57 protein-coding genes (1 of these 57 only partly in view) are annotated in these 57,671 nt (G+C 36.2%); 28 read left to right on the top strand and 29 right to left on the bottom strand.

Annotated features, from left to right (window positions below):
* Positions 1-5: 5 nt before the first annotated feature.
* Positions 6-1,127: a M14 family zinc carboxypeptidase gene (locus BLW28_RS00550; protein WP_073216191.1), complete on the bottom strand. Its 1,122-nt coding sequence runs from the start codon at positions 1,125-1,127 to the stop codon at positions 6-8.
* 289 nt (positions 1,128-1,416) lie between these two features.
* On the opposite strand from BLW28_RS00550, the gene BLW28_RS00545 reads away from it, so the two are divergent.
* Together BLW28_RS00545 and BLW28_RS00540 are read left to right on the top strand one after the other, a co-directional pair.
* Positions 1,417-1,833 carry a helix-turn-helix transcriptional regulator gene (locus BLW28_RS00545; RefSeq protein WP_073216474.1) on the top strand — a complete coding sequence of 139 codons (417 nt, stop codon included), beginning with the start codon at positions 1,417-1,419 and terminating at the stop codon, positions 1,831-1,833.
* 48 nt (positions 1,834-1,881) lie between these two features.
* Positions 1,882-2,259, top strand: coding sequence for a DNA topoisomerase IV (locus tag BLW28_RS00540; RefSeq protein ID WP_073216189.1), 378 nt, complete (start codon positions 1,882-1,884; stop codon positions 2,257-2,259).
* A 285-nt stretch (positions 2,260-2,544) separates the two neighbouring features.
* On the opposite strand, the gene BLW28_RS00535 is transcribed toward BLW28_RS00540, so the two are convergent.
* The 14 genes from BLW28_RS00535 to BLW28_RS00470 all read right to left on the bottom strand — a co-directional run bounded on the left by BLW28_RS00535 (position 2,545) and on the right by BLW28_RS00470 (position 17,098).
* The gene (locus BLW28_RS00535; protein WP_073216186.1) at positions 2,545-3,108 is read right to left on the bottom strand and encodes a hypothetical protein; all 564 of its coding nucleotides are present in this window, start codon (positions 3,106-3,108) and stop codon (positions 2,545-2,547) included.
* Between the two features lie 119 nt (positions 3,109-3,227).
* A complete protein-coding gene (gene mscL / locus BLW28_RS00530) occupies positions 3,228-3,653 on the bottom strand; it encodes a large-conductance mechanosensitive channel protein MscL (protein WP_073216183.1) in 426 nt (141 codons plus the stop codon).
* A 197-nt stretch (positions 3,654-3,850) separates the two neighbouring features.
* Positions 3,851-4,546, bottom strand: a complete 696-nt coding sequence (gene cmk, locus BLW28_RS00525) for a (d)CMP kinase (protein WP_073216180.1) — start codon at positions 4,544-4,546, stop codon at positions 3,851-3,853.
* Positions 4,547-4,594: 48 nt separating this feature from the next.
* Positions 4,595-5,611, bottom strand: coding sequence for a type IX secretion system protein PorQ (gene porQ / locus BLW28_RS00520; protein ID WP_073216178.1), 1,017 nt, complete (start codon positions 5,609-5,611; stop codon positions 4,595-4,597).
* Positions 5,612-5,775: 164 nt separating this feature from the next.
* Positions 5,776-8,226: an endopeptidase La gene (gene lon, locus BLW28_RS00515; protein ID WP_073216175.1), complete on the bottom strand. Its 2,451-nt coding sequence runs from the start codon at positions 8,224-8,226 to the stop codon at positions 5,776-5,778.
* A 315-nt stretch (positions 8,227-8,541) separates the two neighbouring features.
* Positions 8,542-9,324, bottom strand: coding sequence for an ABC transporter permease (locus BLW28_RS00510; RefSeq protein WP_073216172.1), 783 nt, complete (start codon positions 9,322-9,324; stop codon positions 8,542-8,544).
* Entirely contained in the window at positions 9,317-10,027 is a 711-nt protein-coding gene (locus BLW28_RS00505) for an ABC transporter ATP-binding protein (RefSeq protein ID WP_073216471.1), read from the bottom strand. The genes BLW28_RS00510 and BLW28_RS00505 overlap by 8 nt, the downstream gene beginning before the upstream one ends.
* A complete protein-coding gene (locus BLW28_RS00500; protein ID WP_073216169.1) occupies positions 10,014-11,267 on the bottom strand; it encodes a nitrous oxide reductase family maturation protein NosD in 1,254 nt (417 codons plus the stop codon). The genes BLW28_RS00505 and BLW28_RS00500 overlap by 14 nt, the downstream gene beginning before the upstream one ends.
* A 142-nt stretch (positions 11,268-11,409) precedes the next feature.
* Positions 11,410-11,844, bottom strand: coding sequence for a nitrous oxide reductase accessory protein NosL (locus BLW28_RS00495; protein WP_073216166.1), 435 nt, complete (start codon positions 11,842-11,844; stop codon positions 11,410-11,412).
* Between the two features lie 107 nt (positions 11,845-11,951).
* Positions 11,952-12,563: a hypothetical protein gene (locus tag BLW28_RS00490; protein ID WP_073216162.1), complete on the bottom strand. Its 612-nt coding sequence runs from the start codon at positions 12,561-12,563 to the stop codon at positions 11,952-11,954.
* A gap of 224 nt (positions 12,564-12,787) precedes the next feature.
* Positions 12,788-14,758 (bottom strand): Sec-dependent nitrous-oxide reductase, encoded by a 1,971-nt coding sequence (gene nosZ / locus BLW28_RS00485; protein ID WP_073216159.1) that lies wholly within the window; start codon positions 14,756-14,758, stop codon positions 12,788-12,790.
* A gap of 36 nt (positions 14,759-14,794) precedes the next feature.
* Positions 14,795-15,373 (bottom strand): fasciclin domain-containing protein, encoded by a 579-nt coding sequence (locus tag BLW28_RS00480; protein ID WP_073216156.1) that lies wholly within the window; start codon positions 15,371-15,373, stop codon positions 14,795-14,797.
* 68 nt (positions 15,374-15,441) lie between these two features.
* A complete protein-coding gene (locus BLW28_RS00475; RefSeq protein WP_073216153.1) occupies positions 15,442-15,948 on the bottom strand; it encodes a cytochrome c in 507 nt (168 codons plus the stop codon).
* A 523-nt stretch (positions 15,949-16,471) separates the two neighbouring features.
* Positions 16,472-17,098, bottom strand: a complete 627-nt coding sequence (locus BLW28_RS00470; RefSeq protein ID WP_073216150.1) for a hypothetical protein — start codon at positions 17,096-17,098, stop codon at positions 16,472-16,474.
* A 315-nt stretch (positions 17,099-17,413) separates the two neighbouring features.
* Between BLW28_RS00470 and BLW28_RS00465 the strand changes: the two genes are divergently transcribed.
* The 11 genes from BLW28_RS00465 (at position 17,414) to BLW28_RS00415 (ending at position 26,882) form a co-directional block, all read left to right on the top strand.
* Complete coding sequence (locus tag BLW28_RS00465) at positions 17,414-18,028, top strand: TetR/AcrR family transcriptional regulator (protein ID WP_073216147.1); 615 nt, start codon at positions 17,414-17,416, stop codon at positions 18,026-18,028.
* Positions 18,025-19,281, top strand: coding sequence for a TolC family protein (locus BLW28_RS00460; protein ID WP_073216144.1), 1,257 nt, complete (start codon positions 18,025-18,027; stop codon positions 19,279-19,281). Before BLW28_RS00465 ends, BLW28_RS00460 begins: the two co-directional genes overlap by 4 nt.
* A gap of 4 nt (positions 19,282-19,285) precedes the next feature.
* A complete protein-coding gene (locus BLW28_RS00455) occupies positions 19,286-20,167 on the top strand; it encodes an HlyD family secretion protein (protein WP_073216140.1) in 882 nt (293 codons plus the stop codon).
* Positions 20,168-20,393: 226 nt separating this feature from the next.
* Positions 20,394-20,678, top strand: coding sequence for a VOC family protein (locus tag BLW28_RS00450; protein WP_200791517.1), 285 nt, complete (start codon positions 20,394-20,396; stop codon positions 20,676-20,678).
* A 127-nt stretch (positions 20,679-20,805) separates the two neighbouring features.
* Positions 20,806-21,318, top strand: coding sequence for a hypothetical protein (locus BLW28_RS00445; RefSeq protein WP_073216137.1), 513 nt, complete (start codon positions 20,806-20,808; stop codon positions 21,316-21,318).
* Between the two features lie 16 nt (positions 21,319-21,334).
* On the top strand, positions 21,335-21,793 hold the full coding sequence (locus BLW28_RS00440) for an OsmC family protein (protein WP_073216134.1): 459 nt from the start codon (positions 21,335-21,337) through the stop codon (positions 21,791-21,793).
* Between the two features lie 517 nt (positions 21,794-22,310).
* Positions 22,311-23,213, top strand: a complete 903-nt coding sequence (locus BLW28_RS00435) for an ABC transporter ATP-binding protein (protein WP_073216131.1) — start codon at positions 22,311-22,313, stop codon at positions 23,211-23,213.
* Positions 23,213-23,947, top strand: coding sequence for an ABC transporter ATP-binding protein (locus BLW28_RS00430; RefSeq protein ID WP_073216128.1), 735 nt, complete (start codon positions 23,213-23,215; stop codon positions 23,945-23,947). The genes BLW28_RS00435 and BLW28_RS00430 overlap by 1 nt, the downstream gene beginning before the upstream one ends.
* Before the next feature lie 56 nt (positions 23,948-24,003).
* A complete protein-coding gene (locus tag BLW28_RS00425) occupies positions 24,004-25,110 on the top strand; it encodes an ABC transporter permease (RefSeq protein WP_073216125.1) in 1,107 nt (368 codons plus the stop codon).
* The gene (locus BLW28_RS00420) at positions 25,110-26,231 is read left to right on the top strand and encodes an ABC transporter permease (protein ID WP_073216123.1); all 1,122 of its coding nucleotides are present in this window, start codon (positions 25,110-25,112) and stop codon (positions 26,229-26,231) included. The genes BLW28_RS00425 and BLW28_RS00420 overlap by 1 nt, the downstream gene beginning before the upstream one ends.
* A 66-nt stretch (positions 26,232-26,297) precedes the next feature.
* Positions 26,298-26,882 carry a Pycsar system effector family protein gene (locus tag BLW28_RS00415; protein ID WP_073216120.1) on the top strand — a complete coding sequence of 195 codons (585 nt, stop codon included), beginning with the start codon at positions 26,298-26,300 and terminating at the stop codon, positions 26,880-26,882.
* 245 nt (positions 26,883-27,127) lie between these two features.
* Here BLW28_RS00415 and BLW28_RS00410 read toward each other — a convergent pair whose 3' ends face one another.
* A complete protein-coding gene (locus BLW28_RS00410) occupies positions 27,128-27,478 on the bottom strand; it encodes a 4Fe-4S binding protein (RefSeq protein WP_073216117.1) in 351 nt (116 codons plus the stop codon).
* A 64-nt stretch (positions 27,479-27,542) separates the two neighbouring features.
* Here BLW28_RS00410 and BLW28_RS00405 point away from each other — a divergent pair, with 64 nt between their 5' ends.
* Entirely contained in the window at positions 27,543-28,589 is a 1,047-nt protein-coding gene (locus BLW28_RS00405; protein ID WP_073216114.1) for an acyl-CoA reductase, read from the top strand.
* A gap of 123 nt (positions 28,590-28,712) precedes the next feature.
* A complete protein-coding gene (gene serC / locus BLW28_RS00400) occupies positions 28,713-29,780 on the top strand; it encodes a 3-phosphoserine/phosphohydroxythreonine transaminase (RefSeq protein ID WP_073216112.1) in 1,068 nt (355 codons plus the stop codon).
* Positions 29,781-29,887: 107 nt separating this feature from the next.
* Here serC and BLW28_RS00395 read toward each other — a convergent pair whose 3' ends face one another.
* Positions 29,888-30,781, bottom strand: a complete 894-nt coding sequence (locus BLW28_RS00395) for a T9SS type A sorting domain-containing protein (RefSeq protein ID WP_073216109.1) — start codon at positions 30,779-30,781, stop codon at positions 29,888-29,890.
* A gap of 153 nt (positions 30,782-30,934) precedes the next feature.
* Between BLW28_RS00395 and BLW28_RS00390 the strand changes: the two genes are divergently transcribed.
* The 3 genes from BLW28_RS00390 (at position 30,935) to pheT (ending at position 35,789) form a co-directional block, all read left to right on the top strand.
* A complete protein-coding gene (locus tag BLW28_RS00390; protein WP_073216106.1) occupies positions 30,935-31,741 on the top strand; it encodes a TrmH family RNA methyltransferase in 807 nt (268 codons plus the stop codon).
* An 88-nt stretch (positions 31,742-31,829) separates the two neighbouring features.
* On the top strand, positions 31,830-33,062 hold the full coding sequence (locus BLW28_RS00385; protein ID WP_073216103.1) for a M48 family metallopeptidase: 1,233 nt from the start codon (positions 31,830-31,832) through the stop codon (positions 33,060-33,062).
* A 300-nt stretch (positions 33,063-33,362) separates the two neighbouring features.
* Positions 33,363-35,789, top strand: coding sequence for a phenylalanine--tRNA ligase subunit beta (gene pheT, locus BLW28_RS00380; protein ID WP_073216101.1), 2,427 nt, complete (start codon positions 33,363-33,365; stop codon positions 35,787-35,789).
* A 5-nt stretch (positions 35,790-35,794) separates the two neighbouring features.
* On the opposite strand, the gene BLW28_RS00375 is transcribed toward pheT, so the two are convergent.
* From BLW28_RS00375 to BLW28_RS00360, 4 genes are all read right to left on the bottom strand, one after another.
* Entirely contained in the window at positions 35,795-38,797 is a 3,003-nt protein-coding gene (locus tag BLW28_RS00375) for an aminotransferase class III-fold pyridoxal phosphate-dependent enzyme (protein ID WP_073216098.1), read from the bottom strand.
* Between the two features lie 134 nt (positions 38,798-38,931).
* Positions 38,932-41,274 (bottom strand): T9SS type B sorting domain-containing protein, encoded by a 2,343-nt coding sequence (locus BLW28_RS00370; RefSeq protein ID WP_073216095.1) that lies wholly within the window; start codon positions 41,272-41,274, stop codon positions 38,932-38,934.
* 124 nt (positions 41,275-41,398) lie between these two features.
* The gene (locus BLW28_RS00365; RefSeq protein WP_083540678.1) at positions 41,399-41,974 is read right to left on the bottom strand and encodes a fasciclin domain-containing protein; all 576 of its coding nucleotides are present in this window, start codon (positions 41,972-41,974) and stop codon (positions 41,399-41,401) included.
* Between the two features lie 91 nt (positions 41,975-42,065).
* Positions 42,066-43,358, bottom strand: a complete 1,293-nt coding sequence (locus tag BLW28_RS00360) for an erythromycin esterase family protein (protein WP_083540677.1) — start codon at positions 43,356-43,358, stop codon at positions 42,066-42,068.
* A gap of 566 nt (positions 43,359-43,924) precedes the next feature.
* On the opposite strand from BLW28_RS00360, the gene BLW28_RS00355 reads away from it, so the two are divergent.
* Both BLW28_RS00355 and BLW28_RS00350 read left to right on the top strand, forming a co-directional pair.
* The gene (locus BLW28_RS00355; protein ID WP_073220234.1) at positions 43,925-44,167 is read left to right on the top strand and encodes a putative signal transducing protein; all 243 of its coding nucleotides are present in this window, start codon (positions 43,925-43,927) and stop codon (positions 44,165-44,167) included.
* Positions 44,168-44,173: 6 nt separating this feature from the next.
* Positions 44,174-44,422: a putative signal transducing protein gene (locus tag BLW28_RS00350; RefSeq protein WP_073220236.1), complete on the top strand. Its 249-nt coding sequence runs from the start codon at positions 44,174-44,176 to the stop codon at positions 44,420-44,422.
* Between the two features lie 78 nt (positions 44,423-44,500).
* Here the strand turns inward: BLW28_RS00350 and BLW28_RS00345 are convergent, their stop codons facing one another.
* The gene (locus BLW28_RS00345) at positions 44,501-46,129 is read right to left on the bottom strand and encodes an ABC-F family ATP-binding cassette domain-containing protein (RefSeq protein ID WP_073220239.1); all 1,629 of its coding nucleotides are present in this window, start codon (positions 46,127-46,129) and stop codon (positions 44,501-44,503) included.
* Positions 46,130-46,271: 142 nt separating this feature from the next.
* Here BLW28_RS00345 and BLW28_RS00340 point away from each other — a divergent pair, with 142 nt between their 5' ends.
* The gene (locus tag BLW28_RS00340; RefSeq protein ID WP_143036806.1) at positions 46,272-47,657 is read left to right on the top strand and encodes a TlpA family protein disulfide reductase; all 1,386 of its coding nucleotides are present in this window, start codon (positions 46,272-46,274) and stop codon (positions 47,655-47,657) included.
* A gap of 64 nt (positions 47,658-47,721) precedes the next feature.
* Here the strand turns inward: BLW28_RS00340 and fsa are convergent, their stop codons facing one another.
* The 4 genes from fsa to ruvX form a co-directional block, all read right to left on the bottom strand.
* Positions 47,722-48,375, bottom strand: coding sequence for a fructose-6-phosphate aldolase (gene fsa / locus BLW28_RS00335; protein ID WP_073220244.1), 654 nt, complete (start codon positions 48,373-48,375; stop codon positions 47,722-47,724).
* A 196-nt stretch (positions 48,376-48,571) separates the two neighbouring features.
* Positions 48,572-49,123 carry a DUF5606 family protein gene (locus tag BLW28_RS00330; protein WP_073220247.1) on the bottom strand — a complete coding sequence of 184 codons (552 nt, stop codon included), beginning with the start codon at positions 49,121-49,123 and terminating at the stop codon, positions 48,572-48,574.
* A 62-nt stretch (positions 49,124-49,185) separates the two neighbouring features.
* Entirely contained in the window at positions 49,186-49,776 is a 591-nt protein-coding gene (gene def / locus BLW28_RS00325) for a peptide deformylase (RefSeq protein WP_073220250.1), read from the bottom strand.
* 88 nt (positions 49,777-49,864) lie between these two features.
* A complete protein-coding gene (gene ruvX / locus BLW28_RS00320) occupies positions 49,865-50,275 on the bottom strand; it encodes a Holliday junction resolvase RuvX (protein WP_073220252.1) in 411 nt (136 codons plus the stop codon).
* Between the two features lie 164 nt (positions 50,276-50,439).
* Here ruvX and BLW28_RS00315 point away from each other — a divergent pair, with 164 nt between their 5' ends.
* Positions 50,440-51,255 (top strand): 2,3,4,5-tetrahydropyridine-2,6-dicarboxylate N-succinyltransferase, encoded by an 816-nt coding sequence (locus BLW28_RS00315; RefSeq protein WP_073220255.1) that lies wholly within the window; start codon positions 50,440-50,442, stop codon positions 51,253-51,255.
* 87 nt (positions 51,256-51,342) lie between these two features.
* Here BLW28_RS00315 and BLW28_RS00310 read toward each other — a convergent pair whose 3' ends face one another.
* The gene (locus tag BLW28_RS00310; protein ID WP_073220259.1) at positions 51,343-52,098 is read right to left on the bottom strand and encodes a lipopolysaccharide kinase InaA family protein; all 756 of its coding nucleotides are present in this window, start codon (positions 52,096-52,098) and stop codon (positions 51,343-51,345) included.
* A 48-nt stretch (positions 52,099-52,146) separates the two neighbouring features.
* Between BLW28_RS00310 and BLW28_RS00305 the strand changes: the two genes are divergently transcribed.
* Positions 52,147-53,214 (top strand): glycosyltransferase family 9 protein, encoded by a 1,068-nt coding sequence (locus BLW28_RS00305; RefSeq protein WP_073220402.1) that lies wholly within the window; start codon positions 52,147-52,149, stop codon positions 53,212-53,214.
* A gap of 4 nt (positions 53,215-53,218) precedes the next feature.
* Positions 53,219-53,806 (top strand): class I SAM-dependent methyltransferase, encoded by a 588-nt coding sequence (locus tag BLW28_RS00300; RefSeq protein WP_073220263.1) that lies wholly within the window; start codon positions 53,219-53,221, stop codon positions 53,804-53,806.
* 25 nt (positions 53,807-53,831) lie between these two features.
* Here BLW28_RS00300 and BLW28_RS00295 read toward each other — a convergent pair whose 3' ends face one another.
* Positions 53,832-54,710 carry a glycosyltransferase family 2 protein gene (locus tag BLW28_RS00295; RefSeq protein WP_073220266.1) on the bottom strand — a complete coding sequence of 293 codons (879 nt, stop codon included), beginning with the start codon at positions 54,708-54,710 and terminating at the stop codon, positions 53,832-53,834.
* Between the two features lie 359 nt (positions 54,711-55,069).
* On the opposite strand from BLW28_RS00295, the gene BLW28_RS00290 reads away from it, so the two are divergent.
* From BLW28_RS00290 to BLW28_RS00280, 3 genes are all read left to right on the top strand, one after another.
* Positions 55,070-55,324, top strand: a complete 255-nt coding sequence (locus tag BLW28_RS00290; RefSeq protein ID WP_073220269.1) for a type II toxin-antitoxin system Phd/YefM family antitoxin — start codon at positions 55,070-55,072, stop codon at positions 55,322-55,324.
* Position 55,325: 1 nt separating this feature from the next.
* Positions 55,326-55,583: a Txe/YoeB family addiction module toxin gene (locus tag BLW28_RS00285; RefSeq protein WP_073220272.1), complete on the top strand. Its 258-nt coding sequence runs from the start codon at positions 55,326-55,328 to the stop codon at positions 55,581-55,583.
* Between the two features lie 116 nt (positions 55,584-55,699).
* Positions 55,700-56,437 carry a glycosyltransferase family 2 protein gene (locus tag BLW28_RS00280; RefSeq protein WP_073220275.1) on the top strand — a complete coding sequence of 246 codons (738 nt, stop codon included), beginning with the start codon at positions 55,700-55,702 and terminating at the stop codon, positions 56,435-56,437.
* A gap of 20 nt (positions 56,438-56,457) precedes the next feature.
* Here the strand turns inward: BLW28_RS00280 and BLW28_RS00275 are convergent, their stop codons facing one another.
* Positions 56,458-57,162: a polysaccharide deacetylase family protein gene (locus BLW28_RS00275; RefSeq protein ID WP_073220277.1), complete on the bottom strand. Its 705-nt coding sequence runs from the start codon at positions 57,160-57,162 to the stop codon at positions 56,458-56,460.
* Between the two features lie 57 nt (positions 57,163-57,219).
* Here BLW28_RS00275 and BLW28_RS00270 point away from each other — a divergent pair, with 57 nt between their 5' ends.
* Positions 57,220-57,671: the 5' portion of a glycosyltransferase family 2 protein gene (locus BLW28_RS00270; protein WP_073220279.1), read on the top strand. It continues 310 nt past the right edge of the window; only the first 452 of its 762 coding nucleotides appear in the window; it begins with the start codon at positions 57,220-57,222; its stop codon lies beyond the right edge, outside the window.

Here is a 57,671-nt window from a genome sequence, read left to right as displayed (position 1 = left end):
GGCATTTAAGCCCTAAAACCTATGATATCTGAAACTTTAACACCATATGTTAATGTTTTATCAGTATTTGTTAATATTTCTGAGCCTTGAGCATCAATTTCTAAATGCCCAAATAGCTTCTCAAGCCCACCTATTTCGTCCAGATGTGGAACATGAATAATAACGCCATTATTTAAAACTTCGACATATTGAATAGCAGCGTCTTTTAAGCTAGTATGACTAGCCAATTTAGCGTTTCGTATAATAATATCACGATAATTATTACGGTTTTCCGGAATCGCAAAATAATCGTTGTAATCTACTTTTTGACGACCTCCCATTATATCAAATAATGTAAGAAGTGCATAAAATATAAATTCCCGCGTTTTTTCACGTTTATAGTCATCTTTATAATGCCCTGCTTCAAACAATATCGTTGGTACTCCTTCCATTTGGAAAGTATCTCCAACACAGGCGGAATTAAAGCTGTCGTCATACCTCCCTACTTGCCCTGGAATGAATTTCTGCAAACAATTATTCATTCGTACAATATTTTTCATTGCAACCATACGCGCTTTTGTCACAGAACGTGCGGCATTTGCAGCGGGCGATAAAAAAGATACAGTGGCTGGCATACCATTATCAAAACCATAAATTGTTCGCTGGTCGTGCATATTTAAGCACATACTAGGTTTTAATGTGTCAAAAACTGTTCGAAGACATCGACTTTCACTTTGTGATAATTTTTGAGCGTCTCGATTAAGATCAATTCCGTTAACATTTTCACGCGTATATAATGCTGCTCCATCAGGATTTAATATTGGGATTACATACAATGAATATGTGTTTAAAAAATTTTGAATCTCATTTTGGAAGAAATCTTTTTGATTTAAAAATTTCAAAAGGTCAAAAATTGCCTTGGTAGTCGTGGACTCATTTCCATGCATTTGAGACCATGCGAGAATAGTTTTTCCCCCATTACCAATTTTTATTAAATGAATGTTTTTGTCTTTTTCAGAAGCCCCAACAATCGATATTTTAAACTTGTTTTTATACTCGTTTAATAGCGGCAAAATCATTTTTGAAGTAATATACCTTCCACCCAATCGAGCTTCAAAATTATTGCGATACCAATTCTCTATTTCCATATTATTTGTGTGTTACAAAGTTAAACAAAGCTATGTTTACAATTGTAACCTAAAGTTTTCTGCTTTTGTGATTACAATAGTAAACACAGAAGACTTGAAATCTGCTATTAACAGTCATAAATTTTAACTTCATTTATTTCAATATGCTATAAATGTATAATTCAGTTACATAAACAACTTTATACAAACTAAAAGTTTAACTATTTCAAAGTAAGTTAATATGAAGTTTTGATACCATGAAACAATGCGTTACATTTGTAATCGCAAATATGGGTTTAAAAATGCTACAATGTTAAACAGCAAGGATTTCACAAAAAGACTAGAAAAAATTTTGAATTTTTATGGACTAACGGCCTCCGCTTTAGCCGAAGAAATCGATTTTAATCGCTCTACAATTTCACACTTAGTGTCTGGAAGAAACAAACCTAGCTTGGAATTTGTGATGAAACTTCTGCAAAAATTTCCGGAGATAACCATGGATTGGTTGGTGTTTGGGAAGGGGTCATTTCCTTCTGATGGTGCATCTAAATCTGTTGAGAAAATTCAAAAACCAGACCCTATTCCTACTCTTAAAAAACCGCAGAATTTAATTTCAGAAGCTGTTCATGAACCTGAAAAACTCCCTGAATCAAAATCAGGATCTCAACAAATTGATCGCATTGTTATCTTTTATGCCGATGGAACTTTTAAGGCCTATGAAAACTAAAAGAGAAGTTGTCGTTAATTTTTCCGAAATTCGCAGAAAATTTTAATTATGCGTTTTCTTTATGTTTTAGGGCTCTGCCTCCTCTTTTCTGGATGTTATGAAAAAGATAGAAATTGTGCAGATTTCAAGACTGGTAGCTTTGAGTTTGAAGCCGTAGTAGGTATCGAAGTGTTTAAAACAACGCTGGTGCGAAACGATTCTATTGAAATAGATTACTTTCAAGGAAAGACTGATACCTCATCCATCCGATGGGTTAACAACTGTGAGTATATACTTCAGAAGTTAAATCCAAAAAATCAAGCTGAAAAGAAAGCTATACTGATTAAGATTCTCACCACTTCTGAAAACGAGTATACATTTGAATTTAGCGAGGTGGGAAGCACAAACACTAGCAAAGGTGTTGCTCGCAGGGTTCATGAAAAATAAGCTTCTTAAATGATTGATGTAAGCGTTTTAGCTTGGTTTCGGTATAGGAAAAGACCGTTCGGGGCGCCTTTACTTCTCGACAGCTTCTAAAGAGAATAAATTTAGGCAATTGTATTACTTAGCTCATTCTAAATAAAACCTTGGATAAATACAGTATTCGGATCTCTCACCGAAAATGGTTTGGGATTGGATTCTTGCCAACATCACTTAAATTCGCCTACAATCGTATTGTTATAAAAGATTTGAAACGCTTCGTTTCCGTTATTTATCAAGAGCCCATTCTTGCTAGAATCTATAGCCCATTCTGAGGTGGAAATTGACAGCAACATCGCTTTCATTATCTAAATATCCCGCTGCTTTTGCAAAATAATAAACATACCCAATGCCAATACCAGTTTCATAGGTAAAATGGTTCCCAAGGTTTCTTCTTATTCCCCAAGTTGGAATAATAACAACATCACTAACAATACTAATATTTTCGTAGTTTGAAATCACGAACCAGTCGGGATGGTAGCTTGTTTTTAAAGAGATAAAATTTCCACTATTCCCTTCAATTCTCCTATCTTTTTTTACACGTTTATTAAGATTATAATACCAACGCGGTTCCAACGTAATTACTGGAGCAAATACATATCCAGTTTTATCATAATAACTTCCGCCCCAAATTCCTGAATCAAAACCTAATTCGCTTCGCAGCACAATTTGATTTGATAATTTCGCTTCATTATGAGCCCAAATTCCTAAAAAACCTGTTTGGATGCCGAAAGTTGAGTTTTCAACGCTTACCGTTTGTGATTTTGCAATTAATGTGAAGCAGAAAAAGGTTAGGGCAAGTATAAGATTTTTCATAGAGAATCATTTAAACCTTACAATTTTATTATTTAAAATAATATCCAGCATCATACTATGAATGAATATTTTATACATTCTTAAATTGCAAAAACAACACCCTTTAATATAAAAGCCGTTTATCGATTCTTTAAAATATCGTTCTGCTCAGCCATCAATTTCTCAATATTAGACAGGAGCTGAATATTTTTTGGAGTTTCCACCGTTTTATCTTTAGGGTCCTCTGCCCTTTTCTTAAAGCGGTTTAAAAACTTCACTATAATAAAAATCGTGAAAGCTATAATGAAAAAGTCTATCAGGGCCTCCAGAAGTTCTCCATACCCTATCGCTAGTTCCTCCCCAGCTTCTGTGGCCTCTCGCAATACATATTTTTTATCTGAAAGCGATACATCTTGGGTAAGAAGAGATAAAGGAGGCATTATAATTTTTTTAACAATGGTGCTTATTACATTGTTAAAAGCGGTACCAATTACGATTCCGACTGCCATATCGATCATATTTCCTTTTATGGCAAAATTTTTAAACTCTTGGTAAAATGATTTCATACTTTTTATTGACTTTAATTACGGTACAACTAGAGTATACTCTTATAGTTTTAAAAGTGTTATAAATTTAATTTGAAATTTGGCAGAATGCTTACACACCAAAATGCTTTTCTAAGATAAAAATAAGATTATTTAAATTGCCTCACATTTAATCAATTCCCATATTTTTTAGAATTAAGAGCATTTTGAAAATAAATTTAAACGCGACCTGCTATACGGTCTTTTGCTAATTGGAGCACCATATGGAATTGGTCCTCGATATTCATTTCGGAATTATTGATTTCGATAGCGTTTTCAGCTTTTTTAAGCGGGGAATCCTTTCGTGTAGAGTCAATATGATCTCTTTCTTCCAGGTTCTTTAAAACGGCTTCAAATTGAATGTTCTCGCCTTTTTCAACAAGTTCTTTGTAGCGTCTTTGTGCGCGTTGAAAGGCGGATGCATTCATAAAAATTTTTAACTCGGCTTCGGGAAAAACAACCGTTCCTATATCGCGACCGTCCATAACAACTCCTTTTTTGAGTCCGATTTCTTGTTGCTGTGCTACTAATTTGGCTCTCACCTCTGGAATAGCAGCAATTGGGCTTACAAATCCGGAGACTTCAAGATTTCTAATTTCGTTTTCTACGTCTCGGTTATTCAAAAAAATGTGGGCTTTTTCCCAATCATTCTTTTTTTCAAAATACAGCTGTATTTGAGGTAAGGTTTCAATGAGTTTGGCTTTATCAAAATGTGTGTCAGAAATAATTCCATTTTCCATCGCATAGAGTGCTACAGCGCGATACATGGCTCCACTGTCTACGTACACATAGCCCAAATAATCTGCAAGTTGTTTGGCTACGGTACTTTTTCCAGTAGAGGAATAACCGTCAATGGCTATGGTAATTTTCCTCATAAAATCAATTTATGGCTATTGTTAATTTGCGCAAAGATGCGGGTTTTATTACTGAAGGTCAATATTAAGCCCGAAAAAACTAGAACTTGCCGCCGTGCTATACTGCGCATACGAATAGCTCAATCGCAACTTATTCAATTTTATTGAAAAGCCTGCACTTAGTCCGGCAAAGGCTCGTTTTTCTAGAATTCGCAACTCCTCTCCTCTTCTAAAGTTGTACCCTAAACGAATATTGAATCCACTTTCTGGAAACAATTCAATTCCAAAAATTGTATGCCGTAGCGCGTTCGTGAAAACATTTGATTTTTCTTCGGTTACATTACCTTCAAGATCGGTCTGCTCTCGTGCTGGGTTGGAAAAGGAAACATCCCACTGCTGCATATTTTCTAAGGTTAAATGCCAACGAATAGGGATGTTTTCTAACGTTTGCGATATTCCGAATAGCAATTCAAAAGGAAGTGGCTCATATTGCTCGTGATATGGCGTAAATTGAGATCCTATATTCCGCGCAACTCCCGTAATATTCAAGTCCCAATCTTCATATACATACATTAGTCCAATATCTACAGCGCCCCCTAAAGACGAGTATTGCTCTAATTTTGAAGAAATTAACTTAACATTTACCCCAACGTGAAAATTGGTAAAAGCAATATTTCGTGCGTGACCAAAAGATAAGGCTACTTCGTTACCGCTAAAGCTATTGGTGGGAGTTCCAAATTCATCATACCCATCAAATTTACCGTAGTTTACATAGGTTACACCAGCGTGCAGCACTTGTGTTCGTCTATCCCAAAGGTAAGCATAGGCAGCAGTTCCGTAATTTACATCGCCAATATAGTTGGTGTAATTTAATGAAAGTTGGTTGTCCATTGCTGGATTAATACTCGCTGGGTTCCAAATAGCTTGGATAGGGTCGTAATCGTAATTAGTCAACACTTTCCCTCCTAAAGCAGCCATTCTGGGGTTGTTTACCAAGTTGAGAAATTGGTACGTTCCATCCCCGCCCACTTGTGCTGTGACTGTAAAGGAAAGTATAAAAAATACAATAAAAAATTTTTGGGCCATGAACGCAAGTTACCGTAACTGAAATCTAAAACGAAAGTAAGTATAATTTATTTTCATGAACTCTAGATTGTTGGGGAAATTAAAAATAAAAACGGATGAAATGTAAAAAACATCACTTTTTCACCTCATCCGTTTAAAATATCAAACCAATTTTTACCTTGAAATTATAGTGTTTTTGCGTTTTTAACCTTTTCTTTCGTTAACGCAACTTCTAAAACTTCACTCATGTCTTTCACATAATGGAATGTTAGGCCTTTTAAGTATTCTTCTTTTATTTCGTCTATATCCCGTCTATTTTCTTCACAAAGTAAAATTTCTTTGATATGAGCACGTTTGGCTGCCAATATTTTTTCTTTAATTCCGCCCACAGGAAGTACTTTTCCCCTAAGTGTTATTTCTCCTGTCATTGCAAGACTTTTCTTCACTTTTCGTTGGGTAAATAAAGAGACTAAAGACGTTAGCATCGTAATTCCTGCACTTGGTCCATCTTTAGGAGTTGCTCCTTCTGGCACGTGAATATGTACGTTATATTTATCAAAAATATCAGGAGAAATATCTAAAGCTTCGGCATTCGACTTAATGTATTCCATCGCGATGGTCGCTGATTCTTTCATAACCTTCCCGAGGTTTCCGGTAAGGTTAAGCGTTCCTTTTCCTTTCGAAATTGCAGATTCTATAAAGAGAATATCGCCTCCAACACTCGTCCAAGCCAACCCAGTTACTACTCCGGCAACTTCATTATTTTCATATTTACCACGTTCCATTTTTGGCGAACCTAAAGCTTCGACAACTATTTCATTGGTTACTTTCTTTTCATACGGTTCGTCCATTGCTATTTTCATGGCTGCAAAACGAACCATTTTTGCAATTTGTTTATCCAAAGAACGTACGCCACTTTCCCGCGTATAGCCTTCGACTATTTTTTCAAGTTGTTTCTTCGGAATTTGTAAAGCACCTTTATCTAAACCATGCTCTTTCAATTGCTTAGGAAGTAAGTGTCGTTTTGCTATTTCCACTTTTTCTTCAACTGTATAACCTGTTACGTGAATAATTTCCATCCTGTCCCTAAGCGCTGGTTGAATTGTACTTAAACTATTGGAAGTAGCGATAAACATTACCTTTGAAAGATCGTACCCCAGTTCTAAAAAGTTGTCATAAAAAGAATTGTTCTGCTCTGGATCCAAAACTTCGAGCATTGCTGAAGATGGATCTCCTTGATGACTCGCAGAAATTTTATCTATTTCGTCTAAAACAAATACTGGATTACTTGTACCTGCTTTTTTTATGCTCTGAACAATACGACCAGGCATTGCCCCTATGTAGGTTTTTCTATGTCCACGGATTTCAGCTTCATCGCGAAGCCCCCCTAAGGACATTCTAACATATTTTCTACCCAAAGCTTCGGCCACAGACTTACCTAGAGAGGTTTTTCCAACTCCTGGAGGTCCATAAAGACAGAGAATTGGCGATTTCATATCATTTCGCAATTTTAATACTGCCAAATATTCAATGATTCGCTTTTTAACATCGTCTAGTCCGTAATGATCACGGTCTAATACTTTACGGGCGCGTTTCAGGTCGAATTTATCTTTACTGTAATGATCCCAGGGTAAATCTAGAAGAAGATCTAAGTAGTTACGCTGAATGCTATATTCCGCCACTTGCGGATTCATTCGCTGCATTTTGGTAAGTTCTTTTTCAAAATGGTTGTGAACTTCCTTACTCCATTTTTTCTTTTTAGAACGAACACGCATTTCATCAATCTCCTCTTCTATTGAGGAACCTCCAAGCTCCTCTTGAATGGTTCGCATTTGCTGCTGAAGAAAATATTCTCGCTGCTGCTGATTAATATCACTCTGAACTTTGGATTGAATATCGTTGCGAAGAGAAAGCTTCTGTATTTCGATATTCATATATCTAAGCGTTTCTAATGCCCTGTCTTTTAGATTGTTTATTTCCAATAACGCCTGTTTTTCTTCGACTGAAATATTAAGGTTTGAGGAAACAAAGTTGATAAGGAAACTAGAGCTTTCTATATTTTTAATAGCAAACGCAGCTTCTGAAGGAATATTCGGGCTTACTTTTATAATTTGAAGCGCCATTTCTTTAATAGAATCGATAATAGCCAAAAATTCATCGCTTTCATTTTCTGGACGGGCCTCACCTACTTCTCGAATAGAAGCAGTCATATAAGGTTGGGTTTGTAGAACATCCACTACCTCAAATCTCTTTTTACCTTGGATAATAACAGTTGTATTTCCATCAGGCATCTTTAAAACCCGAAGAATCTGAGCTACTGTTCCAATAGTATTGATATCATCGATACCCGGTTCTTCTTCAGATTCGTCCTTTTGAGAAACGACACCAATAATTTTATTTCCTTTATTGGTTTCGTTAATAAGTTTAATAGATTTATCCCGCCCAGCTGTAATTGGAACAACAACACCTGGGAAAAGAACTGTATTTCGTAAAGGCAGAATGGGAAGTGTATCAGGAAGATCCTCTTTGTGCATTGCATCTTCATCTTCAGCAGACATAAGCGGAATAAATTCAGCATCCCCATCTAAATCCTGAAATGACAACTTGTCCAACAATTTTAATTTTGATTGAGCCATATTTTTATTTAAGACATTGTGTCACTTTTAAAAGTGTCACAACGAGTTATTATTGAGTTTAAAACATTATATAATCTAAAAACGGTGAAACCTAGAGGATTCAACGTTCTTCCTTAGATGTATTTCAAGAGTTATGCCAGTTATCGAATAAAAGCTTTAAGAACGCCCGTATAAAGGGGAAAGAATTTTAAATTGAAATACTTTTTTGAAAATAAAATTAATATTCCAAATGAAGCTTTAAGAGTTGGGTGAATTCCCAAAATCAAAAAAGCCACTTCAACATTTGAAATGGCTTTTATAAAAGTCAAACCTATTTTAAAAATCCTTCTTTTTTGAAATTCTCCAAATAAGAACAGTAGGAATTAACACCCATAGTACTAACATTTTAAAAGAGAGAATTAATCCGAAATTGGTTCCAAAAAACCGCTGAAATACAGCACCTGTATATCCTAATAAAGCAGAAATATCGAGTTTTAATAAGATGAGTACGCGGGATAAATCTATCGGGTTTGTAAGAATAGCGATCAATGAAAAGTTGTCTAGCGGATAATCAGAAAAGTATAGGATAGACATTAAAAATATTCCGTCATAGATTACTGCCATAAATAACCAAAGTAGGATTGCATATCCAAATCCTTTAATTTTATTTTCATTTAGAAGTCCAATCATAAAGGCTAAAGCCGTAAATATAAACGTTAAAAAGGCTCCTGTTATTAACAATAACGAAAAATCCCAGATGGCGTTGCTGTTAAAAAGTCCATAGAAAACAAAAGGAAGTCCGAGACCTATAATTAAACTCATTGAGAGCGAGGTAGCCACTCCAAAGTATTGTCCTAAAAATATTGAACTACGTTTAATAGGTTGAGCCAACAACAGCTCGGTAAACTCTCGGGAATCGTAATGATACATTATACCGAAAATAGTTCCAATTAATGGCACCAAAATAATTATAACGTTCATTAGTGTGATTACCGCTTTTGATAAATCGTTATTTAAAAATAACAGCACTACTCCAAGCAATAAATAGAACAGAAAGTATACGTAGCTCCAACGGCTTCGCATTAAATCGTAAAAACTGTATTTTAATATTTTAAGCATAACTAGCGGATAAAATTGAGGCTATTGCGTGTTCAAGGTCTGGTTGTTCCGTTTTGGTTTTTAGTTGGCTGATGGTTCCGTTAAAGTAAATTTCGCCTTCTAATAGGAAAACAATTTTATCGGCAATATCTTCCACAAAACTGAGGATATGCGAAGTAACCAAAATGGTTTTTCCTTTTTCCTTTTCCGAAAAAATTAAGTTCTTTAATCGCAAATGTGAAATTGGATCCAACCCACTTGTTGGTTCATCTAAAATAATTAGCGGGCTATCGAACATAAACGTAAGCACCAAGTTTACTTTTTGCTTTGTTCCGCCCGAGAGATTATCTAGCCTTTTATTTAAAAACGGCTCGAGTTTAAAAAGTTCGATTAATTCAATTTCCTTTTCTGTTTTAGATGCGCGTAGATCTTTAATCATCGCAATTATTTCTTTCACCTTTAAATTGCCTGGAAATCTGGCTATTTGAGGTAAATAATCTATTTTATTACGGTATTTATAATTGTTTTTTATAACCTCATCGCGTATGGTAATGTTGCCCGAATCGGGGATTACCATTCCTAACATACATTTAATAAGGGTTGTTTTTCCAGAGCCATTTGGTCCAAGAATAGAGAAGATTCCTCCTTCATTAATCGAAAGATTAATACCCTTTAATACTTCATTCTTACCGAATTTTTTATGAAGATCATTAATTTCTATCATGTTCAATTCTTTTAATTTTAGGATTTTCATCGATGAGATCATCAGGCGTAAACACCGGCGACACTTTTTCAGAAAAATCAATAATGTCTATAAACAAGCTTCTTAGTAAAATTATGGATTCAGGAGCTTTATTCACTATATACGAAAATAGTTTCACCGGACGATAAGGCACATCACCAATACCATTTTTATCCAAATCATATCCCGTATAAGTACTCCAGTAATTACCATCGAATTTATTATCATTCATTCTTCCGAGATACGAAATATCAAACGAGTTATGAATAAAGTTGTTATTAATTACCTTGGTGGCATAGGACCCTCCTTTCATATTCATGGCCCATCCATTACTTATAAAATCATTGTTTTTATATTCAATCCGATTGCACACTTCTGAAGTAATTCCAACTGTATTTTCAAAAAACACATTATTGGTAATTTTGGCATCGCTTATTTCTTTTAATAACAAACCATACGAAGCCGTTCCCCAGTTTTTTCTGAATTGGTTATGATGCATATCAATTCGTTTGGAAAACATAACTGCTACACCGGCTCCATTGCCTTCAAAAGTATTGTATTCGTACAAGTCATCGTTACTGAACATAAAGTGTAAACCATAACGCACATTGTATTTACTGATGTTGCTTCTGATAATTATAAAGTCTGAAAATTCTAAATAAATACCATCGCGTACGTGTCGCACATCATTTCCTGTAATTTCAATGTTTTTGCTGTGCCAAAGGTGGATCGCATTTCCTGAATTAAATTCGGATACTGCTTCTCCTGTTACCTTATTATTTAAAATTTTTCCGTGTTGTGATCTTTGAACGTAAATTCCGAAAAACAATTTTTCTAAAACTAAATTTTGAATTACGAAGTTCTTACTTGTTACCACTCTAACCGAAGCGTAATCGGTTGTATAGCTAGAGCCTACGTTAATAATCTTAAAGCCGTCCAAGGTAACATTGTCCGCCCCAATGGTAACAATTTCTCCCTTGTCTTGACCGTCTATCGTTGGAAGCCCTTCACCAATAATGGTTAGCCCCTTGTCTACTTTTATTCCAGATTCTTTATAAACTCCTGGTTTTACAAGGATAGTGTCTCCTTCCTCGGCGATTGCAATTGCGGCTTTTATAGACTTTGTTTCGCAACTACCACACACAGTTATGGTATTGGCCCACGAATATTGCACCGATAGGATAAGAAAACCAAGAATGAAAATATAGGTTAGTTTTTTCAATTTAAGGAAGATTTATAAATAGCTATTTTAAAAAAGAGAAGATTGATTTTAATTTGTGAGCTTATTTGAAATCAGATTGTTTGGAATAACTTACAATATAGGCATTAAATACTATTGAACTTGATACGCATTCTCGTTAATTTTAACCCCGTTTTAAATGCGATTGAATTTCGTCCCAATTATATATTTTTCCTCCAAATTCCAATTGTTTGTTTTGGGCGTCATCTTCAGATTTATATCCCGATAAATTCTCTGCCATAGGGCTAGGTAGTTTATCACTCACTAAATAACTAGCCGATTTTGCATCTATTAAATTGCCAGGGGTATTAAAATCTGCAATTAACTGATACGCCATCTCAACATCTGAAAATTCTTCTTGTAAAGAATGAACCATACACTCTATGGCATCATAACTATAAGCCTTTCCTTTGGATGTAACTAGCTGTGATGCAAATTGTTGATCTACAATATTCATATTGCAATAATGACAAGCATCCGAGCCATAATTAATTGGTTTTGGCTTTACGTTACAGGCGGTGAACAATAATGAAATAAGTAATAATTGTAAGATTTTCATAATTGAAATATTTTGAGATTTATCCTCCCACGTCTTAAATAATACGTTTTTTAAAATTACTTAAGACACCTTCCTCTTTTACCGAGGAAGGAACTTAAGTTTTTACTTTAATTTGATTTAGATTCGTACTTTCCAACAAAGAAAGCTACTACAGTAAGCATCATACCTGTAAAAATCATATACGCTCCAGTAGCTGGCCAAGAATCTACATCAAAGTTTAACATTTTTTGATAGCCTAGCAAAGGTGGCTTATAGGTCATTGGTGTGCCATCTAAGTTTTCAAGCTTCATAATTGCTTTGGGGTCGAGGTCGGTTCCGTAATCTATTAGCCAGAGGTTAAAGTCGTACATTCCCAATAAACCGAGAATTGACATTAATATAAACCAGCCTAGAAACCACTTATAACTTACCTTTCCAAAGAAACCTAGTAATCCAATTATAACTCCAAGAGCAACCATTCCTCCAACTACTTTCGGAAAAACGCTAAACTCCCACATATCTTCGGCCTTCGGAATAGTTTTCATTCCGATGTAGTGGTTTAACCCATCGATATTTTGAATGTCAAATTCTTCAACACCTTCTATTCCTTGAATATAAATATTCATTCCAAGTGGATCTGGATATTGAGGTGCGCCTAGCATAATGTTCCATAATGGGAATTTAAAAAGTCCCAATAAGAGCAAGGAGCCAATAATCATTATTAATCCTGCTTTTTTCATTTTGTTTGTTTTTTAATTCGCGAAGTTGCGAATAGCTTTAGACGTCAGTGTGTGGTCGGTTTTAGAGGTCTAATTGTAATACTGTATAGATTACAAGAAAGTAAATTGGTATTGTTGATTGTTTTTTATTTTTTTAAAAAGACGGGGGAAATCAACAACCCCCGTCTTTACTGAAAATACTATCAATCACTAATCTAGTATTTTCACAACTAAAAACATCTTTATTAATCTTCACCTAAGCTCCAAGACAACTCAATATCAGAGTCAGCTGGACTTACGCGCACATATCCTTGCATTTCTTGGTGAAGTGCAGAACAGAAGTCGGTACAGTAGATTGGCCATACCCCAACTTTCTTAGGCTCCCAAGTTAAAGTTTCCGTTGCTCCTGGCATTACAAGTAATTCGGCAGTATTAGCACCAATTACAGCAAAACCGTGCGGTACATCAAAGTCTTGTTCTAAGTTTGTAACGTGGAAATAAACTTTGTCTCCTACTTTTATACCTTCGATGTTATCTGGGTTAAAGTGGCTTCGAATCATGTTCATATAAACGTGTACTTCTTTTCCGTTACGTTCAACTCTTACATCTGAGTTTGACAATGAAGCATAAGGGTGCTTGTTATCTGCCAACTTATAGATTTTTTTAGATTTTGGCGCAACTATTTCGGCAGGAATACCAGCAGCATAGTGAGGTTCTCCGTGCGTTGGGAAATCTAGTAACAATTCCATTTTATCTCCATTTATATCAAATAATTGTGCGGAGTGTTCCATTTCTGGTCCAGTAGGCAAGTAACGGTCTTTTGTAATTTTGTTCATTGCTACAAAGTAATCTCCAAAAGGCTTACGAGAGTTTCCACCTGGAATCATACCGTGTCCTACTGAGTAGAATACTGGTTGGCGGTCTAATACCTCCCAAGTTCCAACTTTCCATTTTACAACCTCAGAAGAGATAAAGAATGTAGTATAAGCATTTCCTTTGTTGTCAAATTCTGTATGCAATGGCCCTAAACCTGGTTGCTTAACAACACCGGCAAGAATATCTTCAAAGTTTAAGATTGGAATACCATACGCTTCTCCATCAAATTTTTTGTTTTCGATAGCATCAATCATTTTAGTAAAGCTGTGAACAGTTAAGTCAGCAGATAGTTTTCCGTTACCAATAATATATTCTCCTGTTGGGTCAACATCACAACCGTGTGGTGATTTTGGTGTTGGTAAAAAGTATACAGCGCCAGGAACATCTAGTGGATCAACTGTCAAAACTTCCTTAATCATAGTAGAAGTGGCAGTATGTGTGTTTTCATCCATAATGTTATGTGCGTAATTTGCAGGAACTTTTTTACCACCTCCGTTATTAACGTATTCTTCAATTTTCTTCCAGTTTACCGCTGCGATAAAATCTTTATCGTTTTGTGAAGCATTAACTTCTAAAAGTGTGTGAGCTTCTTCGGTGTTATAAGTAGTAAAGAAGAACCAACCGTGACTCTTATCACGTCCAGGGTGCGATAAATCGTAGTTAAAACCAGGCATCATTAATTGGAATTTAATTCCCATTCTTCCTGTTTCTTGATCTACATTAATAAATGTAAGCGCGCCTTTAAACTGACCTTTATACTCATTAATAGACATATCTCTTTGAGGCACAGGCACAGAGAAACGAGTTCCAGCAACTACATACTCGGTATTTTCAGTAATAAATGATGAACTGTGGTTACCGGCACTGTTAGGAATTTCAATAATTTCTTCTGTTTTGAAGCTCTCTAATCCAATACGTGCAATTCTAGGTGTGTTGTTACCGTTAATAAATATCCAACGGCCATCTAATTCACCATTAGTTTGTGAAATGTCCGGATGGTGAGAGTCATCCCAAGGCACAAAACCGAAAGACGTATTTAGCATCGGTGTTGTTTCTTCTGTATATCCATATCCATTTGTAGGGAATTGTGAAAACACCGGAATTTCTTTCAGCATACGCCCAGAAGGAAGTCCGTAAACCGTTAAGTTTCCTGTGTAACCTCCAGAGAAGAAACCATAGTACTCGTCGTGCTCGCCTGGAGCCACATACACTCGCTCAGCTGCGTTGGTCGATAATCCACCTTGGCTGCCTTTTTTGCCATTTTGTTTACCACTATCATTACAGCTTACCATTCCAGCAGCCATAACAAGGGCAATTGCAATATTAATTGATTTTTTCATTGTTCTATTTATTTAAAATTAAAGTTGATTTGTTAATTAGTTTGCTGGTAAAATCACTTTATCTACCACGTGTATAATACCGTTACCAGCATCTACACTTCCTACAATTTTAGCTCCTCCTACAAATACATCATCGCCTTCTACTTTCACGACAGCGTCATTTCCGTCGGCTTGACCTACTTTTTTGAATTTCTTCAAGAAATCTTTAGAATAATTTCCTGGCGTTACGTGATGCTTTAAAATAGACGCTAATTTTTCTTTGTTTTCTGGCTTTAAAAGATCCTCAACAGTTCCAGGAGGAAGCGCTTCAAAAGCTGCATTTGTTGGTGCAAAAACCATTAAAGGTCCGGCGTTAACTAACGCATTTTCTAAACCAGCGGCCTGGACAGCGGCAACTAACGTGGTGTGATCTGGCGATTTAAGTGCTATTTGAAGAATGTTAGGTGTAGACCCATCATCTTCAATAAAAGCTTGTCCTTGGTTTGAAGGAACATCGGCCGCATTTGCAGTACTCTCGACCACGTTTCCACTTTCTTCTGTTTTTGTTTCATTCTTACAAGCCGAAAAAACAAGCAGGGCTGCTGAAACAAAGAGTAATTTAATGGTTGTTTTCATATTACGATTTGGTTTTAAATCCTTGCAGGGCAGATACCCTGCAAGGAAGATGGTTGTTTATGTATATATTAAAGAGTTCTGAAATATTCTAAAATCTGTCTTGATTGCTCTTCGGTCATGTTTTGGTTTGCCATTGGTGAACCGTTGAACTCCATTAAAAGTGCCTTAGCAAGCGGATCGTTATTAACCATTCCTTCTGGATCCATAATCATATTCATAATCCATTCTGGGGTTCTTCTTTCCAAGATGCCTTTAGGCGCAGGTCCGATAAACTTTTTGTCGGTTTTGTGACAGGCCGTACAGTTCATTTTAAAAACTTCGGCTCCCTTGGCTGCCATTGCCTGGTCTATAGTTTCGCCAAGCTCTACATTTTTAATTGGCCCAACACCTTTATTGGTCAGGTCAACCATTTGAGAAGGTTTAACATCCGACTTCGCTGGAGCTTCCTGTTTCACCTCTGTTTTAGGCTTTGCTCTAATTTTAACAGAGCTGTCCTCTTTTTTTTCTTCTTTTCCACCACAACCTACTAAGGCGATGATAGCAAATGCGGCAAATGATTTAATTAAATGTTTCATAGTTGATATAAGATATTAGTGTTATAATTGATTAACGATACAAATTTAGTCTGACAAAGATTTGTAGGAAATGATTTTCGTCATATTACAGACAAAAACCTCCGATTATGTTTTCTATTGAAAGCCAATTTCATACGTCTTTAATTCCACGACAAATGTGTTGCTATTTTAACAAATAGGCTATGACGAAAATCATATCTACCAATTATTTTATATGAAATAAAAGTTGAAATGACTATACAAAAAAGTATGTCTAATTACTGAGGTGAAGACGCAGTTGAAGTTGAAGTTGAAGCGTATAGGAAACCGCACTCAGCTTGGATTGAAGAGTGAAAATAGTTTTACAGACGTAACCTGCTTTATACCTAAACTTTACCTTACCTTTAAAAAAATGAAATAAAGATTTTGACGATAATCCCTTACGGATTGGGCTTACAGTTTCAAAATCTGTTCAAAACGCATAATGCATAGACTTAAATAGTAAAACAAGCCGAAAAACGTTTTTACAGAAATTTGGTTGGAATTAATTGAAAAAGCGATTTTTTCGTAATGCCCTTACAAGCGTATTTACGTAATCCCGAATTGTTTTTTGCGAATTTGGAGCGTTTACAATATCAATATTGCCACGCCAAATTAAGTCGTTTTCTCGGTCGGGACATAAACAATATAAAGAAGATTCAGTATTAAGCACAGGATAATCTTCAAGCTGTCCACTTTCAGAAATAGTTCTGTTTTCTTTATAATAAGTGTCGAAAGTTTCAAAAGTACGCACCAAATTACGATAGGATTGTGCTATCGTAACTCGAGTTTCCTGACCCGTAATTTTTGACAAAAGCACCGAGTCAAACCCAGACTTTAACAAATCCGACTGGAAGTTTTCCCAGTTATTCTCTATGTCTTGTGAAATTTCGAATGGTTCACCATACAAATCCACACTTTTTACCGCATTAACGTTTTGATCTTCCAAAGCCTTAACCATACTATATTCAAATTGGCGTTGCAGTCCCCCATCGGGTGTCAAGCCAATAACTAATATTTTCTGCGGCTTAAAATCAGTTGTTTCAGGATTTACATATTGTTCCACAACTTTACTTGATGAACAGCCAGAAATTATAATAAATAATATAATTAGAGTAGAAAATATTCTCATACTTACGATGGTTCAAATTGTTTCACCGGTCTCAGGATTTGTTTTTCAATTCCGATGAAATTACTTGTAAATATACACCTTTTCAGTTTCGGAAGCCCATTGTCAATTTTGTAGACTCATCTTCATTAAAGTATAAAAACAGCTTCAACTCTTCATTAAAAAATGCATGATTAAGCTGCATTTTAGAAAACACGCAAAAGAATCTGAAAATCAAATAAATACAACGATCGAATAATTATTTCATAAAATATTTTTTTACCAAAACAAACTTTCTATCTTTGCTAACCAAATGGTTAAACCGCAAAGTTAAATAAGATGGTTAAAGAAAAAGCAAACCAAGATACAGAAACACAAATCCTGAATGCAGCGAAAGACGTTTTTCAAAAAAAAGGGATGGATGGGGCGCGAATGCAGGAAATTGCAAATGAGGCTGGCATAAATAAAGCCATGCTTCATTATTACTATCGCAGTAAACAATTGCTTTTTGAAGCAGTATTTAATAATGCTTTCTCTCTTTTGGCCCCAGAACTCAACAAGATATTAAACGATGATTCTGCGGTTGAGGACAAGGTTAGAAACTTTACCAGTAATTATATCACCTTTATATCCAAGCATCCGTATTTACCTAATTTCATAATTCAGGAATTGAACCGCAATCCTAAGTTTTTTGAAAAAATCCAACAAAACGCAGCTTTTCCTACGCTCGATAAATTCAAAGCCCAAGTAGCTCTTGAGGTGGAAAAAGGGATTTTGAAACCTATAGACGGCGAGCAGCTCTTTATAAATATTATCTCGCTAAACATTTTTCCTTTTATTGCCACTCCTTTAATTAAAGGGCTTTTAAAAGTTGATGACAAGGGTTTTAAACAATTAATGGAGAAACGGAAAATAGCAGTCTCCGAGTTTATTATCAATTCCATAAAAAAATGAAAAAGCTTCTATTTATACTTTTCGCAATCGCTCCCATCCTGGCATTTTCCCAGGAAACGCTCACTTTGGAAGCGTGTTACGACCTAGCGGAAAAGAACTATCCCCTGGCAAAGCAAAAAGCCTTATTGGAAGAAAAATTAAATTCTGAAATAAGGGTTTTAGAAAAAGAAAAACTTCCAAAGATAGATTTGAATGCACAGGCTACCTATCAATCTGATGTTATTGAATTTCCTCTTACTCTTCCAAATACAAATATAGAATCCCCCAATAAAGATCAATATCGAGCTTCAATAGACGCAAACCAATTGATTTATAACGGTGGAAACATCGCGGCAAACACAAGATTAAAAACTGCTGAGTTAGCGACCCAGCAACAACAAGTTGCCGTAAATCTATACACTTTAAAGTCTCGGATTAATCAGAGTTATTTTAGTGTTTTACTTTTCCAAGAACAGAAAAACTTGCTTCTTTCAAAAATGAAAGAACTCGAAACGCGCCTTAATGAAGTTAAAATCGGAGTGAAGTACGGGGCAGTCCTTCCCGCTTCCGAACAGGTTCTAACAGCTGAACAACTAAAATTAGAACAACAAATTTCACAAACTAGTTTTGACAGAAAAAAAGCTCTCAACAATCTTGCTTCACTACTTTCTCAAAATTTAGATACTAAAACAATTTTAACGACTCCAGAAATTTTAATCGCTCCAGAGATTGAGTCGAATCGTCCTGAATTAGAACTTTTCGACCTACAAGAAACGCAATTGGAAACTTCAAAAGAAGTCATTTCTAAAAGTAATTACCCAAAGATATTTGGATTTGCGCAGGCTGGGTACGGGAATCCAGGATTGAATATGCTGGACAATTCATTTCAGGATTTCTATATGGTTGGATTAAAACTAAATTGGAATGTTTTTGATTGGGGAAAAACGAAAGAGAAAAAGCAAGCTATAGATATTTCAAAAGAAATAGTTTCTACTGAAAAAGAAACTTTTGTGTTGAATAACGAAATACAACTGAAAGAAGCTGAAAGCGACATCAAGAAATATGAGGCAATGCTGCTTAAAGATATCGAGATAATAGAATTGAGAGAGCAAGTTTTACAAGTTTCAACTTCACAATTACAAAATGGGGTTATCACTTCATCAGAATACATCACAGAACTAAATAATCTGTACGAAGCAAAAATTGACCAACAAGTACATAAAATACAATTGTCTCTGGCAAAAGCGAATTATAAAGTAATTAAAGGCGAATAAAAAGATGAAAAAACAATATATCCTCATAGCAACATTCCTTTTAGGAACGCTCCTCTCCTGCTCTAACGGCGAAAAAGCCGATGGTTACGGCAATTTTGAAGCCACTGAAATTATAGTTTCTTCCGAAGCAAATGGGAAATTGGAATTTCTAAATTTAGAAGAAGGCCAAATTATAGAAAAAGGAGCAGTCATTGCACTTGTCGATACACTTCAACTGTATTTGAACAAACAGCAAATGCTTGCTTCCAAAGAAACTGTAGCGTCAAAATCGGGTGGCGTATGGTCGCAAGTGAGTGTTTTGAACGAGCAATTGCAAACGGCCAAACTCGAACAACAGCGCATCCAAAAAATGTTTGCTGATAAAGCAGCAACACAACGTCAATTGGACGTAGCCAACAGTCAAGCGGATGTTTTGAAAAAACAAATTCAAAATGTGGAAAAACAGAACGCACCCATTGTAAACGAAGTAAAAGCCATTGAGGCAAAAGTGGCACAAATCAATGATCAAATTGCTAAAAGTAAAATCACAAACCCAATAACTGGAACGGTTTTAACGAAATTCGCTGAACCTGGAGAAATTGTTTCCTTCGGGAAACCACTTTATAAAATTGCCAATATGGACGAAATGACATTGCGGGTTTATTTAAGTGAAACCCAACTTGCAAACATTAAAATCGGACAGCAAATAACTGTAAAAATTGATTCTGGAGATGAAATGAAAGATTATGAAGGAAGCATAAGTTGGATTTCAGCTTCAGCAGAATTCACCCCGAAAATTATACAAACCAAAGAAGAACGCGTAAACCTTGTTTATGCAGTGAAAGTAAATGTAAAAAATGATGGTAGCCTAAAAATTGGAATGCCTGCAGAAATGTGGATTCAGTAGATTTGCGATGTATCGCGAATCTTAACTAATCTGCAAAGTACCCCCCTTTTCCGCGGGATTCCTTTTAAGTTTAAAAAAACGGTTTATTATTAAATGAACATAAAAGAAGAAATACTATTGACCAATGGAAGCAATTGAATTTATTTAATATGTCTCAGACTAAGTGCGGAGTACCGAATTCTATGAGAAATTGATCAAAATAAGCCCGAGTTTGAACGTTCCAGGAATGACGGAGTTCACCATTTCTGAAACGGTTAAACTCGGATTGATGCCAGAAAGCGGTATTGCGAAGATTATTTGTCCTGCAATGGCGCATCCTAAAATTGCCAACAACATCCCGCGGTGCGAGCTATATTTAAAAGTGCCGGACCCCGTCGAGTATTTGGAACGTGGCATCCAGTTGGGCGAAAAAAACATCAGTGGACTACAGGCACGCGATTGGGGCGATACTGTGGCATATCTAGCCGATTTGGATGGTCATGTAATCGCCTTTGCTCAAACGAATAAGTAATCAATGTTCAATTATCAATAAACTCCAAACCTTTTAAACTTATAAGCTTTTAAACTCTGAACTCAAAGTTATAAACTCTTAACCATTTAAACTTATAAATTTTTAAACACTCAAACCTTTAAACATTATGAAAAAAATAATCTTAACAGCAGCAATCCTTTCAGCATTATTAGTAAGCTGTAACGAGACAAAACAAAAGCACGGTGACGTCTTAGAAACCACAGGGGTAAGTAATGAAAACCACGATGCTTCGGATCCTCACAGTAATCATGAAGAGGTACTTTTACACGCGACTGACAACTCTTGGGTTGAAGAAATAAAACTGGACAGCGGTAAAAAATGGGATGCCAATTTTGAAACAACTGACGGAGTTGAAAAAATGATGGTTTTAGTAAAAACCAGTGAAACTAAAACTATTGAAAGCTATCACGCTTTAGCTTCAGACCTCAACGAAGTAAAAAACTATGTTGTAAAAGAATGTACTATGGACGGTCCATCGCACGACAACCTACACGTTTTTCTACATCCACTCATCGAGAAAATTGACGCTTTAGGAAAAGTAACATCTGAAGATACTGCTGCTGAAATTAAAGCAAGTATCCAAGAAAACCTTGAGGGTTATTACACTTATTTTCAATAACAAAATTTAAAGAACAATGGAAAAGCATCACTATAACGTCGATATAGAATGGCGCGAAGACCGAAAAGGAATCATGTGCTCGCCAGAATTAGCAGGAGGCAATGATGAATCTTCAAACTGTATTGAAATTGCCACACCGCCTGAATTCCCTAAGGGAATGCCCAATATTTGGTCGCCCGAACATCTTTTTACAGCTGCTGTTAGCAGCTGTTTGATGACCACATTTTTGGCTATTGCAGAAAACTCAAAATTGGAATTTTCAGGTTTCAGTTGCAAATCGAAAGGGGTTTTAGAAAGAGTGGATGGAAAATATTTAATGACGGAAGTAATTCTGGAACCAACAGTAACCATTAAAGACGAAAAAGACCGCGATCGTGCGGAACGAGTCGTTCAAAAATCGGAAGCTGCTTGTTTGATTTCAAATTCAATAAAATCAACGATAACGATGGAAATCTCTATCAAGGTTGAATCGTGACTGGTTTATTAAGATTCTAGAGAAATCGGAAAACATGTATTTATGACATGCGGATTTAAGAATATAAGTCTTAGTATCGTTTCATAAAACAGAGAAAAGAATGTTTTTAGTTTGGCGCCGGATTCACAGTTCGCCTGTTATCTAAAGACTAAAGCACCGTGGTTATTCAAGGCTGGATTTTTTTATAACTCCGTGCTTTAGTTCGGAGAATTTTAACCCCGTGCTTTAGCTCGGGGAAATAACGAAAATGATTATCGGCTTTAGCCAAATAACCGTCAACTACTTTCATAAAAAACTGATCAAAAGTAATTCAAAAATCATCAATCTTATCCACACCCTAGAGCACCGTGGTTATTCAAGGCTGGTTTTTTTATAACTCCGTGCTTTAGTTCGGGGAAATAACGAAAATGATTGTCGGCTTTAGCCAAATAACCGTCAATTACTTTCATAAAAAACTGATCAACAGTAATTCAAAAATCATCAACCGTCCACAAAATAACTTAATAAACAAGAAAAAATGGGCATCCGGCTTAGCAATATCAGTAAATCCTACAAAAAGGTTAAAGCAGTTCAGAACATTTCGTTCAATGTCCAACCTGGGGAATTATTTGGCCTAATTGGGCCAGATGGTGCAGGGAAAACTACCATCTTCAGGATACTAACCACGTTGTTATTTCCTGATGAGGGCAGTGCCTCCGTTGCGGGATTTGATGTTGTAAGGGATTATAAAGCCATCCGAAAGTCCGTGGGTTATATGCCTGGACGGTTTTCACTGTACCAAGATTTGACTGTGGAAGAAAATCTGACGTTTTTCGCCACTATTTTCGGAACCACAATTGAAGAAAATTACGATTTGATCGAAGATATTTACGTTCAGATCGAACCTTTCAAAGACCGACGCGCTGGAAAACTTTCAGGCGGAATGAAGCAAAAGCTTGCACTTTCCTGCGCCTTGATCCACAAACCGAAAGTTCTTTTTTTGGACGAGCCTACCACAGGTGTAGATCCAGTTTCACGAAAAGAATTTTGGGAAATGCTGAAAAGATTGCAGAAAAAAGAAATAACTATCTTGGTGTCCACTCCATATATGGACGAGGCTGCTTTATGCGACAGAATTGCTTTGATACAGGATGGCGAGATTTTGGAAATTGACGCGCCCGAAGCTATTGTAAAGAAATTCCCAAAAACCATTTACAATGTAGGGGCAAATAATATGTACAAATTGATTCAAACGCTTCAAAATTACGAGCATTTGTATAGCGTATTTCCGTTTGGAGAGTTTGTGCATTACACAGACAAAAGAGATTCTATTGAAACTGCCGATTTGAAGTTGTATTTAGAAAATGAAGGCTTAACAGACATTAGCATAGGAGTCACCCAACCTAATATTGAGGATGTTTTTATGGAATTAGCGAAGTAATGAAGAAGGAAAATGTTATAGTAGCCGAAGCATTAACAAAGGCATTTGGCGACTTCAAAGCTGTGAATGCAATCAGTTTTGAAGTCAAAAAAGGGGAGATTTTTGGCTTTTTAGGTGCGAATGGCGCTGGGAAAACAACAGCGATGAAAATGTTGATTGGAATTTCCAAACCCTCATCAGGAAACGCAAAGGTTGCTGGATTTGATGTCTATAACCAAACTGAATCCATCAAGAAAAATATTGGCTATATGAGCCAGAAATTCACGCTTTACGACGATTTAACGGTTAAAGAAAACATTACTTTTTTTGGAGGAATCTATGGTTTGTCCAGAGCAAAAATTAGAGAAAAGAGAGCGCAATTGGTTTCAGAATTGGGGTTAGAAGGCATTAGCAACAAATTGGTGGGCTCCTTGCCATTGGGCTGGAAACAAAAGTTATCGTTTTCGGTTTCACTTTTACACGAACCAAAGATTGTTTTCTTAGATGAACCCACGGGTGGCGTGGATCCAATTACCCGACGACAGTTTTGGGAAATGATATATAAAGCCGCAGACCAAGGCACCACAATTTTCGTAACCACGCACTATATGGACGAAGCCGAATATTGCGAACGAGTTTCCATAGTGGTCGAAGGAAGAATAGAAGCCTTGGACACCCCGAAAAAACTGAAAGAACAATTTAAAGTAGATTCGATGAACGATGTGTTTTTAAAATTGGCGAGAAATATAGAATAATAACCGAAAGACCTGTCAGGTTTTAAAAACCTGACAGGTCTATTGCTACCATAAAAATGAAACGATTTATAGGTTTTATAAAAAAGGAATTCTACCATATCTTTCGGGATAAGAGGTCGCTGTTTATATTATTCGGTATGCCCATTGCCCAAATATTGCTTTTCGGGTTTGCCATTACCAATGAAATCAATAATGTACAAATCACCATTTTAGACCATTCAAAAGATGCTACAACAGAAGAAATTATCAATAAAATTTCAGCTTCAAAATACTTCACAACAAATCAAATGATTGCCCGAGAAGCGGATATTGAAACTGCTTTCAAAAAAGGAAAAATAAAAGCCGCATTGAATTTTGAAAAAGATTTCAGCAGAAATTTAATTAGAGAACAAAAAGCAACCATTCAAATAATAACTGACGCTACCGACCCAAATACAGCAAATTCGATAACCAATTATATTAATGCGATACTTCAAAATTATCTGCAAGATAAAAACAAAGGAATTCAAATTGATTATCAAATAGTTCCACAAACGCGGATGGTTTATAACCCAGAACTTAAAAGTGTTTTTATGTTCGTTCCTGGCGTGATGACGATTATTTTGATGCTGGTTTCGGCAATGATGACTTCAATCTCCATTACCCGCGAAAAAGAATTGGGTACGATGGAAATTCTATTGGTTTCACCCTTAAAACCATTTCAAGTTATCATTGGGAAAGTGGTTCCTTATATTTTCTTGTCTGTTATCAACGCAGCAGTGATAGTACTTCTGAGCATTTTCATATTTAAAATGCCAGTTCAAGGCAGTCTGTTTTTATTAGGTGCGGAAAGTGTATTGTTTATCATCACTTCCTTGGCATTGGGAATTTTAATCTCAACCATTGCAGAAACACAACAAGCCGCGATGATGATTTCCTTGATGGGATTAATGCTTCCGGTTATATTATTGTCTGGCTTCATTTTTCCAATATCGAGTATGCCCGCGCCCTTGCAAATAATCAGTAGCATAATCCCAGCAAAATGGTTTATCATTATCATAAAAGGCATTATGCTAAAAGGAGTTGGAATGGCTTTTATCTGGAAGGAAACGTTGATTTTGATTGGAATGACAGTTTTATTTATTGGATTGAGTGTGAAAAAGTATAAAATACGCCTAGAATAATGAAGACGATTGGATTTATCATACAAAAGGAGTTTAAGCAAATCTTTAGAAATAAAGGGATGTTGCCTATCATATTCATCCTGCCCATTTTGCAGTTGGTCATACTTTCAAATGCGGCTACGTATGAAGTTAAAAACATAAAGTTTGCATACATAGATTACGACCACACCTCTTCATCCCGCGCCTTAGTTGAGAAGTTTAATGCCTCTACCTTTTTTAATGTTTTAACCGATTTTCCATCCCAAGAAATAGCCAGCTCTGCAATGCTATCTGGAGAAGTGGACGTGGTGCTTGAAATGCCCACTAATTTTGAACGAAATCTTCTAAAGGAAAAAACCGCCGAATTATCCATTACCATTAATGCTATTGATGGTGCCGCTGCCGGAGTGACAAGTGGTTATGTAAATCAAATTGTACAAAGTTTTAATAAAGATGTGAGAATGAGCATTATCGACACATCAAAAAAAATTGTTCAGCCCGTGACAATTGAGAGTATCCCATCCTTTTGGTACAACACTACTCTTGATTACAAAACCTTTATGGTACCTGGAATTTTAGTGTTATTGGTAACGATGATAACCCTATTTCTCTCGGGGATGAATATTGTTCGTGAAAAAGAAATAGGCACTTTAGAACAGATTAATGTAACGCCTATTCGCAAAAGTCAGTTTATCATCGGAAAGTTATTTCCGTTTTGGATAATTGGAATGGGTCTGTTGACCATTGGGCTGATACTAGCAAAAATTATTTTCAATACTCCCATGCTTGGCAGTTTACTGCTGCTATATGGCTACACTTCTATTTACATTTTAGTGATTTTGGGAATGGGGTTGTTGATTTCAAATTTCACCGATACCCAGCAACAAGCCATGTTCATTGCTTGGTTTTTTGTTGTGATTTTTATTTTAATGAGCGGCTTGTTCACGCCAATAGAAAGCATGCCAAAATGGGCGCAGATAGTTACTGAATTCAACCCTATAAAGTACTTTGTAGAAGTTGTACGAATGGTACTTCTGAAAGGTTCGGATATAACAAACATCCTTCCACAGCTGCTAAAAACCCTTTTATATGCTTTAATAATGAATGGTTTAGCCGTTTGGAGTTATAAAAAAGTAAGTTGATTCAAAAGTGCGTAAAACACTTGCAAATACAACCTATATTTTAACAATCTATTGTTAGTTATTAAAATGGAAAACGAAATCACACCAAACCTAAAAAGAGATAGAAAACAAGAAAAAATGGATCGTTACGATTCCCGTGGCGTACAAACCTTGTTCAGAACCCTTTCCCGAAACCACTATAACTTACTTAAGATGGTGGACAATAAAGCAAGGATTGTTCTTACTGTCAATTCCATTATAACCTCGTTATTATTGGGATTGTTATTCGTAATTCCCAAATCGCAAAAAGTCCCATTAGAAACTGGCACGCGCATATTAATTGTCTCTAGTATGCTGTCGATGATGTTTGCTTTGTTCAGTATGTTGCCTTATCGATATTTTGGGACTGCTTATAAAAAGAGCGGATATAGAGGGACATTGTATGCCGAAAATTTCGCAAAAATGTCACTCGACGAGTTCAAAGTAGAATTTGACCGAATAATGATGAAAGGACAAACCATCTATGATGAAATGATAGCTGATCTATATTTTCTGGGGAAAAGCATCGCTCGAAAACAGAAGCTTCTTTATATCGCGGTTATTATTTTTTTGATAGGCCTGGTATCGGCCATTAGCTATACCTTGGCAAATGGATTAGTGGAATTCGTTTAAATTGAACGCCTCCCAATTGAAAATGTAACAAAAATCTCTAATAAAAGCTTCAAAACTAATAAAACACTTTGAAAAAGAAGAATCAATTACTATATCGAATTCGAAGCGGGAACTTAAAAGTAACTAATTATCAGAACCGAACATACAACATTTCATCTTTAACCTAATCATTGGAGGATTAAGGACCTAAAAAAACCGCCTCAACTTCAAAATTGAGACGGTTTTCTAAATCTTAGGAGTAGAGCTTATTCTTTGTGCATAAAGGCCTGTTTGGCCAATAACTCTTCCTCAGTTTCCACATTGTCATCATCTGGGATGCAGCAGTCCACGGGACACACCGCAGCACATTGTGGCTCTTCGTGAAAGCCTTTACACTCCGTACATTTATCGGCGACAATGAAATATATTTCATCACTCACAGGCTCCTGTGCCTCATCGGCATCAACCTCCTTCCCATCTGGTAATACAACCTTTCCTTTTAAGTCGGTTCCATCGGCATAACGCCAATCATCGGCACCTTCGTAGATCGCAGTATTAGGGCATTCAGGTTCGCAGGCGCCACAGTTGATACATTCATCTGTTATAATAATTGCCATAGCTTATACTTTTTCTAACTTTGCGCAAAGTTAACCCCTCTTAAGGGCAACTCCAAAAATAAATATGGAATTAAAACAAAGAATTAACGCTTTAGTCAGTTTAGGGAAATTTCTCAATGAAATAGAGACTAATGCCATCCAAGATGAAATCGAATTTACCCTGAGAAAAGCTAAGGCTGAAAACGGATGGTTTACTATTGAAAACATCAAATTCGCACTACAGAATTGGGCAGATGCACTTTCGGAAGAAAATTTGAATAAGTGGACTTCAAAATACAATTTGCATAGTTTTTCTGAAACTTCGGTTAAAAACCCAAAAACAATTGCCATTATTATGGCAGGAAATGTCCCATTAGTCGGTTTTCACGACTTTCTTTCGGTTTTAATTACTGGAAATAAAGTATTGGCAAAACTCTCTTCGAACGACAAAACCTTACTTCCTTTTATTGCAAAAAAACTGGTTTTCATAGAACCAGAATTCAACAACTACATTGAATTCACCGAGGGCAGACTCGGCAACTTTGATGCTGTAATTGCAACCGGTAGCAACAATACCTCGCGTTATTTTGAATATTACTTTTCAAAGTACCCAAACATTATACGAAAAAACAGAAACTCAGTAGCAATACTCACAGGAAATGAAACTGAGGAAGATTTAAACCTCCTTGCCGATGATATTTTCCAATATTTTGGATTAGGATGTCGAAATGTTTCAAAATTATACGTTCCAGAAGGTTATGATTTCGAAAAGTTTTTTAAAGCTATTTATCGTTGGAAGGAAATTATTCATAACAACAAATACATCAATAATTACGACTACAACAAGGCCGTTTATTTAATGGATAGCTTTCCGCTTTTAGACAATGAATTCTTATTACTGAAAGAAGATTCAGGCTTCTCCTCTCCTATTGCTGTGCTTTTCTATGAAATATACACTTCACTTTCTGACTTAAAAAATACCTTGAAGACGCATGCTGAAAACCTACAATGTGTGGTTACGAACGAAACTATAGACAACGCCGTTCCTTTTGGAAAAACGCAAAGTCCCGAACTTTGGGATTATGCAGACGGAGTCGATTCTGTTGACTTTCTATTGAATCTGCCACGATAGTCGGTAAAACATAGTGAGTAGTTGGTTGGTATAAATTGACGGAAGAAAGACTAGAAAAACTTCCTAATTCAGTATTTAATTAAGCTCATAATACTGAACTTTGTAACACAAAACTTTCAACCGATGAAAAAACACAACTTTAGCGCTGGCCCTTGCATTTTACCGCAATCTGTTTTAAAACAAGCCTCTAACGCTGTTTTAAATTTCAACGATTTAAACCTTTCACTACTTGAAATTTCGCATCGTAGCAAGGATTTTGTTGAAGTTATGGAAACAGCACGAAGTCTGGCTTTGGAGCACCTTGGGCTTCAAAATAAAGGATATCACGCATTATTTCTTCAAGGGGGTGCGAGTATGCAGTTTTTGATGACGGCTTATAATCTACTGGAAAACAAAGCCGCTTATTTAAACACGGGAACTTGGAGCGATAAAGCAATTAAAGAAGCAAAGATGCTCGGTGAAGTTGTGGAAGTAGCGTCTTCAAAAAGTGATGGTTTTAATTTTATTCCAAAGAATTATACAATTCCTAAGGATATAGATTATTTTCATTGCACGAGCAACAACACTATTTATGGTACACAGATGGATGGATTCCCAACTACTGATGTCCCTCTTATTTGCGATATGAGCAGCGACATTTTTTCGCGACAGTTAGATTTTTCAAAGTTTAGTTTAATTTACGCTGGTGCACAGAAAAATATGGGTCCCGCGGGAGCTACTTTAGTTGTAGTTAAAGAAGATGTTTTAGGAAAAGTAACACGTAACATTCCTTCTATGCTAAATTATCGAGTAATGATAAACAAGGATAGTATGTTTAATACGCCTCCTGTTTTTGCTGTTTATGTCTCAATGCTGACGTTAAAATGGCTGAAAGAATTAGGCGGAATTTCAGAAATTGAGAAAGTGAATAAGCAAAAAGCAGCACTTCTATACACAGAAATTGATCGCAATCCTTTATTCAAAGGATATGTAGCATACAAAGAAGACCGCTCAATAATGAATGCCACTTTTAATATTGTAAACGAACAATTAAAAGAAACTTTTGATTCGCAAGTAAAAGCAGCAGGAATCAGCGGGATAAATGGGCATCGAAGTGTGGGCGGCTATCGAGCATCAATGTATAATGCCCTAACACTGGAAAGCGTTCAAGTGTTGGTTGATGTAATGCAAGAAGTTGAGAGAATAGGATGAGAACAACTTGTTGCAAGGTTTCTAAAACCTTAGGTTTTTTCCCAATCAACTTATATTGTAACACATACAATGTCAGAAAAGAGACCTTGCAAGATTTAAGAATGATTTTACTTTCTTATCAACCTTTGCACGGCTTCTTTACCTTCTGAAGAAATTTTGAGAAAATAAACCCCATTTTCAATAAAGGAAATATCTAGTGTTATCATGCTATTCTGCGGAAGTGATTTTTTGGAGAACAGCCTTTTTCCTACAATATCATACAGTGCAATAGTCGTTTCTGAAACTAATTCTGAAGATTGAATTGTTACAGTTCCTGAAGTTGGATTTGGAAACGTACTTAAGTTTTCAAATTTTAAATAATCGGTTGAAAGCGTCTCTGTACTTATGATAAAGGATGCAACGACAACACAATTTCCACTAAGACTTTCAACCCGTACATAAATAGTTTGAGGGTTTTGTATATTATTATAAATCGTTGGATTGAAAATAGCAAATTCTCCAAGAACAGCATTTGCTTGGGTTTCATAATATGTAACACTATACAGCTCAGGATTTAATCCTTCCAAAACTATTGCATCATTTACGGTAAGATCAAAAATTGCAATACCGTCGCCATCACTATCTGGAACAACTAGGTCGATTGGTTGTGTTATTGGAAGATTATCAACCACTTGCAATTCTAGTTCTACTACCGCATAATTTCCTTGGGTATCTTCCGCTCTAGCAAAAACCACTTCGATATAGATAACTTCGTTCATGTATGGGCTAACCAATGCATTTGTACCATTTTCAGCGTCCATAACTGTTTTATGATAGGTAAAATAATAAGAGGTGTTGCCCATAGCAATATCTGCATCTGCCAGATGTAAATTAAAAAAGGCAAAACCATCACCATCATCATCACATTCTATCAATGGATACGGATTGTTATTAACGATAAGCTGGGCGTGAGTAGAAATGCTAAAAAATAAAATTCCCACGAAAAGTATAAACTTTTTCATAATTCAAATTTTTGTGCAATATATGCAATATCAGGTAAATAATTTCAATGATAGTACGGTCGCAGTTAATTACTCTAAACATTACACCCTTCATATTTCTATATCTCCTTACCTTTGCGACTTCGCGCCTTTGCAAGATATATTAAGCACCTTATGTACAAAACAATCACTAGCCCTCACAATCCACTGATAAAGCAAATTGGTTTACTTCAAGATAAATCTCGCGAACGTAGAAAAACGGGACTTTTTTTTATTGAAGGGCTGCGCGAAATTTCACTCGCACTTAAGGGAGGCTATCAATTAAAAACACTCCTTTTTTGTCCTGAAATCATTTCCGAAGGAGAAGTAACTGAACTGGAAAAATCTATCAACTCCGAAACAGAATTCATCGAAATCACTTCCGAAATCTATGAAAAACTCGCCTACCGAAGTTCAACCGAAGGCGTTTTGGCGATAGCAAAAGTGAAAGACTTAACCATTTCCAACCTGAAATTTAAAACCAGAAACCCGTTACTCCTTGTCGCTGAATCTCCTGAAAAACCAGGAAATATTGGCGCTTTACTCCGTACAGCCGATGCTGCAAATGTAGATGCCGTAATCATTGCCAATCCAAAAACCGATATGTACAACCCCAACATCATTCGCAGCAGTGTGGGGTGTCTGTTTACCAATAAGGTCGTTACAGGAACCCCTTCAGAAATAATCTCATTTCTAAAAGAAAACAATATCAACATGTATTGCGCCGCTTTACAGGCTTCCGTTCCTTATCATACTTGCAATTTCAAAGAAAGTACCGCAATAGTCGTGGGCACCGAAGCAACTGGCCTTTCCGAAGAATGGTTAGAAAATAGCACGCAAAATATCATCATCCCAATGCAAGGTGAAATAGACAGCATGAACGTTTCCGTAGCTGCGGGAATCCTTATATTTGAAGCCAAACGTCAGCGGGATTTTCTTTAAAAAATATCGCAAATAACATATAAAACAAATTCTAAATTCCAAAACGCCACCTTTTGGAATTTGGTTCTTAAAATGTGGAATTTAATCTATGAAGCCCGAAACAGTTTTTTTCGTCATAATAACAATCTTAGTCGTCAGTTTTATAATTGATCAGGCTTTGGATTATCTCAATGCAAAACATTTTAACGATCCACTTCCAGCAGAATTGCAAGATGTTTTTGACCAAGATGAATACAAAAAATCACAACGTTATAAAAAAGAACGCTACAAATTTGGATTACTCAATTCAACAATCTCACTCGTTGCCACCCTCCTATTTTTCTTACTAGACGGATTCGCTTTTGTAGACGGTTTGGCTCGATCGGTTTCAGATAATGAAATCATCGTCGCACTGGTTTTCTTCGGAATAATAATGATTGCGAGTGACATAATAAGCACTCCTTTCAGTTATTACAGCACTTTTGTAATTGAAGAAAAATACGGTTTCAATAAAACAACAAGAACAACTTTTTTTCTCGACAAACTAAAAGGTTGGCTCATGGGTGCCATACTCGGCGGAATTATTTTAGGTGCTATTATTTGGTTTTATCAAAGTACAGGCAACAATTTCTGGCTCTATGCCTGGGGGCTCGTAACGGCTTTCACCGTTTTAATGAATCTATTCTACGCTGGATTTATTGTCCCATTATTTAACAAGCAAACACCCTTAGAGGAAGGTGCGTTGCGTACACAAATTGAAAAGTACGCTTCTAAAGTTGGTTTTACTCTCGATAAAATATTCGTAATCGACGGAAGTAAACGAAGCACTAAAGCCAATGCCTATTTTTCTGGATTTGGAAGTGAAAAGCGTGTAACCCTTTACGACACCTTGATAAACGATTTAGACGAAGATGAAATAGTCGCCGTTCTAGCGCACGAAGTTGGTCATTATAAAAAGAAGCACATTATCATTAACCTCATCGCTGCCATTATTACAACTGGTTTCACGCTATGGTTGCTTTCTCTATTTATAGGAAATCCGTTACTTTCTGAAGCTTTAAACGTTTCGCAACCTTCTTTTCATATTGGGTTGATAGCTTTCGGGGTACTTTACAGCCCAATTTCAGGAATTACAGGCTTATTCATGAACCATCTAAGCCGGAAGTTTGAATACCAAGCAGATGACTACGCCAAAAACACCTTCGCAGGAAAACCTTTGATCAGCGGACTTAAAAAACTATCTAAAAACAGTTTAAGCAACCTTACCCCTCACCCGCTATACGTTTTTGCACATTACTCCCATCCTACTTTATTACAGCGATTTAGGAATTTGGAAAAATAAAAATTTCTAGAAGCAAAGACCAAAAAAGTTTTCGAAACTTTTGGGGTATGGTTGCCGTTTCGATTTAATTATTGCTTTGAAAAGACAATAAATTAGATTGTTTTTAAGGCTAACTAAACTATAATCAAGTATTGCGACAATTACGTTTATTTATAGCTTCCATTTACTTGATTCAACTCTAATTTAATACCGTTTTATTGAAACAACGTAGGGGGTAAAAAATCCAAAATCCAACTTGCCCGAAAATAGGTAAATAAACTCGTAAATACTATCTTTGCGCTCCTTTAAGATTTCACTATTATGAATATTTCGTACAACTGGCTAAAACAATTTATCAACCTTCCTTGGAATCCTGAAAAAACGGGGGAACTACTAACAGATTTAGGTTTGGAAGTTGAAGGAATAGAAGATTTTTCTTCTGTAAAAGGAGGTCTAAATGGTATTGTTGTAGGGCACGTTATTGAAAGCGAACAGCACAGCAATGCAGATCGTTTAAAAGTTACAAAAGTTGATGTGGGCGATGGAAAACTTCTTCAGATTGTCTGTGGTGCTCCAAATGTTGCCAAAGGTCAGAAAGTACCGGTAGCCACAGTTGGGACAACTCTTTATGATGCAGAAGGCAAATCTTGGGAAATTAAAAAAGGTAAAATTCGTGGTGAGGTAAGCGAAGGAATGATTTGTTCAGAAGACGAACTCGGTCTCGGAAAATCTCACGACGGCATTATGGTTTTAGATTCAAAACACAAACCAGGCACGCTAGTGGCTGAAATTTTCGAGGTTGAAAACGACAAAATATTCGAAATAGGCCTAACGCCAAATCGCTCAGATGCAATGAGCCATTGGGGTGTAGCACGCGACTTAAAAGCAGGTCTTCTGCAACACGGAATTTCTACCAAAATAAATACACCTTCCTCAAGTAGGTTTAGGGTCGATAACCGCTTACTAAGGGTAGATATTAATGTAGAAAATCCAGCCTTAGCCCCTCGCTATTGCGGAATTACCATAAGTGATGTAAAAGTAGAAGCCTCTCCTAGTTGGCTTCAAAATAGGTTAAAATCTATCGGACTTTCACCTATTAACAACATTGTAGATGCCACAAATTATGTACTTCACGAACTTGGGCAACCCTTACATGTTTTTGATGTTGAAAAAATTACTGGCAATTCTGTCACCGTAAAAACGCTACAAAATGGAACGAAATTTACAACACTAGATGGCGTTGAAAGGGAACTAAGCGATGAAGATTTAATGATTTGCGATGCTGAAAAACCAATGTGCATTGCGGGAGTTTTTGGCGGTTTACATAGTGGCGTAACCGAGAGCACCACAAATATTTTCATTGAAAGTGCTTATTTTGATCCTGTAAGCATTAGAAAAACTGCCAAGCGTCACGGTCTTAGTACCGATGCCTCATTCCGTTTTGAAAGAGGTGTAGATCCTAACATTGCCGATTATGCACTTCGAAGAGCAGTAATTCTTATTCTAGAAATTGCTGGCGGACAAGTTACAAGTGATTTAATAGACCTATATCCTAAAAAAATTGAAGACCATCAGGTTTTTCTAAATTTTGAAAAAGCAAACAAGCTTATAGGTGAAGAAATCTCGAAGGAAACAATACAGGAAATTCTTACGTCCCTTGAGATGAAAATCAACAATCTCACCGAAACGGGCATAGGAATGAGTATCCCTCCTTACCGAAACGACGTAATCCGAGATGTAGACGTTATTGAGGAAATTCTACGGGTTTATGGGTATAACAACGTAAAATTTACCGAAAAACTCAATGCTTCCGTTGCACCAGTCTTAACGGGCGAAGATTATTCTGTTCAAAATAAAATCGCCTCTCAGCTAACATCGCTTGGATTTTTCGAAATGTTAAACAACTCATTAACATCTCCAAAATACAGCGGTTTAAGCGAATCGATTTTAGAGAAATTCAACATTGCAATGTTGAATCCATTGAGCAATGATCTTTCCGTGTTGCGGCAATCGATGTTGTTTTCGGGATTGGAAACCATTGAATACAACAGCAATCGAAAAAACAGTAACCTTCGTTTATTCGAATTTGGAAAAACATATCACGGCTTTCCTGGTGGAAGAATAGAGAAAAAACATCTTTCTCTTTTTCTAACAGGAATGAGGAACGACGGAAATTGGGCTGCCCCAAATACGAAAAGTGACTTTTTCTTCGGAAAAGGTACAATTGAAGCCATCTTAGAGCGATTAGGATTGCAAGACTTTACAGAAGAAGGCACTGAAAATGATATTTTTTCTGAAGGAATTGCTTTTAAAAGAAACAAAGAAACAATCGTAGAATTTGGAATTATAAAGAAAGCAATAGCCAAAAAATTAGATATCGATGCCGAGGTATTTTATGCAGATTTTGATTGGGATGCGGTGCTAAACCAAATTTCAACTAAGAACTTCAACCTTAAACCCATTGCTAAATTTCCAGGATCCGAGCGTGATTTTGCTCTCTTGCTAGACGATTCCGTAAGATTTCAAGATTTGAAAAAAGTAGCATTAAGCACCGAGAAAAAGTTGCTTAAAGCAGTTTCTTTATTCGATGTTTATACAGGAAAAAATCTTCCAGAAGGCAAAAAGAGCTACGCCATCAACTTTACTTTTCAAGACGAGTATAAAACGCTTACCGACAAGCAAGTTGACAAAATAATGAGCAAGTTAAAACAAAGGTTTGAAACTGATTTCGGGGCTACTTTGAGATAATTTATTTAAAACGCTCTCATAAAATCTTCAGCGAAAACAGTTTTCAATCTTGTAATAAGTTCTGTTGCATTTTCTTTACTAAAAACAACAGGAGGTTTTATTTTCATAACATTGTGGTCTGGCCCATCTATGCTCATCAAAATTCCTAACTGTTTCATTCTGTTAGACAAATAGGATGTGTGCATTGGCAATGGTTCTTTGTTTGAATTAGTCAATTCAAATCCTAGGAATAAGCCTTCTCCCCTAACATCTGCAATTATCGGGAATTCTTTTTGAAGGATTTTCAATTCTGACTTTAAAAATCCGCCTACTTCCAAAGCGTTGTGCTGAAGGTTTTCCTCGTCAATTACTTTTAGAACAGCTTTACCAATAGCACACGAAACAGGATTGCCTCCAAAAGTGTTGAAGTATTCCATTCCTGTGTTGAATTTAGCTGCGACTTCTGCCGTACACGCTACTATTGCAAGTGGATGGCCATTCCCTGCTGGCTTACCCATTGTAACTATATCGGGCAAGACATCGTAAAGTTCAAACGCCCAAAAGGTTTTTCCCATACGGCCGAAACCTGTCTGCACTTCATCTGCAATACAGATTCCCCCAGCACGCTGAACGTGTTTATAAACTTCTTTAAAGTAGTTCGAAGGCGGCACAATTTGTCCACCACAACTCACCATACTTTCCCCAATAAACCCAGCAATTCCTTTCCCTTGAGCCTCTAATTTTTCGATAATTTCTTTGGCGTATTTGGAATAATCGAGTCCGCAATTTTCGCCCGTATATTTCCCTCTAAAAGAATCAGGCAGCGGAAGAATATGAGTCGTTCTTGGGCCGCCACTTCCACCGTAACCATCAAATTTGTATGAACTAACATCCATAACAGCATTGGTATTCCCGTGATAACCGACTTCAATTGCAATAAAATCCTCGTTGCCAGTAACTGTCTTAGCCATCCTGAGTGCCAGTTCGTTCGCTTCACTGCCTGAGTTTACAATATGGATTACAGATAAATGAGGAGGAAGTTTTTCCAACAAAGCTTTGGAATATGCCACAATTTCTTCGTGTAAATAGCGTGTATTTGTATTCAGAACCGCCATTTGTCGCTGCCCTGCCGCCACTACCTTGGGATGTTGATGCCCAACGTGGTTTACGTTATTAACAGTGTCTAGATATTTCCTTCCTTCTATATCAATCAAATAAACGCCTTCGCCTCGAACAATATGAAGCGGTTTATCATACGAAAGACTTAATCCTTTTCCAAGATGTTCTTTTCGGAAATCAATTAAGTCCGTTTCCGAAGGTTTTTCTTCTTTAGTATCCAATTCTTCTGTAAATATAAGATTCGGGTTTGGGCAGATACTTTTCCAAATCTCTATTTCATAAGGAAGTGCAACGCCATTAAAATTTTCGTTATTACCCAATAAATCCAAAATTATTTGAAAATGAAGATGCGGAGCCCAATTGCCATTTTCACTTGAAGTGCCGATATAACCTATAAGTTCACCTTGTTTAACAGATTGCCCTACATTTAAAATATCAAGAGAGCTTAATGATAGGTGACCATACAACGTGTAAAAACAGGTGCCTTCAAACTGATGCTCTAAAATCAACATTGGGCCGTAATCCTTGTCATAATTATTATGGTGGATAATTTTTACCGTTGCATCAAATGGTGCGTGAACAGGCGTTTGGGAGGGAAGCCAAAAATCGGTTCCTAAATGAACTGTCCTGTATTGTGGCCCATTGTTGCCTTCGCTTTTAAAGGCTTTGGTAGTGTAAAATGGTCGAACTTCTAAATAGCCATTTAAAAGAATTGCTTGAGGGTTGTTTTCTCGAGATTGACTTAATTTAAATTCAGACAACGCGGTATCGCTATATTCTGAAAGATTCCCCAACAAGGTACTTCCCACACTCATATCTAGATTAATGACTGAATCAAAATGAATTGTTGGAAATACTGTTTTTAAGGAAATTTGATTGTTTTCTGCCCAAAGTTTAAAAGCTAATTCCTGTGGATGTGCTGTAAATCCGCAAGCTTTACGGAAAGAATAGTGTGCGAAATTTTCGTTTACATGAAACCATTTTTTAAGCAAGTCCCACGCGGGTTTTTCGCTGATTACGAAATATTCATCATTCGGGAATTCTTCTTTTTTTAGAGAAGCACTTACTACTGTGGTCACTAATCGCATTCCGACTAAAACATAAAGACAGGCTAATTCATTTTCTGAAAATTTATATTGCTTATTGTAGGCAGAAACCACATCGAGTGCTGCCGAAAGTGGCTCGGGCAAATTCATAGTTGCATACGCCAAAGCAATAGCCAAATCGTTGATGGTTTGTGTATAAACAGCATCGCCAAAATCAATTATGCCACTAACTGAAGGGTTTGAGATGTCTTCGGAAACGAGAATGTTGTAATCGTTCAAATCATTGTGAACCACACTTTTTGGAAGTGTTTTATACGTGTGTTCAACCTCAGAAAACCTTTGCTGGAAATACGAAATCATTTTCTTCTCCTCACCAGAAAATCTATTTAAATATCGTTTTGTCCAATCGGCATTAGCCAAATCCCAATCCAATCTACGATGTGCCGCAGGATGCTCAAAATCTTGTAAAGCCGTGGTTAAAGTTCCTGCAACCTTTCCTAAATTATTGCGTAAAACATCGGTCTTAGGGTTTACAGTAGCCCATAGTCTTCCTGGAATCCAACTTAATAAACGAGCAGTTTTATTTCTTGAAATAGCTGCAAGTGCATTTCCATTCTTGTCTAAAACAGTTCGTGCAATTAGACATGGCAGCTTCATTCCAGAAAGATGTTGCAACAACCGAACCTGAAAATCTAAGTTCTCTTTAGCTGCTTCATTCGATATTTTAAGAAGAAACTTTTCTCCTGAATCTGTTTCAAGTAGAAAATTTTCATCTGCATAACTATTGAGCGTAGTAGATTTAGCTTTTAAATTGAAATATTCAAGAGCGATTTGAGAGGCTATTTTAGAAGAGGTTTTTGACATAATCTTGAGAAATGATTGAGTATCAAAATTAGTCAAAATATGAATTAACGGTTGTTCAAGTGTAGATAAATATTAGGCTTTCGTATAAAATAACAAGTAGAAAACAACAGGTTGCGATTACCTAAATTGGGTAATTATCGTTTTAAGGTAAAGTGACCTTTATAAACGCTGCCATCCATAAAAATTGCCCTAAACCAGTAATCGGAAGAAGGAAGTTTTTCGCCGTTATAGGTGCCATCCCAGCCTATTCCTTCTAAATCAAGTGAGTGAAGAAATTTTCCAAAACGGTCGAAAATAAGTACCTGTTTTAATTGCATATTGTTGCCGTTTAGCCCCCTTAACTGCCAAAAATCGTGATAACCATCATTATTTGGAGTAAAGAAATTTGGATACCCTACAACACTAACAGGGATTGTAACCGATTGGCAGCCATCAACTTCTCTTACAGTCAATAAATATCTTCCTAATTCTAAATTTTCAAAAACATTGCTTTCTTGAAATGGACCATCATTTAAAGCGTAAAGATAATCTCCCGTTCCCGAAACTGAAACAGTTAGGGTTTGGTTTCCATATTCACCTTGAAGAGTATACGATACTTGTAATGGTTCAGAATCTACTACCGTTATAGTTCGGGTACTTGTGCACGTATAAGTTTCACCATCAATCGTTCTAAAGCGAGTAACGGTTACTGTATAAGTCCCAGCTTCATTTACTTCAATTTGGGGTTCGGTGCTACCTGTAGACCAAAGGAATTCAGTATCGGTAATTGTTCCGATAAGCCCTGATGAAAGTGTTATTTCTGCAGGAAATTTGTTTACACAATACGTAAAAGTGTCGGGGCTTTCAAATTCAGGTGTATTAATTACCCTTAAATTTACTTCGGCTGTTCCCAAACATCCTTCATTTCCTGAAATTCTTGCAAAAATAGTTTGAATCCCTGCTTGTGTATTTACAAATGGAACTGAAAGTTGATTTCGTTGCGCAATAGCATCAGCGTAAGAACGATAATATTTTACATTTGAATTACTTCCGAAAAGTGCTATTAATTCTGAAGAAACTTCTGACAAATTGAAGGTGGCATACCCTGGAGTTCCTTCATTTGAACAAGCCACTAGTTGAAATGGCGATACGGTATTGGTCGTTACTTTTAAGGTTACTTCGGCAACCCCAACACATCCATAATCTGAAACAACACGTGCGAACACTACTTCATCTGGTTGTGTATTTGTGTAGCTCCTAGGGTTAGGAATTGGGTCGAAATTGGCTTCAGCATTTGCAAAGCTTCTATGAAAAGAATACACCCGAAGCAATGGATTGCCATCGATAACTGCCGCTTCAGCATTGAACAGATTGAAAGTAGCGCGACCATTATTAACAAAATCGCATTGGTACAAATCGGTATTCTGGGCGGCAACAGGTCCATCAAATTCAATTAAAACCTCATCTATTGCAATACAATTGTTTCCGAAGTCTATTTCTACTTTATATACTCCTTCGGTTGTAACAGTAAGTTCTGCAGAGGTTTCGCCTGTAAGTAAAACATCATTTCTAAACCATTTATACCCAACAGGATTGTTTCCTACGGGAGTTGCGTCTAAAATGTAGATTTCATCTTCGCACAACGGATTATTGGTTACAAAACTTCGGTCAGGACCTAAATTTGCTGCAATGTTAAAACTCCCACCTTCCAAGAAAACAGCGGAATCGTACCTGTGATTCCCTTCGTCTGCAATAACAAGTTTTATGTGATACGCTTGGTCAATTGTAACAGGAGATTCAGCTATTAAAACCTTTGTTTGACCGTTAAAATTTATAGGCGCATTTGGACCGTTCCAACCTTCAAAATAGGTTTCGTTTATTGGAGGGCAAGAACCAGGAATACCAGAATGCACGGTCGTTACCTGAACCGGCGTGTTGGTACCGGGAACTAAAGCAATATTATTATAACTTCCACCGACTGGTTTAATTAAAAAAGCAAAGGCATCGGAATAACGGCACGTATTGGGGTCGCCTTGTTGATATTCTTCGGAAGCAAAAATATAACGAAACCGAATGTTGTCGGCATTGGGCACAAAATCAAATTCGATAATTGTGGCATTGGTAGTATTGTGAATACCAAGTGCGGCTTCTAAATCGGGGTCTCCAATCCATCCTGGGGCATCATCGTCACTTAGGGTAGTATTTGGTCCAGGTACATTCGCAAGTTTACCGGTAGAAAGAACGACACCTTTTTCAAATGGAAAATCACTTCCGTTTGCATTAAAGTATCCATAACTTTTATCTGAATCCTGAAAACCTCCTCCTACCGCATTGGTAATTTGAACATTATCAATACAGCCACTATCTATTAAAATACTTTCAACAAGTTGTTGTGGGGTGTAGGTATTGGCATCAACCGTAATGTTCTGGGATTGAACAAATGAAACCCAAAAAAGCACAGAAAATAAAACGCAAGTTTTGAAAAGATGATTAACCATAACGTACTTAGAGCGTGCAAAAATAACCTAACCGAATGGTTTTTCGGCAAACTTGAACGTTAATCAAATTGTAATATTTCTAGCGTGCGGAATTAGAGTGCTTTCAGAAAAATACTGATTTTTTCTACTTGATATTTGGAAAAACCAAACCATCAATAATATGAAAAAACCCATTTTTATGAGTGAAATTCGTTGCAGTAATAGCAGCGCGTCGACCTTCCATATCTATTAAATAAAGTTGGCCACCTTCTTCAATAACCTTTAATTTTTCACCTAAAAGTGTAGCTAAGTAAAACTGATCTTTGTGTTTTTTCGCTTCTGTTTCAAGTCCGTGTTTGTCTATACGTCCTGGAACAATAAGGTATTTAACAACCGAATTCATCATTTGTTTATTTGCCAAAAGCGCGTTTTTTTCTTTTTTGCTGTATTCAGAAAATGCGGCGTCACTAAAAGCAAAAACAGTAACCATCTCATTGTTTTCAATAGATTTGGCCAATGAGTTATCTTTTAAAATTGCAGATAGAATTGTGAATTCTTGCGCTCCACCAATGTTCTCAGTAAATGTTTTGGTAGAAGTAAATGTATTTTCATTCCATTCCTCTGAGATCTCAGGCATCTCTTTTGATAGGTACTTTTGAGCGGAAACTAGGTTGCCACAAACGACAATAAAAAGTAGTAGCGAAATATTCTTTAGCATCATAGGGATTTTTTATAGGTCGTAAATATAATAATTAAGTATTAATAATTGACATAACGTTTCGCACATCTTCAAAGTATCAAGAAACATCTTTTTATTTAATCAAAACCTTCAAGGCTGTGGTGTTTTTAAAAAATATTATAGCATCATAGCGCAAAGAAGCAAGGGTAGGAACAAATTGCCTTCTGTCGGATTCTGGATTGTACACCACGCCTACCGCCCTATTTCCCATAACTTTTAGGTTCTTTTCTTTTCTATCCTCTTCATCAAAAATAATATACAGTGATTTATGACCAATTTTATTCAATTTTGATTCCAAACTTTTGGAGATAGCTTTTGGTATTTTCATTTCCTGCATCGCACTTCCCCAACTGCGGGCAGCCATAACCTTTCCTTTATAGGTAGTAAAGCCTATTAAAAACACATTTTCACTACCCAAACTTTCACGGCTTAGTTGCCCAATATTTTTTTCTCCAAAATTCCGCATATTGGTATACGAAGCATCGCCAATGTGGGTATTATGAGCCCAAACAATTCCTTTTGAATCCCTGCCATAGAGTGAAAGTAAATCCCCTACCGTTTCTTGCATATGAAACACTCTGGAATTCCACGAGGCAGATTCTTTAGATGCTATACTCTCCCTATAAAATTCCTCTGCATTGTGAAAGACGATTGCATTTTGAAGCAAATAAAAATAAGTATCATCAGACAAGTCGCTTAGCAAATTTCGATTATTTCTAATGTAATCGACAACATTTTTCGTGGCAGTAGCGCAATCCTTTTTCCCAGCCTTTACTGCGCGTGCATATTGCCAACTATCTCCTTTATACGGATGAAAGCAATCGTATTCAGCTTTTACAAAATCGTAGCTGGCTTTATCCGTGCTTTCCAGCAGCTCCAAAACCATCTTTTTAGAATTCCATTCATCATATACATCCATGCCATAAAAACCAATTTTCTCGTTCTGAGGCAAATTGTCATTATACTTTCGAAGCCATTCTGCCAGTGCTACTATTTCTTCATTAGCCCACATCCAAGTTGGCCAACGATCAAGTTTTAGCAATACTTCTCTCGCAGAGTTTTCGGCTCCTTCCATATTCTTAACATACTGGTTAAGGCGGTATAGACTTGCAAAATCTCCTTCCAGAGCAATAAAGCTGAAGTTATGTTTTTCAATTAATTGGCGGCTTATTTTGTCGCGCCAGAGGTAATATTCGTGCGTACCGTGACTGGCTTCGCCTAGCATTACAAGCTTTTTGTTTCCAGCCGCTTTAATGAGTGTATCCAAGCTAGATTCATCATTAAGAGGAATAGCTTTGGATTTGAAATCTTGAGCATTAGACAAAACCATAGTAAAAGCCATTAATAACATTATAAACAACTTCATAATTGATTATTTCAAGGTAATACAATATAGCCATTAAGATTGACACCCAAAAGCAGAACACACAGCATGTAATCTTTAAAGCCTTAGTAGCGATTAATTAGGAGAACAACGATAGTTTTTATAAAATTTATCGATGTAAAGTCAATAGCGTCCTAAACGTTTTTACTAATCTCTGCAAAACACCTTATTTTATTAATATTTTTGGAGGTTTAATGTTTTAAGGGGTTGAAAATTAAATGTCAAATCGGCCTATCGGAAATTTATCGTAAAATTTGAAATGAGAGCAGCGTTAAAAATTTTAGGCTGTTTGAGCATTATAAATTTTTATATTTAGCAAGAAATATCAAAGCGAGTTCCTAAAATTTAGCTGCCGAATGATAAATTTAGATAAAGTTTCGTCAGCCTAGACTTTTTTGTTTCTTTTTTGGGCGATGCAAAAAAGAAAAGAGGTCGAAAAAAATTAAAAAACTTTTCAAATGGACAACAAAATTTATTTAGGACAGGATTGATGTAAAGTCTAAAATAAGTTAGTACCTTAGTAACTGTATCAATAAAACAAAATAATTATGTCTGAAAGCAAAGAAGAAACAGTTCGCATTTACACTGGCCCTGTTTTAATGGCCGAAGCACTCGTAGTAAGATTGGAAGAAATTGGCATTGTTCCAATTGTACGGGACGATCAAAAAAATGCAGTAATGTTTGGCTCTGGAAGCAACTATTCTGGTCAGATTCGGGTTTTTGTTAGAGCAGATGAAGTTGCCAAAGCCAAGCCCATCGCCGATGTTTTTATTGCAGAAACTGAAGAATAAAAAACGATGTCGGAAATTAAAAGAATATACACAGGTCCATCTTTGGTTGCTATGGGTTTAATTGCGCGATTAAATGAAATAGGAATAAGTCCTGTACAGAAAGATGACCATGAAAGTGCAACTAGAGCAGGATTTGCTGCAGATATTAACAACCAAATGAGAATCTATATTCGGGAGGATGAAATGGCAAAAGCACAGCCAATCATTGATGAATTTTTTATAGAAATTGGAGAAGAAATAAATAACCAGAAGTAATTAAAATTCACTAAAAAACAAATGTGGTGTGCCTTATTGTATAAGTCCACACCACACTTCGTTTATAAACTAAAAATATTATTCCGCTTCGGTAGCATACATTTTTTCGCGTTGCTCTTTTATTTTCTTATCGTCCATATACTCATCAAAAGTCATATAACGGTCGATAACGCCATTTGGAGTTAATTCTACTACTCTATTTCCAACAGTTTGTGCAAATTCGTGGTCATGCGTTGTAAAAAGCACGGTTCCCTTAAAGTTTTTAAGTGAGTTGTTAAATGCTGTAATAGATTCTAGATCTAGGTGATTTGTAGGTTCGTCTAGCATTAAAACGTTAGCACGCATCATCATCATTCTACTTAACATACAGCGCACTTTTTCACCTCCAGAAAGCACATTGCTCTTTTTTAATGCTTCTTCACCACTGAAAAGCATTTTACCTAAAAACCCTCTAATATGAACTTCTTCACGTTCTTCTTCAGTTTTGGCGTATTGACGTAACCAATCAACTAAAGATAAATCGTTTTGGAAAAATTCTTCATTATCTAACGGCAAATAGCTCTGATTGGTTGTAATTCCCCATTGAAATTCACCGCTATCTGGTTTTAAATTGCCATTTAATATTTCATAAAAAGCTGTGGCAGCACGTGAATCTCTTGAATAAACAACAACCTTATCTCCTTTCGCTAAGTTTAAATTAACGTTTTTAAACAACACCTCCCCATCAATTGAAGATGAAAGGTTTTCTATGTTTAAAATTTGATCTCCTGCTTCACGATCGCGATCAAAAATAATAGCAGGATAACGTCTGCTTGAAGGTTTTATATCTTCAATATTTAATTTCTCGATCATCTTTTTACGCGATGTAGCTTGCTTACTTTTCGCCACGTTTGCGCTAAACCTCATAATAAACTCTTGCAGCTCTTTCTTTTTTTCTTCGGCTTTTTTGTTTTGCTGAGCACGTTGGCGCGCCGCTAATTGACTACTTTCATACCAAAAAGTATAGTTACCACTGTAGTGCGTAATTTTTCCGAAATCGATATCACTAATATGTGTACAAACCGAATCTAAAAAGTGACGGTCGTGCGAAACAACGATAACACAATTGTCATAATTGGCTAAAAAGTTTTCCAACCACGTAATTGTTTCATAATCCAAATCGTTTGTAGGCTCGTCCATAATTAGGACGTCTGGATTTCCGAAAAGTGCTTGTGCAAGTAGCACTCGAACTTTTTGTTTTCCATCTAAATCTTTCATTAACGTGTAATGATAACTTTCATCAATGCCAAGGTGTGAAAGCAATGTCGCTGCATCGCTTTCAGCATTCCATCCGTTCATTTCTTCAAATTCAACTTGAAGTTCACCTATTTTTTCAGCATTTGCATCGGTATAATCCTCGTAAAGTTTATCGATTTGAGTTTTAATAGCGAAAAGCTCTTTATTACCTCGTACAACGGTTTCTAAAACCATAAAATCATCGTAAGCGTTGTGGTTTTGTTCTAAAACAGACATGCGCTTACCCTTTTCTAAGTGCACCCGTCCTGAAGTTGGCTCTTGTTTTCCTGAAATTATTTTTAGGAAGGTAGATTTTCCCGCACCGTTAGCCCCGATAATACCATATATATTACCAGTGGTAAATTGAGTGCTTACCTCGTCGAACAAAACTCTTTTGCCGAACTGAACTGATAAATTTGAAACTGATAGCATACTTTCTTAAATTTTGCGCAAAAGTAGCCATTTAACTGATACGCTGAAAAGATTAACTTTCAAATGGCGCTTTTAACCATGATTTAACACAATCCATTGATGCTCTCGGTTACATTTGTTCACAATTATAATTAATGTGCTCTTGGTTAGAAAATTACTTCCTCTTGTTATACTACTGTTAACCCTATTTTCTTGTAAAGAGAAGAACAACCCTGTTGATGGAACTACCTGGATAGGCGGTCAAATAGTAAATCCGAAGTTAGACTATGTTATTTTTGGTCAAGGTAAACTGGTAATGGACACGGTTAATCTCGATTCCAATAATTTCTTTTTATATAGAACCGATAAAATAAAAGAGGGGTTATACACCATTCGACACAATGAAACCCAGGTTTTTTATATTGAACCGGGAGACAGCCTTTTAATACACGTAAATACAATTGAATTTGACGAATCATTAGCCTATTCAGGAAAAGGTGCAGAACAAAACAACTTGTTGATGGACCTATATTTGAGAAGTGAAAAAGAAAACAAAATTCTTCCAAAATGGTATACGCTTTCTCCAGAAGAATTTACCTCAAAAATCGACTCAATAAAGGTTGAAAAAGAAATCGAGTATAAAGATTTTCTTGATAAAAATACTGTAAGCGAAGGTTTTAAAGAAGTAGCTCAAGCTTCTATTGACTATGATTATTTTTCCAAAAAGGAAATGTACGGAATGGCCAACAGAAGTAGGATTGAAACAATTGGGGATGATTTTTATAGTTTTAGAAAAGATATAGATTTCAATAATGAAAAGCTTCGATTTTATTATCCTTACTACCGTTTTTTAAATCGCTATTTCACTAATTTGACAATTGCAAAACATCCTCCTGGAACTGATCGTAATTCATACGATTTTAGCGTTGATAAAATAAACGCCATAAACAGTGCTATATCAAACGATTCTATTAAAAACAGTTTGTTGCGATTTACCGCATTTCGCTATTTGTTTTGCGCGAAAGATCCAAATGAAGAAAAGCAATTTTATGAGTTGTTCGCGAGTTTAAATAATAATTCAAGACACCTAATCGAGATTGAAGAATTGACAGAAGCCACGATTAAAATGTCTAAAGGCAATTTGATTTCGAACGTTTCATTGCTATCGATGGACAACAATGTGCTGAACCTTCATAGTGTAGTAACCAAACCAACTGTGCTTTATTTTTGGTCTGCTGAATCTCCAAATCAAGCAAAAATGGTTCATAACCGTTCTGCCGAATTGAAATCTAAATATCCTGAATATAACTTTATTGCCATCAACAGGGACACACACTTTAAAAAATGGCGAAACACTGTTAAAAATTTAGGGTACAACCCAAAACAGGAATTTCAACTAGAAAATGTTCCAGAAGCAGAGAAACAGTTAGTCCTTAGCACAACTAGCAAAGCAATTATTTTGGACAAAAACTCCGTAATTCTTGATGGAAATACAAATATGTTTAATAACGATTTTGAGGAGTTATTGCTTGGGTTTTTAAACAAATAGCAAAAACTCCCCATTTTTTTTAAATGCTGCTTTCTAGAATTTATTTCTTGAATGAAATAGAAATTTAGTTCCCCTTTTTGTGGTCTGCCAAAAATTGTTTCAATCCGCTATCTGTTAGAGGGTGCTTTAAAAGCCCTTCAATTGATGATAGTGGTCCCGTCATTACATCGGCTCCAATTTTTGCACAATTTACAACGTGCATTGTATGCCTGATTGAAGCTGCTAAAATTTCTGTTTCAAAGCCGTAATTATCATAAACAAGACGAATGTCTGCAATCAATTCGAGTCCGTCTGTAGAAATATCGTCCAATCTTCCAATAAATGGTGAAACGTAAGTAGCTCCCGCCTTTGCAGCCAATAACGCTTGCCCCACAGAAAATACCAACGTACAATTTGTTCGAATACCTCGATCGGCAAAATATTTAATTGCTTTCACGCCTTCTTTTATCATTGGAATTTTTACTACAATTTGGTCGTGAAGTTCTGCTAACTCTTCCCCTTCTTTTACCATTCCATCAAAATCGGTTGCAATTACCTCTGCTGAAACGTCTCCGTCAACAATATTACAAATGTCTACGTAGTGTTTCAGTATGTTGTTACGGCCTGTAATACCTTCTTTAGCCATTAACGATGGGTTTGTAGTTACTCCATCAAGAATTCCCATGTCTTGGGCTTCGCGAATTTGATCAAGGTTAGCAGTGTCGATAAAAAATTTCATAGCTTAAGTTTTCTAGTTATTTAACGCAAAAATACACAAGATAAGTTGCGTTCAATATAGTTTTCGGAAAAGATTGTTTGTTGGCAGAAACTGAAGTTAGGAAAAACTAAAAATCCTTTAATACCATAATTGGAATTAAAGGATTTTATTAAAATAATTTTATTATTCAGAACTATGCTTTTCTGAAAATATAATATTAGGTTTTACGTGAAGCAGCGCTTTTAGTGGCTCCACCTTTCTTTGCAGATGAGGCTTTTTGAGCTGTGTTTTTAGGTGCAACGGATTTTGCAGCTCCAGAAGTTTTTGTTTCCTTAGTGGCTTCAACAGCTTCTTTGCCTTCTTCATTAGCGTTCTTTTCAGCTACAGAGAAATCGGTCAAGTTGTTTTTAACAAGCATATTGTACCACTGAATTACTTTTTTGATATCGCTTGGATAAACACGATCCTCATCATAATCTGGTAAAATATTGAAGAAATATTCTTCTAATTCTTCTTTTGAAACCTTGTGGCTTATGGCTTCCTTTCCTTCTTCTTTGTCTGCAATTTTCTGAAAAACTTCTCGAAGTGGCACTTCAGAAGTTAACGTATAAATAGCAATTTCAGAAAGTAGACTCACACTGTGGCGACCACTAACGTTCACGGTTTTTCCATCCAGAAGCGATTCTGCTAGAAAACCATTACGAGTTTGATTCTTTAATAAGAAAAGTCCCGGTTTGCCGGAAATGGATAGCACTTTTTCTAAGCTCATAAAATATTTTTAAATTTTAACGGTTGCAAATATCTTTGGTTTGATTAATATAAACAAGCGTGTTAACGTTTCTTTTTTGCATTGGGAAAACGCATTCGGTAATCGACATCTATTTTCCCTTTAGAGATGTTGGTCAACTTACTTTTAATTAACCTTTTCTTTAAAGGCGAAAGTTTGTCTGTAAAAAGAACACCTTCAATATGGTCGTACTCGTGTTGCACAATGCGAGCAACAATACCACTTAAGGTTTCTTTGTGTTTTTTGAAGTTTTCATCTTCGTATACAATCGTAATTTCAGGCTGACGGAAAACATCTTCACGTACATCAGGAATACTTAAACACCCTTCATTAAAAGCCCACTCATCGCCTGATTCTTCAATTATTTCAGGATTAATGAACACCTTTTTAAATGTTGAAGCAAATTTTTGTTCCTCTTCAGTTAAATCTTCATCATCTTCAAAAATGGTCGCATCTACGATAAAAAGTCGGACAGCCATTCCAATTTGTGGTGCTGCCAACCCGATGCCTCGCGCCGCATACATAGTTTCGAACATGTTTTCGATTAGCTCATCCAACTTCGGAAAATCCTTGGTTATCGCTTCGGTTTCTTTTCGTAATACGGGGTCGCCGTATGCAACAATAGGTAAAACCATTTGTAAATGTTTAATGATTAATGATTAAATTATAATTATCGGTTCAGGTTTTTTTCGGCTGTAATTCTCGAAGCAATCCCATTATTCACTAGCCATTATAAAGGTATTCTTGTAAAATTATCGTCGCGCTAATCTCATCAATCAACGCTTTATTTAGGCGTTGCTTCTTCTTTAAGCCGCTATCGATCATTGTTTGAAAAGCCATTTTACTAGTATAACGTTCATCAACACGTTTCACCTCTAAGTCGGGGAAAACGTTGGTAAATTTCTTTAAAAACTTCTGAATTTCTTGTTCAATATTGGAATGCGTTCCGTCTTTTTGCTTCGGTTCACCCACTAAAACCAATGCTACTTTTTCTGAAGCGATATATTTCTTCAAAAACTCCATTAATTCAGAGGTAGCAACGGTTGTCAACCCTGAAGCAATCAACTTCATTTCGTCTGTAATGGCAATACCTGTGCGTTTACTGCCGTAATCCAATGCTAAAATCCTTCCCATAACGACTGCAAAAGTAAGAGTTTGTTAATTACTATACTACTATCTATTCTGATTTTGATTTATGAAGAGTATATTTGTCAAAATGTCGTTGATAGTAACGACAAGCGAATAACACAGTAAAAAACTTGGTTCAATGATTCTGAACCGAATTCAAAATAATATTTATGCAAGGACTTAAACAAACCATAGAAAAAGCTTGGGAAGACCGTTCCCTACTCTCCGAAACTGAAACCATTGTCGCCATACGCGAAGTTGTTAACCTTTGTGATGCAGGGGAACTCCGTTGTGCTGAACCAACGGCTGATGGCTGGCAGGTAAACGAATGGGTTAAAAAAGCAATCGTACTCTACTTCCCGATTCAAAAAATGCGGACTATGGAAGCTGGTATTTTTGAATATCACGATAAAATTCCTTTGAAATCAGGTTATGAAGCGAAAGGAATCCGAGTTGTTCCTCACGCTGTGGCACGTCACGGGGCTTATATCTCTAAAGGAGTTATCCTTATGCCGAGTTATGTGAATATTGGCGCGTATGTTGACGAAGGTACAATGGTAGACACGTGGGCTACTGTGGGCAGTTGCGCTCAAATCGGTAAAAACGTACACTTAAGCGGTGGCGTTGGCATTGGAGGCGTTTTAGAACCACTTCAAGCTGCACCCGTTATTATTGAGGATGATGCGTTTATAGGCTCACGCTGCATTGTAGTTGAAGGCGTTCGCGTGGGGAAAGAAGCTGTTTTGGGTGCTAACGTTGTGCTGACGGCTTCCACAAGAATCATTGACGTAACAGGTGAAAAACCTGTAGAAATAAAAGGATACGTTCCCGAACGCTCTGTAGTTATTCCGGGAAGTTATACTAAATCGTTTCCTGCGGGCGACTATCAAGTTCCTTGTGCCTTGATAATTGGAACCCGAAAAGCAAGTACTAATTTGAAAACTTCACTGAATGATGCCCTGAGGGAGTACGGGGTGGCGGTTTAATTGGTTGTATTGTAAATAGCAGCAGTTGAAGAAAATAATGTTTTGAAAGAAGTTTTATTGTCAAAACTTCATCTTCATCTTCAACTGCTATTTCCTCCGCCTCCGCAACTTCTTACTATTTATTTTCTTCTGAAACTGTCTGCTATATTTAGACATTAAAGCGTGAACTTCTTCATAGGGCTTGCCATAAAGTTCGGCATACTCCTTTGACATTATCTGTATCATCTTTTTTGAAAGCCACAATCGTCTAAAGTTGTCCATACGCTTATCAAAATCCATCGGCTCGAAACGCATACGATTAAGGTCGATTAGATAAAATTCGTATTGAGGATTGTCGTTTTTATTGACTACTATCAGCGTATTTCCTGGAGAATGATCTAGAAAATTGACATTGTTTTCGTGAAGTTTAAAAGTAAATCGTGTAAACTGTCTTAGAATTTCATCCCTATTTTCAAACTTCGGATTATGGATAAGTTCACGGAAATCAAAATCGTACTCTAAATGCTGACTTATATAGTAACTGTCTGTAAGCCCAGCTGAAAAACTTTCCGAATAGGCTACTGGAAACGGAGTGTTTATTCCAGACTCAATTAGTCTTTTAGCATATTCAAACGATCGCATTGCCTTGCTCTTTCTAAGAAAACGATATACTACCGACTGCAAAGCGTTTGGAGTCTTGAACTTTTTGATATTGAAGGTTACACCATCAATGGCGACTTTCTTTATCACATTTCGTTGGCCTTGAGTTACATACTCATCGTTTTTAGAGAAATTTTGCAGTGTTTTTTGCAACTCGTTCTCTAATTGTGAATAATGTGGATGAACAACAAAATTATCGCGCATTTTTTGTATTTATATCGTCAAAAGGATTATTTTGCGAAGGTAATCTTTATGGAGAAAATACTCGTTATACAAAATAAAAGAATTGGTGATGTTTTGATCAGTTCGATCATTGCAAACAATATTAAGAAAATCTTCCCAGATAGTGAAGTGACTTATTTTGTTTACGATTACACCACCGGAGTTTTAGAAAACAATCCGAATATTGACCGCGTTATTTCAGTTAAGGAAAAAGAACTAAAAAAAATCGGTAACCTTTTAAAGACCATTTCAAAAATAAGAAAGGAAAAATACGACATTATTTTTGATCCATATTCCAAGTTCCAAAGTAGAGCAATCTGTTTATTTTCAAACGCTAAATACAGAATCGGCTTGAAGCGAGCGCATAAAGAGCTCAAAATTAATTTTTACACACACCCAATCAGTTTACTAGAGAAACGCTCTAAAACTTGCGGAAAAGCAATCGAAGATCGTATTAATATGATAAGCTCTGTTTTCGATTTAAATAATCCCGATTATGAGCCTAAAATCTTCCTGACAAAAGAAGAACATAATTACAACAGAATCGATTCGCTTCAAAAACCAGTAATAATGTTGGGGGTTTTTGGAAGCACGCCACAAAAATCTATGCCCCACGAATATATGGTGGAGATTATAGATTACATTACTGAAAATTATAAGGGAACCATTCTTTTCAATTATGCGCCCTATCAAAAGGAAGAAGCATTGAAATTGTACCAAATGTGCAAAAATAAAGAACAAATTAACCCTGATATATACGAAGACTCCATCCGAGGCTTTATAACTCTAATGAACAAATGCGACCTTTTGGTTTCCAACGAAGGCGGGAGTGTCCATATTACCAAGGCTTTGAATAAACCGACATTTACAATTTATTCCCCATACGTCAACAAAGAGCATTGGAGCAGTTTTGAGGATTCAGACTTACACGATTCCATTCATTTATTAGAAGAGAAACCAGCACTTTTTGATAGCTTTACACTTGAAGAACGAAGAAAAATTGAAGCAGACCCTAATGCACTTTACAAGGAATTGACTCCAGAAATGATTCTTTCAAAATTAAAACCATTCTTGGAACATCACCTAGAAACACTTTAAACAAATGAACCTACTAGATAAATTTCATAACTGGCGTAGGATGCATCGATGGAACCGCCAATATAGAAGCGGGAGATGGGATAATCTTAAAAGCGATAAAGAAGTAGCCCGCTATCAAAAAATAATAGAATCGATAAAACAATTTGCTCCTGAAAATCCAAGTATTCTAGACATTGGATGTGGAGAAGGCGTGCTGACTGAACGCATGAATCCAAACGACTATTCCTATTTTGTGGGTTTGGATTTTTCAAGTGAATCGATCAAGCTAGCTGCTAAAAAGAATTTACCAAAAACCAAATTTATAGCTGCCGATGCAATGAAGTTTCAGCCAGAACAGAAATTTGATGCAATTGTTTTTAACGAAGCTTTTTATTACATCCACGATTCTGAAAAACAAAACGTACTCACAAGAATGCTGGAAAGCCTCTCCCCCGAGGGAGTTTTAATAATTTCCATTTTCCGCGAAGGTCCTGGTTCGTGGGAGTATTTTAAAGAAGATGATAGATTGAAAGAGTTAGATTACACGACAGTTACCACAGATGAAAAAATGCGCTATTGGAAAGTTGGCGTATATAAAAAAACTGGAAAATAAACATTCAAATTAGTAGGATTCAGCCCTATTCTCGATAGTTATAGGTTGTGACAATCGCAGCTTCGTTAGCCTCAGTCACTACTTCCTCTTTCACAATTCCAAAAGGAGTCCATTTCAATTTTTTTTCGCGCGTTTGTTTTCGAATTGCTTGATTTTTATCAATAGACTTCTGATTTTTATATCCTCTTGGATGATCGAGATGTAAAACCACGGCATTGTAACGAATCTGTTTCGGTTTAATTCCGCTGTTTACAAGCCGTTCGCCTAGTTCGCGATCTTGTCCGCCATATTGCATACGCTCGTCAAACCCGTTAATAGCTACAATATCTTTTTTCCAACCAGAAGCGTTGTGTCCGTTCCAACTGGCGTTGGTTGGTGTAAACGAATTGAGAAGAAATGATTTCAACGGTCCCGACAAAAGTTTGTTGTTTTTAAAAGAAGGTTTTAAGTCGAGTTGCTTTAACCAAGAAACATCAAAACATTTTTCTGAATAAATATCTTCCTTTGAAATTGCTTCGGAAATATTCATTGGCAGCATAAAATAACCTCCAGATAGGAAATAACCTTCCTCTCTATATTTAACGTGCTGCTCCACAAAGTCTTTTCGCGGAATACAATCGCCATCACTCATAATTATATATTCGGTATTGCAATTCAAAATCGCCTTATTGAGAATCTGGGATTTCTGAAAACCTCTATCCTCATGCCAAACGTGGACTATAGGATAAAAAAGCTCAGTCTCCATTTGTTTTAGCAGCTGGCGCGTTTCATCATTGGAGCCATCGTCTGCAACTACAACTTCAAATTGCCTATACGTTTGATTATTATAGCCATACAGCACTTTTTTCAACCAGTCGGTGGAATTGTAAGTGCTTATTATTATGGAGGTGTCTAATTGCTTCATTCCTGCAAATATAAAGTTATTTATGAAGTTGGCTTAGGTTTATAAAAGTTGTAATTTAGATAAAATTTCATAAAATGATTACCAACACTGCTTGAAAATATATCAACAAGAGTTTGCTGAGAAATTTTCGATAAATGACGTTGTCGAAAAGATAATTTTTATTGACAAAATAGAAAAGCGAATTCAACAATCTAGATAAAATGGCGCAGCCAGTGAAAAATATTTAGAAGTTGAATTGAATCAATGGTTCAATATAGTGGTTAAAAGATGCGACATTCTATAAGTTGGTAGCAATACGACAGATTAGTTGTAAAAAGCTTGTTTTGTACGTATATTTGTACTTTAATAAATACAATATTATGCAAATAACAACTGTTTCTGATTTTAGAAAGGATATGAAAACCTATTTGGACAGAGTAATTAAGAACTTTGAGACATTGATTATAAATCGTGGGAAAGATTCTGGAATTGTAGTCATGTCTTTACAAGAATACAATTCTTTAATGGCTACAAATCACGAATTGTCTTCTCGAAATAATGAATTAAGATTAGATTCCGCAATTGACAAACTTAAGCAAGGCAAGACTTTTAACAAGGATCTAATAGAAGATTGAAATGAAGTATATTTTCGTTGACGAGTCTTGGGAAGATTATTTATATTGGCAGAAAACGGACAAAAAAAAGCTAAAAAAAATAAATGAAATTTTAAAAGACATTGCGCGAAATCCTTTTGATGGAATTGGAAAACCTGAGCCTTTAAAACATAAATATGCTGGATTTTGGTCAAGACCAATTGATAGCGAACATCGATTGATTTACCGATATAATGAAGGTGAAATATTGATTGCGAAATGCAGATTTCATTATGACTAAAAAAGTATTTTTGTAACAAGACTCAATCTATTAAGTAAAAACACCTGAAATGTAGCGTGCTAAGTCGACAACTAACATGCAACACTACGCAATAACTAGTTTCTTTATCACAAAATATGCCCAAACTCACAGTAATAATCCCCACATTCAACGAAGAAGCTTATCTTGAAGATGCACTGTTTTCTGTTTCTTTTGCCGATGAAATAATTGTTGTCGATTCCTTCAGCGCTGATAAAACCCCTGAAATTGCAAAAAAACATGCAACTAAGTTTCTACAACGAGCATTTGATAACTTTTCGAATCAGAAAAATTTTGCAATTAAAGAGGCTACAGGCGATTGGATCCTATTTTTAGATGCAGACGAACGGGTGACACATTCCCTAGAAGAGGAAATACTGGAAACTATTAAAAACCCTTTGCATGCTGGGTACTTAATAAATTTCCCTCATTTCTATATGAATCGGTTTTTATACAATCATAGTGATGATGTTTTGCGCTTAGTAAAACGAGAAGGGGCGCATTTTACAGGAACAGTTCACGAAAAATTACATTGTAGCGGCAGCGTTGGCAAGTTGAAAAACAAAATGCTTCACTACACATATAAAGGTCTGAGCAATTACATAAAGAAGAAAGAATCGTACGCATGGTTTCAAGCAGAAAACTTATATAAAAGAAACAAAAAAACAACGTGGCTCCACCTATTTTTCAAACCCGGATATCGCTTTTTTAGCTCATACATTTTAAAGGGAGCTATTTTTGACGGAATTCCCGGACTAACCGTGTCTGCGGTAAATGCTTACGGCGTTTTTCAACGATATGTCAAGTTATTACTGCTTCAAAAAGGAATTCGGTAACTTCGCTAATCATTGTTTAACTAGAAGAATTTTCCAAATCTAATTTTCTGTCGGAATTTTAAAAGAGACCACTCCCCTTTCACATCAATTCTCTCAATTTCATAAGGCTTTTTAAAAGGAAATGAATTGATTCGGTTACCAATGCGCAGTCCATATTGAATTCCGTTCTGTGATAGTATTTCCTGAAAGATTTTGCTTCTTAATTTTTCCTTTGGATATTTCCCGTAAGGATATGCTAGAACAGGTGAAAATTGCAGCTTATTTTCTGAAACAAATTCAATGCATCTCCGTGTATCTGCCTCAATTTCAGCATTTGAAAGCTCAGTATATTTCTTGTGATAAAAGGAATGATACCCCAACTCCACTACATCAGCATCAAGAGATTGTAACTGTTCAATCGTCATAACATCTATTTCTGAAGTATTCCACAGGTCAGTTTTTCCCAAAAAATCTAAAGGCACAAAAAAAGTAGCTTTTAGCTTATACTTTTTCAATAACGGAACAGCAATTTGCATTTGACTAACATACGCATCATCAAAAGTTATAATTATATTTTTCTTGGATTTAACCTTCCCAAAGTGATCTAATTCATTAAAATGAAAGGTTTTATACCCTTTGGCAGCTAAGTATGAAAACTGACTTTCAAGGTGTTTCCCAGAAATGGTTAAACCCTTAGAATCTTCAAGGGATACGTGATGATACATCAAAATAGGAAGTCGAGCCATTATTGTTTCATTTATGATTCTTATAATTATTACTTTTACGCAAATTACAATTCGTTTTTGGAAAACCCTATAAAAATCTCCGCACTTGCTATAACACTCAATGAAGCCGATAATATCGGAGCATACATTGAGAGTCTTTGGTTTGCAGATGAAATCATTATTGTAGACTCATTTAGTACAGACGGCACAGTAGAAATAGCCGAAAAGTATGATAGAGTCACTGTTTATCAGCGCCCTTTCAATAACTTCTCAGAACAAAAAAACTTCGCAATTTCGAAGGCAAAAAACGAATGGGTTACTTTTTTTGATCCTGATGAAGAAGTTACCAAGAAACTAGCTGACGAGATTATTCATACAGCCAAAAACCCTACAGCAATAGGGTATTTCGTTAAGCGTGATTATTACTTTATGGACAAACTATTAAAATATAGCGGTATTCAAAACGATTATATCATCCGTTTTTTCAACAAAAGCTACTGTAAATACAATGATAATTTAGTTCACGAACT

This window comes from Aequorivita viscosa (genome assembly GCF_900106795.1).
Classification (GTDB): Bacteria; Bacteroidota; Bacteroidia; order Flavobacteriales; family Flavobacteriaceae; genus Aequorivita; species Aequorivita viscosa.
The sequence above is the reverse complement of the archived record's forward strand: the minus strand, read 5'-3'. Positions and strand labels throughout refer to the sequence as shown.

Excerpts from the sequence above, each read along its gene's own strand:
- BLW28_RS00550 (WP_073216191.1), bottom strand. The coding sequence starts at position 1,127 with ATGGAAATAGAGAATTGGTATCGCAATAATTTTGAAGCTCGATTGGGT.
- BLW28_RS00545 (WP_073216474.1), top strand. The coding sequence starts at position 1,417 with ATGTTAAACAGCAAGGATTTCACAAAAAGACTAGAAAAAATTTTGAAT.
- BLW28_RS00540 (WP_073216189.1), top strand. The coding sequence starts at position 1,882 with ATGCGTTTTCTTTATGTTTTAGGGCTCTGCCTCCTCTTTTCTGGATGT.
- BLW28_RS00535 (WP_073216186.1), bottom strand. The coding sequence starts at position 3,108 with ATGAAAAATCTTATACTTGCCCTAACCTTTTTCTGCTTCACATTAATT.
- mscL (WP_073216183.1), bottom strand. The coding sequence starts at position 3,653 with ATGAAATCATTTTACCAAGAGTTTAAAAATTTTGCCATAAAAGGAAAT.
- cmk (WP_073216180.1), bottom strand. The coding sequence starts at position 4,546 with ATGAGGAAAATTACCATAGCCATTGACGGTTATTCCTCTACTGGAAAA.
- porQ (WP_073216178.1), bottom strand. The coding sequence starts at position 5,611 with ATGGCCCAAAAATTTTTTATTGTATTTTTTATACTTTCCTTTACAGTC.
- lon (WP_073216175.1), bottom strand. The coding sequence starts at position 8,226 with ATGGCTCAATCAAAATTAAAATTGTTGGACAAGTTGTCATTTCAGGAT.
- BLW28_RS00510 (WP_073216172.1), bottom strand. The coding sequence starts at position 9,324 with ATGCTTAAAATATTAAAATACAGTTTTTACGATTTAATGCGAAGCCGT.
- BLW28_RS00505 (WP_073216471.1), bottom strand. The coding sequence starts at position 10,027 with ATGATAGAAATTAATGATCTTCATAAAAAATTCGGTAAGAATGAAGTA.
- BLW28_RS00495 (WP_073216166.1), bottom strand. The coding sequence starts at position 11,844 with ATGAAAATCTTACAATTATTACTTATTTCATTATTGTTCACCGCCTGT.
- BLW28_RS00490 (WP_073216162.1), bottom strand. The coding sequence starts at position 12,563 with ATGAAAAAAGCAGGATTAATAATGATTATTGGCTCCTTGCTCTTATTG.
- nosZ (WP_073216159.1), bottom strand. The coding sequence starts at position 14,758 with ATGAAAAAATCAATTAATATTGCAATTGCCCTTGTTATGGCTGCTGGA.
- BLW28_RS00480 (WP_073216156.1), bottom strand. The coding sequence starts at position 15,373 with ATGAAAACAACCATTAAATTACTCTTTGTTTCAGCAGCCCTGCTTGTT.
- BLW28_RS00475 (WP_073216153.1), bottom strand. The coding sequence starts at position 15,948 with ATGAAACATTTAATTAAATCATTTGCCGCATTTGCTATCATCGCCTTA.
- BLW28_RS00470 (WP_073216150.1), bottom strand. The coding sequence starts at position 17,098 with ATGAGAATATTTTCTACTCTAATTATATTATTTATTATAATTTCTGGC.
- BLW28_RS00465 (WP_073216147.1), top strand. The coding sequence starts at position 17,414 with ATGGTTAAAGAAAAAGCAAACCAAGATACAGAAACACAAATCCTGAAT.
- BLW28_RS00460 (WP_073216144.1), top strand. The coding sequence starts at position 18,025 with ATGAAAAAGCTTCTATTTATACTTTTCGCAATCGCTCCCATCCTGGCA.
- BLW28_RS00455 (WP_073216140.1), top strand. The coding sequence starts at position 19,286 with ATGAAAAAACAATATATCCTCATAGCAACATTCCTTTTAGGAACGCTC.
- BLW28_RS00450 (WP_200791517.1), top strand. The coding sequence starts at position 20,394 with ATGACGGAGTTCACCATTTCTGAAACGGTTAAACTCGGATTGATGCCA.
- BLW28_RS00445 (WP_073216137.1), top strand. The coding sequence starts at position 20,806 with ATGAAAAAAATAATCTTAACAGCAGCAATCCTTTCAGCATTATTAGTA.
- BLW28_RS00440 (WP_073216134.1), top strand. The coding sequence starts at position 21,335 with ATGGAAAAGCATCACTATAACGTCGATATAGAATGGCGCGAAGACCGA.
- BLW28_RS00435 (WP_073216131.1), top strand. The coding sequence starts at position 22,311 with ATGGGCATCCGGCTTAGCAATATCAGTAAATCCTACAAAAAGGTTAAA.
- BLW28_RS00430 (WP_073216128.1), top strand. The coding sequence starts at position 23,213 with ATGAAGAAGGAAAATGTTATAGTAGCCGAAGCATTAACAAAGGCATTT.
- BLW28_RS00425 (WP_073216125.1), top strand. The coding sequence starts at position 24,004 with ATGAAACGATTTATAGGTTTTATAAAAAAGGAATTCTACCATATCTTT.
- BLW28_RS00420 (WP_073216123.1), top strand. The coding sequence starts at position 25,110 with ATGAAGACGATTGGATTTATCATACAAAAGGAGTTTAAGCAAATCTTT.
- BLW28_RS00415 (WP_073216120.1), top strand. The coding sequence starts at position 26,298 with ATGGAAAACGAAATCACACCAAACCTAAAAAGAGATAGAAAACAAGAA.
- BLW28_RS00410 (WP_073216117.1), bottom strand. The coding sequence starts at position 27,478 with ATGGCAATTATTATAACAGATGAATGTATCAACTGTGGCGCCTGCGAA.
- BLW28_RS00405 (WP_073216114.1), top strand. The coding sequence starts at position 27,543 with ATGGAATTAAAACAAAGAATTAACGCTTTAGTCAGTTTAGGGAAATTT.
- serC (WP_073216112.1), top strand. The coding sequence starts at position 28,713 with ATGAAAAAACACAACTTTAGCGCTGGCCCTTGCATTTTACCGCAATCT.
- BLW28_RS00395 (WP_073216109.1), bottom strand. The coding sequence starts at position 30,781 with ATGAAAAAGTTTATACTTTTCGTGGGAATTTTATTTTTTAGCATTTCT.
- BLW28_RS00390 (WP_073216106.1), top strand. The coding sequence starts at position 30,935 with ATGTACAAAACAATCACTAGCCCTCACAATCCACTGATAAAGCAAATT.
- BLW28_RS00385 (WP_073216103.1), top strand. The coding sequence starts at position 31,830 with ATGAAGCCCGAAACAGTTTTTTTCGTCATAATAACAATCTTAGTCGTC.
- pheT (WP_073216101.1), top strand. The coding sequence starts at position 33,363 with ATGAATATTTCGTACAACTGGCTAAAACAATTTATCAACCTTCCTTGG.
- BLW28_RS00375 (WP_073216098.1), bottom strand. The coding sequence starts at position 38,797 with ATGTCAAAAACCTCTTCTAAAATAGCCTCTCAAATCGCTCTTGAATAT.
- BLW28_RS00370 (WP_073216095.1), bottom strand. The coding sequence starts at position 41,274 with ATGGTTAATCATCTTTTCAAAACTTGCGTTTTATTTTCTGTGCTTTTT.
- BLW28_RS00365 (WP_083540678.1), bottom strand. The coding sequence starts at position 41,974 with ATGATGCTAAAGAATATTTCGCTACTACTTTTTATTGTCGTTTGTGGC.
- BLW28_RS00360 (WP_083540677.1), bottom strand. The coding sequence starts at position 43,358 with ATGAAGTTGTTTATAATGTTATTAATGGCTTTTACTATGGTTTTGTCT.
- BLW28_RS00355 (WP_073220234.1), top strand. The coding sequence starts at position 43,925 with ATGTCTGAAAGCAAAGAAGAAACAGTTCGCATTTACACTGGCCCTGTT.
- BLW28_RS00350 (WP_073220236.1), top strand. The coding sequence starts at position 44,174 with ATGTCGGAAATTAAAAGAATATACACAGGTCCATCTTTGGTTGCTATG.
- BLW28_RS00345 (WP_073220239.1), bottom strand. The coding sequence starts at position 46,129 with ATGCTATCAGTTTCAAATTTATCAGTTCAGTTCGGCAAAAGAGTTTTG.
- fsa (WP_073220244.1), bottom strand. The coding sequence starts at position 48,375 with ATGAAATTTTTTATCGACACTGCTAACCTTGATCAAATTCGCGAAGCC.
- BLW28_RS00330 (WP_073220247.1), bottom strand. The coding sequence starts at position 49,123 with ATGAGCTTAGAAAAAGTGCTATCCATTTCCGGCAAACCGGGACTTTTC.
- def (WP_073220250.1), bottom strand. The coding sequence starts at position 49,776 with ATGGTTTTACCTATTGTTGCATACGGCGACCCCGTATTACGAAAAGAA.
- ruvX (WP_073220252.1), bottom strand. The coding sequence starts at position 50,275 with ATGGGAAGGATTTTAGCATTGGATTACGGCAGTAAACGCACAGGTATT.
- BLW28_RS00315 (WP_073220255.1), top strand. The coding sequence starts at position 50,440 with ATGCAAGGACTTAAACAAACCATAGAAAAAGCTTGGGAAGACCGTTCC.
- BLW28_RS00310 (WP_073220259.1), bottom strand. The coding sequence starts at position 52,098 with ATGCGCGATAATTTTGTTGTTCATCCACATTATTCACAATTAGAGAAC.
- BLW28_RS00305 (WP_073220402.1), top strand. The coding sequence starts at position 52,147 with ATGGAGAAAATACTCGTTATACAAAATAAAAGAATTGGTGATGTTTTG.
- BLW28_RS00300 (WP_073220263.1), top strand. The coding sequence starts at position 53,219 with ATGAACCTACTAGATAAATTTCATAACTGGCGTAGGATGCATCGATGG.
- BLW28_RS00295 (WP_073220266.1), bottom strand. The coding sequence starts at position 54,710 with ATGAAGCAATTAGACACCTCCATAATAATAAGCACTTACAATTCCACC.
- BLW28_RS00290 (WP_073220269.1), top strand. The coding sequence starts at position 55,070 with ATGCAAATAACAACTGTTTCTGATTTTAGAAAGGATATGAAAACCTAT.
- BLW28_RS00285 (WP_073220272.1), top strand. The coding sequence starts at position 55,326 with ATGAAGTATATTTTCGTTGACGAGTCTTGGGAAGATTATTTATATTGG.
- BLW28_RS00280 (WP_073220275.1), top strand. The coding sequence starts at position 55,700 with ATGCCCAAACTCACAGTAATAATCCCCACATTCAACGAAGAAGCTTAT.
- BLW28_RS00275 (WP_073220277.1), bottom strand. The coding sequence starts at position 57,162 with ATGGCTCGACTTCCTATTTTGATGTATCATCACGTATCCCTTGAAGAT.